Origin of the sequence: Streptomyces sp. KR80 (assembly GCF_052245555.1) — a bacterium.
Classification (GTDB): Bacteria; Actinomycetota; Actinomycetes; order Streptomycetales; family Streptomycetaceae; genus Streptomyces.
The window spans coordinates 1-56216 of the sequence record NZ_JBQQCD010000028.1 but is presented as its reverse complement, the minus strand read 5'-3'; the positions used below and the strand labels follow the sequence as shown (position 1 = coordinate 56216).

General features: G+C 70.4%; 48 protein-coding genes, 3 tRNA genes and 2 pseudogenes (1 of these 53 running past the window's edge). 34 read left to right on the top strand and 19 right to left on the bottom strand.

Annotated features, from left to right (window positions below; all coding sequences use genetic code 11):
* The 3 genes in view from ACTWQI_RS27525 to ACTWQI_RS27515 are tightly spaced (at most 11 nt apart) and all read left to right on the top strand, a layout consistent with a single transcriptional unit that may run on beyond the window.
* Window positions 1–1685: the 3' portion of an acetyl/propionyl/methylcrotonyl-CoA carboxylase subunit alpha gene (locus ACTWQI_RS27525; protein WP_443274461.1), read on the top strand. Its footprint begins 511 nt before the window's first position; 1685 of the gene's 2196 nt are visible here — the last part of the coding sequence; the start codon falls outside the window, past its left edge; it ends in the stop codon at window positions 1683–1685.
* The gene (locus ACTWQI_RS27520) at window positions 1685–2647 is read left to right on the top strand and encodes a hydroxymethylglutaryl-CoA lyase (RefSeq protein ID WP_443274460.1); all 963 of its coding nucleotides are present in this window, start codon (window positions 1685–1687) and stop codon (window positions 2645–2647) included. The genes ACTWQI_RS27525 and ACTWQI_RS27520 overlap by 1 nt, the downstream gene beginning before the upstream one ends.
* An 11-nt stretch (window positions 2648–2658) precedes the next feature.
* Window positions 2659–3819 (top strand): acyl-CoA dehydrogenase family protein, encoded by a 1161-nt coding sequence (locus ACTWQI_RS27515; protein ID WP_443274471.1) that lies wholly within the window; start codon window positions 2659–2661, stop codon window positions 3817–3819.
* 159 nt (window positions 3820–3978) lie between these two features.
* Here ACTWQI_RS27515 and ACTWQI_RS27510 read toward each other — a convergent pair whose 3' ends face one another.
* Window positions 3979–5571, bottom strand: coding sequence for a beta-N-acetylhexosaminidase (locus tag ACTWQI_RS27510; RefSeq protein WP_443274459.1), 1593 nt, complete (start codon window positions 5569–5571; stop codon window positions 3979–3981).
* 546 nt (window positions 5572–6117) lie between these two features.
* Between ACTWQI_RS27510 and ACTWQI_RS27505 the strand changes: the two genes are divergently transcribed.
* Entirely contained in the window at window positions 6118–6393 is a 276-nt protein-coding gene (locus ACTWQI_RS27505) for a hypothetical protein (protein ID WP_443274458.1), read from the top strand.
* A gap of 81 nt (window positions 6394–6474) precedes the next feature.
* Window positions 6475–8289, top strand: a complete 1815-nt coding sequence (gene glmS / locus ACTWQI_RS27500; protein ID WP_443274457.1) for a glutamine--fructose-6-phosphate transaminase (isomerizing) — start codon at window positions 6475–6477, stop codon at window positions 8287–8289.
* 254 nt (window positions 8290–8543) lie between these two features.
* On the opposite strand, the gene ACTWQI_RS27495 is transcribed toward glmS, so the two are convergent.
* The gene (locus tag ACTWQI_RS27495) at window positions 8544–9116 is read right to left on the bottom strand and encodes an acetate uptake transporter (RefSeq protein WP_443274456.1); all 573 of its coding nucleotides are present in this window, start codon (window positions 9114–9116) and stop codon (window positions 8544–8546) included.
* A 189-nt stretch (window positions 9117–9305) separates the two neighbouring features.
* Window positions 9306–9827 carry a universal stress protein gene (locus ACTWQI_RS27490; RefSeq protein ID WP_443274455.1) on the bottom strand — a complete coding sequence of 174 codons (522 nt, stop codon included), beginning with the start codon at window positions 9825–9827 and terminating at the stop codon, window positions 9306–9308.
* An 800-nt stretch (window positions 9828–10627) separates the two neighbouring features.
* Here ACTWQI_RS27490 and ACTWQI_RS27485 point away from each other — a divergent pair.
* The 3 genes from ACTWQI_RS27485 to ACTWQI_RS27475 all read left to right on the top strand — a co-directional run bounded on the left by ACTWQI_RS27485 (window position 10628) and on the right by ACTWQI_RS27475 (window position 12814).
* Window positions 10628–11929 carry a helix-turn-helix domain-containing protein gene (locus ACTWQI_RS27485; RefSeq protein ID WP_443274454.1) on the top strand — a complete coding sequence of 434 codons (1302 nt, stop codon included), beginning with the start codon at window positions 10628–10630 and terminating at the stop codon, window positions 11927–11929.
* A 5-nt stretch (window positions 11930–11934) separates the two neighbouring features.
* Entirely contained in the window at window positions 11935–12573 is a 639-nt protein-coding gene (orn, locus tag ACTWQI_RS27480) for an oligoribonuclease (RefSeq protein ID WP_443274453.1), read from the top strand.
* 168 nt (window positions 12574–12741) lie between these two features.
* Window positions 12742–12814, top strand: a tRNA-His gene (locus ACTWQI_RS27475).
* A 156-nt stretch (window positions 12815–12970) separates the two neighbouring features.
* Here ACTWQI_RS27475 and ACTWQI_RS27470 read toward each other — a convergent pair.
* The 3 genes from ACTWQI_RS27470 to ACTWQI_RS27460 form a co-directional block, all read right to left on the bottom strand.
* Entirely contained in the window at window positions 12971–13417 is a 447-nt protein-coding gene (locus ACTWQI_RS27470; RefSeq protein ID WP_443274452.1) for an SRPBCC family protein, read from the bottom strand.
* A 147-nt stretch (window positions 13418–13564) separates the two neighbouring features.
* The gene (locus ACTWQI_RS27465) at window positions 13565–13978 is read right to left on the bottom strand and encodes a hypothetical protein (RefSeq protein WP_443274451.1); all 414 of its coding nucleotides are present in this window, start codon (window positions 13976–13978) and stop codon (window positions 13565–13567) included.
* Between the two features lie 500 nt (window positions 13979–14478).
* Window positions 14479–14940: a hypothetical protein gene (locus ACTWQI_RS27460; RefSeq protein ID WP_443274450.1), complete on the bottom strand. Its 462-nt coding sequence runs from the start codon at window positions 14938–14940 to the stop codon at window positions 14479–14481.
* A 298-nt stretch (window positions 14941–15238) separates the two neighbouring features.
* Between ACTWQI_RS27460 and ACTWQI_RS27455 the strand changes: the two genes are divergently transcribed.
* Together ACTWQI_RS27455 and ACTWQI_RS27450 are read left to right on the top strand one after the other, a co-directional pair.
* Window positions 15239–15415, top strand: a complete 177-nt coding sequence (locus ACTWQI_RS27455) for a hypothetical protein (protein WP_443274449.1) — start codon at window positions 15239–15241, stop codon at window positions 15413–15415.
* A gap of 559 nt (window positions 15416–15974) precedes the next feature.
* The gene (locus tag ACTWQI_RS27450; RefSeq protein WP_443274448.1) at window positions 15975–17747 is read left to right on the top strand and encodes an ABC transporter ATP-binding protein; all 1773 of its coding nucleotides are present in this window, start codon (window positions 15975–15977) and stop codon (window positions 17745–17747) included.
* A 40-nt stretch (window positions 17748–17787) separates the two neighbouring features.
* Here ACTWQI_RS27450 and ACTWQI_RS27445 read toward each other — a convergent pair whose 3' ends face one another.
* Window positions 17788–18813 (bottom strand): LacI family DNA-binding transcriptional regulator, encoded by a 1026-nt coding sequence (locus tag ACTWQI_RS27445; protein ID WP_443274447.1) that lies wholly within the window; start codon window positions 18811–18813, stop codon window positions 17788–17790.
* Between the two features lie 286 nt (window positions 18814–19099).
* Here ACTWQI_RS27445 and ACTWQI_RS27440 point away from each other — a divergent pair, with 286 nt between their 5' ends.
* The 4 genes from ACTWQI_RS27440 (at window position 19100) to ACTWQI_RS27425 (ending at window position 23957) form a co-directional block, all read left to right on the top strand.
* Window positions 19100–20431, top strand: a complete 1332-nt coding sequence (locus ACTWQI_RS27440; RefSeq protein WP_443274446.1) for an ABC transporter substrate-binding protein — start codon at window positions 19100–19102, stop codon at window positions 20429–20431.
* Between the two features lie 5 nt (window positions 20432–20436).
* Complete coding sequence (locus ACTWQI_RS27435) at window positions 20437–21492, top strand: carbohydrate ABC transporter permease (protein WP_443274445.1); 1056 nt, start codon at window positions 20437–20439, stop codon at window positions 21490–21492.
* Between the two features lie 8 nt (window positions 21493–21500).
* Window positions 21501–22457: a carbohydrate ABC transporter permease gene (locus ACTWQI_RS27430; RefSeq protein ID WP_443274444.1), complete on the top strand. Its 957-nt coding sequence runs from the start codon at window positions 21501–21503 to the stop codon at window positions 22455–22457.
* Between the two features lie 96 nt (window positions 22458–22553).
* Complete coding sequence (locus tag ACTWQI_RS27425; protein ID WP_443274443.1) at window positions 22554–23957, top strand: GH1 family beta-glucosidase; 1404 nt, start codon at window positions 22554–22556, stop codon at window positions 23955–23957.
* Window positions 23958–24090: 133 nt separating this feature from the next.
* On the opposite strand, the gene ACTWQI_RS27420 is transcribed toward ACTWQI_RS27425, so the two are convergent.
* The 3 genes from ACTWQI_RS27420 to ACTWQI_RS27410 all read right to left on the bottom strand — a co-directional run bounded on the left by ACTWQI_RS27420 (window position 24091) and on the right by ACTWQI_RS27410 (window position 28077).
* On the bottom strand, window positions 24091–25584 hold the full coding sequence (locus ACTWQI_RS27420; protein ID WP_443274442.1) for a glycoside hydrolase family 18 protein: 1494 nt from the start codon (window positions 25582–25584) through the stop codon (window positions 24091–24093).
* A gap of 179 nt (window positions 25585–25763) precedes the next feature.
* A complete protein-coding gene (locus ACTWQI_RS27415; RefSeq protein ID WP_443274441.1) occupies window positions 25764–27272 on the bottom strand; it encodes a sensor histidine kinase in 1509 nt (502 codons plus the stop codon).
* Window positions 27273–27387: 115 nt separating this feature from the next.
* Window positions 27388–28077 carry a response regulator transcription factor gene (locus ACTWQI_RS27410; protein ID WP_443274440.1) on the bottom strand — a complete coding sequence of 230 codons (690 nt, stop codon included), beginning with the start codon at window positions 28075–28077 and terminating at the stop codon, window positions 27388–27390.
* An 87-nt stretch (window positions 28078–28164) separates the two neighbouring features.
* Between ACTWQI_RS27410 and ACTWQI_RS27405 the strand changes: the two genes are divergently transcribed.
* Window positions 28165–28707, top strand: a complete 543-nt coding sequence (locus ACTWQI_RS27405; protein WP_443274439.1) for a hypothetical protein — start codon at window positions 28165–28167, stop codon at window positions 28705–28707.
* Window positions 28708–28749: 42 nt separating this feature from the next.
* Here the strand turns inward: ACTWQI_RS27405 and ACTWQI_RS27400 are convergent, their stop codons facing one another.
* The gene (locus tag ACTWQI_RS27400; RefSeq protein WP_443274438.1) at window positions 28750–29604 is read right to left on the bottom strand and encodes a spermidine synthase; all 855 of its coding nucleotides are present in this window, start codon (window positions 29602–29604) and stop codon (window positions 28750–28752) included.
* Window positions 29605–29654: 50 nt separating this feature from the next.
* Window positions 29655–30113, bottom strand: coding sequence for a hypothetical protein (locus tag ACTWQI_RS27395; RefSeq protein WP_443274437.1), 459 nt, complete (start codon window positions 30111–30113; stop codon window positions 29655–29657).
* Window positions 30114–30400: 287 nt separating this feature from the next.
* On the opposite strand from ACTWQI_RS27395, the gene ACTWQI_RS27390 reads away from it, so the two are divergent.
* A complete protein-coding gene (locus ACTWQI_RS27390; RefSeq protein ID WP_443274436.1) occupies window positions 30401–31765 on the top strand; it encodes a tetratricopeptide repeat protein in 1365 nt (454 codons plus the stop codon).
* A 20-nt stretch (window positions 31766–31785) separates the two neighbouring features.
* Here the strand turns inward: ACTWQI_RS27390 and ACTWQI_RS27385 are convergent, their stop codons facing one another.
* Complete coding sequence (locus tag ACTWQI_RS27385) at window positions 31786–32400, bottom strand: histidine phosphatase family protein (RefSeq protein ID WP_443274470.1); 615 nt, start codon at window positions 32398–32400, stop codon at window positions 31786–31788.
* A gap of 267 nt (window positions 32401–32667) precedes the next feature.
* Between ACTWQI_RS27385 and ACTWQI_RS27380 the strand changes: the two genes are divergently transcribed.
* From ACTWQI_RS27380 to ACTWQI_RS27350, 7 genes are all read left to right on the top strand, one after another.
* The gene (locus ACTWQI_RS27380) at window positions 32668–33738 is read left to right on the top strand and encodes a phosphatase PAP2 family protein (RefSeq protein WP_443274435.1); all 1071 of its coding nucleotides are present in this window, start codon (window positions 32668–32670) and stop codon (window positions 33736–33738) included.
* Window positions 33635–35107 carry a hypothetical protein gene (locus ACTWQI_RS27375; protein WP_443274434.1) on the top strand — a complete coding sequence of 491 codons (1473 nt, stop codon included), beginning with the start codon at window positions 33635–33637 and terminating at the stop codon, window positions 35105–35107. Before ACTWQI_RS27380 ends, ACTWQI_RS27375 begins: the two co-directional genes overlap by 104 nt.
* Window positions 35098–36687, top strand: a complete 1590-nt coding sequence (locus ACTWQI_RS27370; RefSeq protein WP_443274433.1) for a hypothetical protein — start codon at window positions 35098–35100, stop codon at window positions 36685–36687. Before ACTWQI_RS27375 ends, ACTWQI_RS27370 begins: the two co-directional genes overlap by 10 nt.
* Window positions 36687–38072 (top strand): AAA domain-containing protein, encoded by a 1386-nt coding sequence (locus ACTWQI_RS27365; RefSeq protein WP_443274432.1) that lies wholly within the window; start codon window positions 36687–36689, stop codon window positions 38070–38072. The genes ACTWQI_RS27370 and ACTWQI_RS27365 overlap by 1 nt, the downstream gene beginning before the upstream one ends.
* Window positions 38073–38174: 102 nt before the next feature.
* Window positions 38175–38540, top strand: a complete 366-nt coding sequence (locus ACTWQI_RS27360; RefSeq protein WP_443274431.1) for a hypothetical protein — start codon at window positions 38175–38177, stop codon at window positions 38538–38540.
* A gap of 97 nt (window positions 38541–38637) precedes the next feature.
* Window positions 38638–39249 (top strand): hypothetical protein, encoded by a 612-nt coding sequence (locus tag ACTWQI_RS27355; protein ID WP_443274430.1) that lies wholly within the window; start codon window positions 38638–38640, stop codon window positions 39247–39249.
* 105 nt (window positions 39250–39354) lie between these two features.
* Window positions 39355–39428: transfer RNA gene (locus ACTWQI_RS27350), tRNA-Lys, on the top strand.
* Window positions 39429–39587: 159 nt separating this feature from the next.
* Here the strand turns inward: ACTWQI_RS27350 and ACTWQI_RS27345 are convergent.
* Window positions 39588–40862 (bottom strand): M6 family metalloprotease domain-containing protein, encoded by a 1275-nt coding sequence (locus tag ACTWQI_RS27345; protein WP_443274429.1) that lies wholly within the window; start codon window positions 40860–40862, stop codon window positions 39588–39590.
* A 399-nt stretch (window positions 40863–41261) separates the two neighbouring features.
* On the opposite strand from ACTWQI_RS27345, the gene ACTWQI_RS27340 reads away from it, so the two are divergent.
* Window positions 41262–43013 carry a putative bifunctional diguanylate cyclase/phosphodiesterase gene (locus ACTWQI_RS27340; RefSeq protein ID WP_443274469.1) on the top strand — a complete coding sequence of 584 codons (1752 nt, stop codon included), beginning with the start codon at window positions 41262–41264 and terminating at the stop codon, window positions 43011–43013.
* 111 nt (window positions 43014–43124) lie between these two features.
* On the opposite strand, the gene ACTWQI_RS27335 is transcribed toward ACTWQI_RS27340, so the two are convergent.
* On the bottom strand, window positions 43125–43868 hold the full coding sequence (locus ACTWQI_RS27335) for a maleate cis-trans isomerase family protein (protein ID WP_443274428.1): 744 nt from the start codon (window positions 43866–43868) through the stop codon (window positions 43125–43127).
* A 537-nt stretch (window positions 43869–44405) separates the two neighbouring features.
* A pseudogene (locus tag ACTWQI_RS27330) lies at window positions 44406–45176 on the bottom strand (maleate cis-trans isomerase family protein); the annotation flags it as partial.
* Window positions 45177–45408: 232 nt separating this feature from the next.
* Here ACTWQI_RS27330 and ACTWQI_RS27325 point away from each other — a divergent pair.
* Both ACTWQI_RS27325 and ACTWQI_RS27320 read left to right on the top strand, forming a co-directional pair.
* Window positions 45409–46374 (top strand): D-2-hydroxyacid dehydrogenase, encoded by a 966-nt coding sequence (locus ACTWQI_RS27325; protein WP_443274427.1) that lies wholly within the window; start codon window positions 45409–45411, stop codon window positions 46372–46374.
* 51 nt (window positions 46375–46425) lie between these two features.
* Window positions 46426–47838 carry an amidase gene (locus ACTWQI_RS27320; protein WP_443274426.1) on the top strand — a complete coding sequence of 471 codons (1413 nt, stop codon included), beginning with the start codon at window positions 46426–46428 and terminating at the stop codon, window positions 47836–47838.
* Here ACTWQI_RS27320 and ACTWQI_RS27315 read toward each other — a convergent pair.
* A complete protein-coding gene (locus tag ACTWQI_RS27315; RefSeq protein WP_443274425.1) occupies window positions 47819–48319 on the bottom strand; it encodes a DUF3830 family protein in 501 nt (166 codons plus the stop codon). The genes ACTWQI_RS27320 and ACTWQI_RS27315 overlap by 20 nt on opposite strands.
* Window positions 48320–48603: 284 nt before the next feature.
* Here ACTWQI_RS27315 and ehuB point away from each other — a divergent pair, with 284 nt between their 5' ends.
* The 5 genes from ehuB to ACTWQI_RS27290 all read left to right on the top strand — a co-directional run bounded on the left by ehuB (window position 48604) and on the right by ACTWQI_RS27290 (window position 52663).
* On the top strand, window positions 48604–49491 hold the full coding sequence (gene ehuB / locus ACTWQI_RS27310) for an ectoine/hydroxyectoine ABC transporter substrate-binding protein EhuB (RefSeq protein WP_443274424.1): 888 nt from the start codon (window positions 48604–48606) through the stop codon (window positions 49489–49491).
* Window positions 49488–50219 (top strand): ectoine/hydroxyectoine ABC transporter permease subunit EhuC, encoded by a 732-nt coding sequence (ehuC, locus tag ACTWQI_RS27305; protein ID WP_443274423.1) that lies wholly within the window; start codon window positions 49488–49490, stop codon window positions 50217–50219. Before ehuB ends, ehuC begins: the two co-directional genes overlap by 4 nt.
* A complete protein-coding gene (ehuD, locus tag ACTWQI_RS27300; protein ID WP_443274422.1) occupies window positions 50216–50869 on the top strand; it encodes an ectoine/hydroxyectoine ABC transporter permease subunit EhuD in 654 nt (217 codons plus the stop codon). Before ehuC ends, ehuD begins: the two co-directional genes overlap by 4 nt.
* A complete protein-coding gene (gene ehuA / locus ACTWQI_RS27295; RefSeq protein WP_443274421.1) occupies window positions 50859–51674 on the top strand; it encodes an ectoine/hydroxyectoine ABC transporter ATP-binding protein EhuA in 816 nt (271 codons plus the stop codon). Before ehuD ends, ehuA begins: the two co-directional genes overlap by 11 nt.
* A 230-nt stretch (window positions 51675–51904) precedes the next feature.
* Entirely contained in the window at window positions 51905–52663 is a 759-nt protein-coding gene (locus ACTWQI_RS27290) for an IclR family transcriptional regulator (protein WP_443274420.1), read from the top strand.
* Window positions 52664–52865: 202 nt separating this feature from the next.
* Here the strand turns inward: ACTWQI_RS27290 and ACTWQI_RS27285 are convergent, their stop codons facing one another.
* Window positions 52866–53444 carry a lytic polysaccharide monooxygenase auxiliary activity family 9 protein gene (locus ACTWQI_RS27285; RefSeq protein WP_443274419.1) on the bottom strand — a complete coding sequence of 193 codons (579 nt, stop codon included), beginning with the start codon at window positions 53442–53444 and terminating at the stop codon, window positions 52866–52868.
* An 86-nt stretch (window positions 53445–53530) separates the two neighbouring features.
* Window positions 53531–54193: a nucleoside/nucleotide kinase family protein gene (locus ACTWQI_RS27280; RefSeq protein WP_443274418.1), complete on the bottom strand. Its 663-nt coding sequence runs from the start codon at window positions 54191–54193 to the stop codon at window positions 53531–53533.
* Between the two features lie 259 nt (window positions 54194–54452).
* Here ACTWQI_RS27280 and ACTWQI_RS27275 point away from each other — a divergent pair.
* From ACTWQI_RS27275 to ACTWQI_RS27265, 3 genes and pseudogenes are all read left to right on the top strand, one after another.
* Window positions 54453–54526 (top strand) — tRNA-Lys (locus ACTWQI_RS27275).
* Between the two features lie 118 nt (window positions 54527–54644).
* A complete protein-coding gene (locus ACTWQI_RS27270) occupies window positions 54645–55328 on the top strand; it encodes a FadR/GntR family transcriptional regulator (protein ID WP_443274417.1) in 684 nt (227 codons plus the stop codon).
* A gap of 400 nt (window positions 55329–55728) precedes the next feature.
* Window positions 55729–56216: pseudogene (locus ACTWQI_RS27265) on the top strand (glycosyl transferase); the annotation flags it as partial.

Here is a 56216-nt window from a genome sequence, read left to right as displayed (position 1 = left end):
AGATCGGGATGCCGGTGCTGCTCAAGCCCTCGGCGGGCGGGGGCGGCAAGGGCATGCGGCTGGTGCGGACCGAGGCGCTGCTCGCCGACGAGATCGCTGCGGCACGGCGCGAGGCGAACGGCTCGTTCGGGGACGACACGCTGCTGGTGGAGCGGTGGATCGACCGCCCCCGCCACATCGAGATCCAGATCCTCGCCGATGGCCACGGACACGTCCTGCACCTCGGCGAGCGCGAATGCTCACTGCAGCGCCGGCACCAGAAGATCATCGAGGAGGCGCCCTCCCCGCTCCTCGACGACGCGACCCGCGCCGCCATGGGTGAGGCCGCGGTTCAGGCCGCCCGCTCGTGCGGGTACGTCGGCGCGGGCACGGTGGAGTTCATCGTCCCGGGCGGCGATCGTCCCCCGGCCGCCGCCGTGGGGTCCCCCACCGCTCACTTCTTCATGGAGATGAACACGCGGCTGCAGGTCGAGCACCCGGTCACCGAGCTCATCACGGGCCTGGACCTGGTCGAGTGGCAGGTCCGCATCGCCGCGGGTGAGCCCCTGCCGTTCACGCAGGAGGACGTCCGGCTCAGCGGCCACGCAGTGGAGGCCCGGGTCTACGCGGAGACGGAGCGGGTCAGCGGCGACCGGGTGGACTTCCTCCCCTCGGCGGGCACGGTGCAGCTGCTGCACGAGCCGGAGGGTGAAGGGGTGCGAGTGGACTCCGGCCTCGCCGAGGGCACCGAGGTCGGCACGTCGTACGACCCGCTGCTCGCCAAGGTGATCGCCCACGGCGCGGACCGTCCGACGGCGCTGCGCCGCCTCCGTGCGGCCCTCGCGTCCACCGCGGTCCTCGGCGTGGAGACGAACACCGGATTCCTCCGCCGGCTCCTCGGCCACCCGGCTGTGGGAGCGGGCGATCTGGACACTGGCCTGGTCGACCGCGACGCGGCATCGCTGGTCGCGACGGACATTCCGGCCGAGGTGTACGGGTCGGCGGCGCTGCTGCGCCACGCCGCTCTGGGCACGGCGGGGGGCGACGGTGCGTACAGCCCGGCGTGGACCGACCCGTTCTCCGTACCCAGCGGGTGGCGGCTCGGCGGCGAGCCCGCGTGGACCGTGCACCACCTCCGGGTGCCCGGGCACGAGCCGGTCGCCGTCCGGGTGCGTGGCGCGGCGGCGGGTGCCGAGGTCCGCATTGGTGACGCGGAGCTGGTGGCCGCCCGGCTGGTCGCGGGCGGCGCCGGGTCGGCCGGTGCCGCGCACGGCGACGGGCCGACGGCCGCCGGGCTCGCGGCGCCCACGGTCATACGGGTGGAGTGGGGCGGTGTCATCCACGCCTTCGTCACCCCGCCCGGCGGGGCGGGGAGCTGGCTGGGACGGGATGGCGAGAGCTGGCACGTACAGGACCACGACCCGGTCGCCGCGGCGCTCCGAGGAGCCGCCGGGGCCCATGGCGTGGACGCGCTGACCGCACCGATGCCGGGCACGGTGACCGTCGTCAAGGCGGCCGTGGGCGACGAGGTGACCGCTGGTCAGAGCCTCCTGGTGGTCGAGGCGATGAAGATGGAGCACGTCATCTCCGCCCCGCACGCCGGGACGGTCACCGAACTCGATGTGGTCCCGGGCAGCACCGTGGCCATGGACCAGGTGCTCGCCGTGGTCGCTCCGTACGAGACGCAGGACGCGGAGGTCGAGTGATGACCGAGTCAATCCCCGCGGGACTGCCCATGCCGATGCATGTCTCCGGCCTTCCGGCCAGGGTCCGCATCCACGAGGTCGGCCCCCGGGACGGCCTACAGAACGAGCAGATGGTGGTCCCGGTCGAGGTCAAGGCGGACTTCATCCGCCGGCTGGCGGACACCGGGCTCTCCACCATCGAGGCGACCAGCTTCGTCCACCCGAAGTGGGTGCCCCAACTCGCGGACGCCGAACAGCTGATGCCCATGCTCAAAGGGGTGCCCGCCCGGCTGCCGGTCCTCGTGCCGAATGAGCGCGGCCTCGAGCGTGCCCTGGCGCTGGGGGTCCGCGAGATCGCGGTCTTCGGGAGCGCGACCGAGTCCTTCGCCAGGGCCAACCTCAACCGCACCGTGGACGAATCGATCGCGATGTTCGCCCCGGTGGTCGCTCGGGCCCGGGAGGCGCGCGTCCGGGTGCGCGGCTATGTGTCGATGTGCTTCGGCGACCCGTGGGAGGGCGCAGTTCCGCTGCCCCAGGTCGTACGGGTCTGCCGCAGCCTGATGGACATCGGCTGCGACGAGTTGAGCCTGGGCGACACCATCGGCGTGGCCACGCCCGGACACGTCCTCGCCCTGCTCTCCGCGCTGAACGAGGCCGGGATCAGCACCGCCCGGCTCGCCGTCCACTTCCACGACACCTACGGCCAGGCACTCGCCAACACCTTCGCCGCGCTGCAGCACGGTGTCACCACCGTTGACGCGTCCGCAGGCGGCCTCGGCGGCTGCCCCTACGCCAAGAGCGCCACCGGGAACCTCGCCACGGAGGACCTGGTGTGGATGCTGCACGGCCTCGGCATCGAAACCGGGGTCGATCTCGGCCGTCTCACCGCCACCAGCGTGTGGATGGCCGCTCACCTGGGCCGACCCAGCCCGTCCCGCACCGTCCGTGCCCTGTCGGGCACCACCTCCTACGAGGAGCAGTGACCACCATGTCGATCGACCACCGGCTCTCCCCCGAGCACGAGGAACTCCGCCGCACGGTGGAGGAGTTCGCGCACGAGGTCGTCGCGCCGAAGATCGGTGACTTCTACGAGCACCACGAGTTCCCCTACGAGATCGTCCGCGAGATGGGCCGGATGGGCCTGTTCGGTCTGCCCTTCCCCGAGGAGTACGGCGGCATGGGCGGCGACTACCTCGCGCTCGGCCTGGCCCTCGAGGAGCTGGCGCGGGTCGACTCCTCCGTGGCCATCACTCTGGAGGCGGGCGTCTCGCTGGGCGCGATGCCCATCTTCCGGTTCGGCACCGAGGAGCAGAAGCGCGCGTGGCTGCCCAGGCTGTGCTCCGGTGAGATCCTGGGCGCGTTCGGACTGACCGAGCCGGAGTGCGGCTCGGACGCGGGCGGCACCCGCACCACGGCCCGGCTCGACGAGACCACCGACGAGTGGGTGATCAACGGCACCAAGAGCTTCATCACCAACTCGGGCACGGACATCACCGGACTGGTGACGGTCACTGCGGTCACCAGCCGCAAGGCGGACGGCAGCCCCGAGATCTCCACGATCATCATCCCGTCCGGCACCCCCGGCTTCACGGTGGCCGCCCCGTACTCCAAGGTCGGCTGGAACGCCTCGGACACCCGCGAGCTGTCCTTCGCCGACTGCCGGGTGCCGGCCGCGAACCTGCTCGGCGAGGAGGGCAGGGGGTACGCCCAGTTCCTGCGGATCCTCGACGAGGGACGGATCGCGATCTCCGCACTGGCCACGGGTCTTGCGCAGGGCTGTGTCGACGAGTCGGTGGCGTACGCCAAGACCCGGCAGGCCTTCGGCAGGCCCATCGGCGCCAACCAGGCGATTCAGTTCAAGCTGGCGGACATGGAGATGCGCGCGCACACCGCCCGTATCGCCTGGCGGGACGCGGCCTCCCGGCTGGTGCACGGCGAGCCGTTCAAGAAGGAGGCGGCGCTGGCGAAGCTCTACTCCTCGGAGATAGCCGTCACCAACGCCCGGGAGGCCACTCAGATTCATGGCGGCTACGGCTTCATGAACGAGTACCCGGTCGCCCGTATGTGGCGGGACTCCAAGATCCTCGAGATCGGTGAGGGCACGAGCGAGGTCCAGCGCATGCTGATCGCCCGCGAGTTGGGGCTCGCGGGCTGATCCTCCCCTTGGGGGCACCTCCCTGGGGGAGGTAGTCCCCCAGGGGGAGTGCGCCCAGCCGCTGGGCAGTCCTCGCCGGGGGCAGCCTCCGCCCCAGGAGCCGAGCGGCAGGGTACGAGGGCCCGCCGGCAGGACGCCGGGGGTCCGCTGACTCTCCGGTCACTCAGCAGGCCATGGCACCTGCGGGGAGCGGTAGTAGTCGATGCCCATCGCCTTCCAGCGCGGGCCCTGCGCCGCGAGGCGCTGCTTGTACGACTCCCAGTTGTGCTCGGACGCCGGTGCCCAGCCCAGCTCCGCGACGCCGGGCAGCCGCGGGAACGCCATGAACTCGATGTGGTCGCTCTTGGAGATCGTCTCCGACCACAGGGGTCCCTCGACGCCCATGATCGAGGAGGCCGGCGCCCCCTGAATGAACGTGCCCGGGTCCCAGTCGTAGGACTGCTTCACCTCGACGTAGCCCGCCCAGCTGAGCCCGTACGGCGTGCTCTCGTTGTACTTCATGTCGAGGTAGATCCGGTTCGCCGGCGAGAGGATGAGCTTCGTCCCGTTCTTGGCCGCGTTCACGACCTCCTGCTCGGTGCCGTTCAGACCCCAGTACTGGGCGACCGCGCCCTGGACCGGCTTCGCGCCCGTCAGCTGATGCCAGCCGACGACCGTCTTGCCGTACTTGCCCACGATGGCCTGCGCCTTGTCCATGAAGGTGACGTATTGATCGTGTGGGGTCTTGTGGGCCTCGTCACCACCGATGTGCAGATAGCGCCCGGGGGTGAGCTCGGCCACCTCGCGCACCACCTCGTCCACGAACTTGTAGGTGATGTCCTTCGGCACGCACAGCGAACTGAAGCCGACGTCGGTGCCGGTGTAGAGCGGCGGGGCCTTGCCATCGCAGTTCAGGTCGGCGTACGAGGCCAGTGCGGCGTTGGTGTGCCCGGGCATGTCGATCTCGGGCACGACCTCCAGCCCGTGATCGGCCGCGTACTTCACGATCTCGCGGTACTGGTCCTTGGTGTAGTAGCCGCCCGGGCCGCCGCCCACCTGGGTGCTGCCGCCATAGGTGGCGAGACGGGGCCAGGAGTCGATGGCGATGCGCCAGCCCTGGTCGTCCGACAGGTGCAGATGGAAGGCATTGAACTTGTAGAGCGACATCTGGTCGATGTAGAGCTTCACCTGCTCGACGGTGAAGAAGTGGCGCGAGACGTCGAGCATCGCGCCGCGGTAGGCGAAGCGCGGATTATCGGTGATCGTGCCGCCCGCGACCTGCCAGGGGCCGGACTGCCGCTCGGACTTCTCGATGGACGCCGGCAGCAGCTGACGCAGCGTCTGGATGCCGTAGAACAGGCCCCTGTGGGTGCGGGCACTGATGGTGACCGAGCTGGGCGAGGATTCGAGGCGGTACCCCTCCTTGCCCAGCTTGCTCTGCTTACCGACGAGCTGGAGCACGATGCCGCCGCTCCCGGCGCGCTTGGTGACCGGCAGGGCGTAGCCGGTGGCGGGCCGGAGTACGCCCGCCAGGTAGCGCCCGGCCTTCGCCGCCTGGGGCGACTGGTCGGGTACGCGGATGCGAGTCGTGTCATCGATCGTGAACGGCTTGTCGGCGGGCCGGACGGAGGCTGGTGCGGGGACCACCTGGTCGAGAGCGGTGACGGCCGATGCGGCCGGTGCGCCCGAGGAGGCGACGGCGGCAATCCCGGTCGCCGTCGTCGCGGAGGCGATGAGGATGAGGGAGGAGAGCAGCGTGGGAAGTCGTCTCACGGGCGGTCCCTTCGTCGAGGGGCTGGCTCCGGCGGATAGCGCGAGCGGGGTGGAACAGCCCCCTGAGCGTCGCTCTCTCACCTCCGGGCGCTTGGCCCCTGCCGAAACGCCTCTCCCTGGGGACACCACCCGGGCCGCTGGGCCCAGATGGGGTACCACTGGGACGTGGCCTCACGACGCTGTGTCGTGGGGCGCACTCCGACGCCTGGTCTCTCAACCTTCGGCAAGGGGCACGCACTTCGGCGCGCTCCGGGGGACCGCCTTCATGCCTACCGCGCGGCCCACGAACAGGTCAAGGTATAGACCAACTCGGCGTGCCCGGTCGGCCAAGATCGCGACTCTCGAGCGGGCATCTCCTCCGGATGATCCCGATACGCCGGAGATGCTCCGCACCCCTCGCCGCACCAGCCGGAGGAGGTGCACACCGCCGCGGGTTCCACGGCACCGAAACCGTCTCCGCGACTTCCAGCCCCCCATTCGGCCGTCTCCTGCCCGATTTCGGGCAGGATTCTTGCGAAACTCTCCTCTCCCCCGCAGTATCGACAAGTGCTCGATCGCCCCGCACCCCACGACGACCTTGTCGACCACCTGGTCCGCAGCACGCCGCTCCAGCGCGGCGAGGCAGCCCGGGTGGTACTGGACGTGCTGGCGTACTTCGACGAGACGACCGAGGAGTTCGTCCGCCGCCGCCACCGCGAACTGCAGTCCGGAGGGCTCGGCAACGCGGCGATCTTCGAGCGGATCGCCTACGAGCTGCCCCGCCGTGCAGTGGCGCCACCCGCGCTCTCACTGCGGCAGCTGCGCCGCATCGTCTACGGCTGAGGCGGCCGGCCCGGCGCCGCCCTTCGCGAGAGTCCGGGCCTCGAGCACATGAAGTGAACGATACGGAAGGAAAGGGACTCTATGTGCGGGATCGTGGGATATATCGGCAAGCGAGATGTCGCGCCGCTGCTGCTGGAGGGCCTTCAGCGTCTGGAGTACCGCGGCTACGACTCCGCCGGTATCGCGATCCACGGCAAGTCCGGAGGCGTGAAGACCGTCAAGGCCAAGGGCCGGGTGCGTGAGCTGGAGGGCAGGCTCCCCAAGCGGTTCGCCGGCGCCACCGGGATCGCCCACACCCGCTGGGCCACCCACGGCGCACCGAACGACACCAACGCACACCCCCACCTGGACGCCGACGGCAAGGTCGCCATCGTCCACAACGGCATCATCGACAACGCCTCCGAACTGCGCGCCAAGCTCACCGCCGACGGCGTCGAATTCGCCTCCGAGACCGACTCCGAGGTCCTGGCCCACCTCGTCGGCCGCTCCCAGGCCGAGACCCTGGAGGAGAAGGTCCGCCAGGCGCTGCGCCTGGTCGAGGGCACATACGGCATCGCCGTGCTGCACGCCGACTTCCCGGACCGGATCGTCGTCGCCCGCAACGGCTCACCCGTCGTCCTGGGCATCGGCGAGCACGAGATGTTCGTCTCCTCCGACGTGGCCGCGCTCGTCAGCCACACCCGCCAGGTCGTGACCCTGGACGACGGCGAGATGGCCACCCTCAAGGCCGACGACTACCGCACCTACACCACCGAGGGCAGTCGCACCTCCGCCTCCCCGACCACGGTGGAGTGGGAGGCCGAGTCGTACGACATGGGCGGCCACGACACGTACATGCACAAGGAGATCTCCGAGCAGGCCGACGCCGTGGACCGGGTGCTGCGCGGCCGGATCGACGACCGGTTCTCCACCGTGCACCTGGGCGGGCTCAACCTCGACGCCCGCGAGGCGCGCGCAGTCCGCCGGGTGAAGATCCTCGGCTGCGGCTCGGCCTACCACGCGGGCCAGATCGGCGCCCAGCTGATCGAGGAGCTGGCCCGGATCCCGGCCGACGCCGAGCCGGCGAGCGAGTTCCGCTACCGCAACGCCGTCGTCGACCCGGACACCCTCTACATCGCGGTCAGCCAGTCCGGCGAGACGTACGACACGCTGGCCGCCGTGCAGGAGTTGAAGCGCAAGGGCGCACGGGTCCTGGGCGTGGTCAACGTCGTCGGCAGCGCCATCGCGCGCGAGACGGACGGCGGGGTGTACGTGCACGCGGGCCCGGAGGTCTGCGTCGTGTCCACCAAGTGCTTCACCAACACCGCGGTCGCCTTCGCGCTGCTCGCCCTCCACCTCGGCCGGATCCGCGATCTGTCCGTCGCCGACGGCAAGCGGATCATCACCGGTCTCCGGAAACTGCCGGAGCAGATCGCCGAGATCATGCGCGGCGAAGAGGACATCAAGAAGCTCGCGGCCCAGTACGCCGAGGCCCGGAGCATGATGTTCATCGGCCGGGTCCGCGGCTATCCGGTGGCGCGCGAGGCCTCCCTGAAGCTCAAGGAGGTCAGCTACATCCACGCCGAGGCGTACCCGGCCTCGGAGTTGAAGCACGGCCCGCTCGCCCTGATCGAGCCCGCGATGCCGACCGTGGCGATCGTTCCGGACGACGACCTGCTGGAGAAGAACCGCGCCGCGCTCGAGGAGATCAAGGCGCGCAGTGGCCGGATCCTCGCGGTGGCACATCGGGAGCAGGAGAAAGCGGACCACACGATCGTCGTCCCGAAGAACGAGGCCGAGCTGGACCCGATCCTGATGGGCATCCCGCTCCAGCTCCTCGCCTACCACACGGCACTGACCCTCGGCCGCGACATCGACAAGCCGAGGAACCTCGCCAAGTCCGTGACGGTGGAATAGCCCTTCGGGGATTACGGCAACCACCAATTGAGCAACCCTCACGGCGAGCAACCAGGTCCGCGAAAGCGGCGCCGGTTTAGGCGCAAAGAGGGGAGCAACCCCAACGGCGAGCAACCCGGTCCGCGAAAGCGGCGCCGGTTCAGACGCACAGAGGGGCCCCTCGCGCGTGCCACCAAACGCGCGAGGGACCGCCTCTCTTGGTGCCGGCTTGCCCTCCCCACCTTCGATGGGGACCCCAGCCGGCCCGGAGCTGCCTAACCGGAGACCGTCACCCCTCGGTTGGCAGCGCGTCCAGGCAGAACCGTCGGCCACTTCGCAAGGCCGGCCGTCGCCGAGTACCACGCGGCGGCGCCGGACAGGGCGCCCGCCCAGCCGCCGACCTGCGCGAGGCCACCGCTCCCGGCCAACTGCGCGATGCCGAGCAGCAGGAGCGAGACGAAGAGCAGCCCGTAAACGGCCTGGGCGAGGAACCCGTCGCCCGCGGCGCCGAGCGTCAGAGTCAGCGCGAGCAGGGCGAAGAGGAGCAGGAAGAGACCTGCGGCCTCGGCCGAAGCCTGGGCATCGGCCGCACGCCCCCAGGCGAACCAGAAGGCGCCGAGACCCGCGAAAGCCGTTCCGTTGAAGCCGTTGCCCGCCCGGAATTCCAGGAGACCGGTGATGAACAGCGTGACGCCGCCCACCCAGAGCGCGAGGCCGACGGCATCCGCAGCCGTCACTCCACTGATCACCTCGGCGTACCCGAGGCCGAAGCCCAACAGAGTCAGACCGAGAGCGAGCTGACCCAGTGTCGAGGAGGTGCTGCTTCCCGCAGAGACGTCGTTGTCCACGGCGGGCTCCCTTCACGTGCAGTTGTGGTTCCCCCAGCGACCCTTATGTACCCGTCACAAATGCACAATCCACCTCTACGCACGGGTAGATCTATCGACTTATCCGCTGAGGGTCCCACACCTCACCTGCGCAGACGGGAAGTTGTCGCGCGCTCGCTGAGTGGGGATGACGGACCGGCGACGACCGTCTTACGGGATGACGATCACAGGCCGCTGCGCACGCCGCGCCAGCCGCCCCGCCACCGAGCCGAAGATCCGGCCGACCAGGCCGTGCGTGGATCCGACCACGATCGCGTCGGCCGAGTACTCCCGGCCGACCTCCTCCAGCTCATGGCAAATGTCGCCACCCCGCTCGACGAGGATCCAGGGGACCTCGCAGAGATGGTCGGCACAGGCGAGTTCGAGGCCGAGCACCTCGGTCCGGTGATCCGGCACGTCCACGAACACCGGCGGCTCGCAGCCCGCCCAGACGGTCGTCGGGAGCCGGTTGGCCACATGAACGATGATCAGGCCACAGCTGGAGCGCCGCGCCATACCGATGGCGTAGGCGAGAGCCCGCTCGCTGGAGGTCGAGCCGTCGAAGCCGACCACGACTCCGTGCTGGAACGCCGGATCGCAGGAGTGGCGCGTCTCTTCCGCCGCTTCCAGGTCCGCCAGGGGATCGGCGACCTTCTTGCGGTCCGCGGGATCGGGGAATTCGTGACCGGCCATCGGTGTCTCGGCGAAGGATGTCCTCTTGGGAGGGATCTACGGTTGGGCGGAACGGGTCGGACCTGGTGCTGCCTGTCCCGAGGACCGTCCCGGATGCCCGGGGTGTCCTGGATTCATCTTCCCAAGCCTTTACCCACAAGGGTACGGCGACACTCCCCGGCTGCCCAGGGCATGCCCCGCCGGACGACAGGCGTACCCACCAGGGCAGCCGCCGGTACGGCTTCCGGGAGCATGCCGGAGCCGCGCCCGGAGCGCAATGCCCCCTGCCCCATGCAGTCCCATGCAGCACAACCGCCGGCCTCCGGCCTCGGTGGACCCCCTGCAGTCGGCACTCCGTCCGGTCGGTAGGTTTGGCGCCAGGCGGTACGAAGACCCGGCGCGCGAGGGCGACTTCCGCGCCGGTAGGCGTACGCCGAGGGGCGGCCGGACCTTCGATCACCGTCCCGAATCTTTTCGGCCAACTTCGCGCTACCGTACTCCCCTTGTCGGGCAGGGCCTCAACCCACGCCCGACCTGGGATGAAAGGAGCGTCCAAGGCGCTTGCACCCTACGGGCAGCAGGCAGAGGGGGGAGGCGCACTTCCCAGCGGAGCAATCGAGTGCGACGCTTCGTGATCGAATGCTTCACGCCAAGTTGTCATGTCGACATAGCGGTGGGTGGTGAACTTGTCACGCCAACCTCATACGACACAGTAGATTCGATCTTGGCCATTCACGGCGGGGGACTTGTGCAGGACCGAGGGGAAACGTGCAGGAGCGACACAACCGAGGAGCCGCGACCACCGAGGGGGGCTTAGAGCCATGAGCCAGGACTCCACGACCGCACCGGAGGCCGCTCGGAAGTTGTCCGGGCGGCGCCGCCGGGAGATCGTCGCAGTACTGCTCTTCAGCGGCGGGCCCATCTTCGAAAGCTCCATCCCGCTTTCCGTGTTCGGCATCGACCGCCAGGACGCCGGGGTCCCGCGCTACCGCCTGCTGGTGTGCGCCGGGGAGGACGCGCCGCTGCGCACCACCGGAGGGCTGGAACTGACCGCACCGTACGGACTCGAGGCGCTGGCGCGGGCCGGCACCGTCGTGGTACCGGCGTGGCGGTCGATCACGTCGCCACCCCCATCCGAGGCTCTGGAAGCGCTGCGCCGGGCCCATGAGGAGGGCGCGCGGATCGTGGGGCTATGCACCGGGGCCTTCGTGCTGGCGGCGGCCGGGCTGCTGGACGGGCGGCCGGCCACCACACACTGGATGTACGCCCCCACGCTCGCCAAGCGCTATCCGTCCGTCCATGTGGACCCGCGCGAGCTGTTCGTGGACGACGGCGACGTGCTGACCTCCGCCGGTACGGCGGCGGGCATCGACCTATGTCTGCACATCGTGCGCACCGATCACGGCGCCGAGGCGGCGGGCGCCCTCGCCCGCCGCCTGGTCGTACCGGCGCGCCGCAGCGGCGGTCAGGAGCGCTACCTCGACAGGTCTTTACCAGAGGAGATCGGCGCGGACCCGCTCGCCGAGGTCGTCGCGTGGGCGCTCGAGCACCTACACGAGCAGTTCGACGTGGAAACCCTGGCCGCACGCGCCTACATGAGCCGTCGCACCTTCGACCGGCGATTCCGCTCGCTCACTGGGAGCGCTCCCCTGCAGTGGCTGATCACTCAACGGGTCCTGCAGGCGCAGCGGCTCCTGGAAACCTCCGACTACTCGGTGGACGAGGTCGCCGGGCGGTGCGGCTTCCGGTCACCGGTCGCCTTGCGCGGTCACTTCCGGCGGCAGCTGGGGTCCTCTCCCGCGGCCTACCGGGCGGCGTACCGCGCGCGCCGACCGCAGGGTGGGGCGGCGGAGCGCCCGGACCGTCCGGACCGGACCGATCACCGGGCGGACCGGGCGGAGATCGTGGAGCAGCGGCAGCCTTCCGAGCCGGGCGGGCCGGCGGCGCTGCGCCGGCCGCATGGGGCTGCCGGGCCCGGGGGCGGCTTCGGGCCGGGGTCCGGTGGGCTGGACGCGGGCAAGCCGGAGTCGGACGCCTACGCTCCGCGACTGCCCGAGCAGGGCACCGGACGGTTGTCCGGGCGGCCGACGGTGCCCGGTCAGCGCGACCGCCCCGTAGGGTGAGACACATGAACGATCGCATGGTGTGGATCGACTGCGAGATGACCGGCCTCTCGCTGTCGTCCGACGCTCTCATCGAGGTGGCCGCCCTGGTCACCGACTCGGAGCTGAACATCCTCGGCGACGGTGTGGACATCGTCATCCGCCCGCCGGCCGAGGCACTGACCGCCATGCCCGAGGTGGTGCGCGAGATGCACACCGCCTCCGGGCTGCTCGCCGAGCTGGATGGCGGGACGACTCTGGCGGACGCCGAGGAGCGGGTGCTGGCGTACGTACGCCGGTACGTGCCGGAGCGTGGCAAAGCGCCGCTGTGCGGAAACTCGGTGGGCACCGACCGCGGCTTCCTGCTGCGCGACATGCCGACGCTGGAAGACCATCTGCACTACCGGATCGTCGATGTGTCGTCCGTGAAGGAGCTGGCCCGCCGCTGGTACCCGCGGGCGTACTTCAACAGTCCGCAGAAGAACGGGAACCACCGGGCGCTCGCGGACATCCGGGAGAGCATCGCGGAACTGCGCTACTACCGTGAGGCGATCTTCGTACCCCGGCCCGGGCCGGACTCCGACACAGCGAAGACGATCGCGGCCCGGCACGTGCTTCCCGCGGAGGTTCCGGCGGAGCTCCCAGCCGACGGCCCAGCGGCCTAGCGCCCCGCCCTGCTCCCGGCCGCCGACCCGGGAGCGTCCGCTCTCACCCGCCAGCGCGGGCGCCTCGACCGCCCCGCGCGGCCGGGCGACCCGCCTGAAAGCCGGGAGCGAGCACCCCGGCAGACCCTGTACACTTTTTCTCGGCCGGTGCGAAGAGCGCCGGTCGTGGTGGGTATAGCTCAGCTGGTAGAGCACCTGGTTGTGGTCCAGGATGTCGCGGGTTCGAGTCCCGTTACTCACCCTTAATGATCAAGGCCCCTGACCTGGGAGAATGGTCAGGGGCCTTGGTGTTACCCGGGGCGGGCCAGCTGCCCGGGCAGGAAGCATCGGACCGATGCCGATCGGCCTCGGCTGTATTGCACATGCGAATCCGGCCACCCGGGGTTGAGAGCCGGGCTTACGCGCTCCGCTCGAGCAACCCCTTCAGCCGTTGTTCATTCTTCGGCATCTCCTTCCGCACACGCGGACGGACGACGAGCGGAACGAGCAGCTTGCCGATCCCGTGGGCCTCGAAGTCGAGGGACAGGGTCATGCGCGACCGCTCGCCCTCACCGAGCGGCTCGATCGCGCCCTTCACATGCCCTCTGACCGGGCCGTCAACACCGTCGAGGCGCCAGCTTCTCGGCGGATCCAGCTCGGTCACCTCCATGGTCATCGGGATTTCCCGACGACCGACCTTCCGGGTCACTACAACCCTCGAGCCCGGGGCGAGCGGGGCATCGCCCACCGGGCGCACCGACACGGCGCTCTCCTGCCACTCGGGGAGATGCGAAGGGTCGCTCGCGTAGGAGAAGACCTCCTCGGGACGACGGGAGATGTCAATGCTTTCCTTGATTGCCGACATTTCGCCCCCTTCGTTGTGCATTCGGTTAAATGATCTCACGGGGGTGCCCCAGGCACCAGATCTGGCCATCCTGGGGCGCATGGGCCGGCTGCGTGTGCGCCGGAACGCACGAGCTGGGGCGGCCACCCGCGCAGCAGCACTCATGGCTCACGTGCCGCAGTACGGTGTCGGGCAGAAAGAACGCAGAACGACGTGCTGCCTTGCCCGCTGGCCTGCCCGGTCCTCGGCCGGATCAGCTACCAGAACCGCGTACCGCACACCGTCGGCGCCGATGAAGACGCTGTCCAGGACGCGGCGCCGGCCGTGTTCCTCGCTGTCATAGACGTACTCGAGCTCCGCGGCGGTGTCATCACCGGAACCGAACCGCTCCAGCCGGATTCGCTGGTAGCCCGGTAGCTGCTGCTTGAGGGATTTCTCCGCTTCCTTCAAGGACCCGTACGGCGTCGCTTCCGGGCCGTCGACAGAGAAGACCTGAATCAGACTGCTCTTCCCTGGTGACCTGTAGAAAACCTCTCTGCTCTCCTCGCTGCTCTCTTCGCTCCGCTTCCAGCCCTCCGGCACGTTCAGGGTGAAGCCCGCTGGGTCGATCGTCCTCCGATAACCATCCGGCGTGGCCGTGCTGGGAGGGCTTGCAGGGGAGATCAGGGCCGGGGGTCGGTGTGTCTCCGGCCCCCCATACACCAGCAGGTCAGAGGCGGTTGCCGCGGCGAGAAGCGCGCAAACGGCAAAGCCCGCAGCAAGTGCGCGAGCGGCGGTGCTCCAAGAACGCGGCCCCGCGGCAGGGCTCGGGGTGAGTGGCGCGGGACTAATGTCCACTGGCGTCAACTCGGTCTCCCGCACGTATGCCTCCGTGGGCCGGCGCGCATCGGCGAAGAATGCATCACTCCTGCTGTCCGGTTGCGCCTCCGATACTTTGCCGGGAAGGGGAACGTCCAAGAGTGACGCGAGATAGCGCCGCCACAATGGATAAGCGTCTCTGTCGCACCTCTCGGCCGGCGGCGGATGGTTGATCAGATCCGATGCCAGGAGCGAATTCCGATACCGCCGGAGAAGGGAACCATTCATCCGCTGCCCTCCCCCCACCGCTCTGCCGTGCCCCCCGAGCCGAGAGCTGCCTCAGGCGCGGGTGCCTGGTCACTTCCGGTCGTACGCCCACCCGACCGCCGCTCCCCTAAGGCCTCGCCCGGCGAGGTGCCTTCGACAACGCCCCTGAGACTCCTGGTGGCACCCAGTTGTCTGAGCAACGCCGGAGCGGAAGCTCCCACCGCGACCGCCGCGTAGACGCCAGTGATCTGAGAGTGGAACAGCCACCCCGCGCCTGCGCCTAGGAGGAGCCGGGTCACCGCGGCCAGCAGATCCGACGGCAGGTCGACATATCGGCGCAGTGGGGGCAAACGCCCCTTCCCTTTGGCGAGCACGCGATGTCGTACGGCCTGCCAGGTGGAGATCCTTCCGTAGAAGACCACCGCCTCCACGATGGCGCCCCCCATAGCCCCGTACACGATGGCTGTCGGCCAGTCCAAGGCCGCTCCTTCTGGTGAACAGGTCCCGCGCTGAACTGAATCCAGGGTTCCAGAACGGCAGGCCGCCCGACAGGGCGCGCACCCGCCCACACGCGCCGTGCGCCCATCCCACGCCCCTCCTGGACGGGAACCCCGACGTGTCCGCGGACTTCGCCACCGTCAGCTTCCCGCGTGGCTCCGCCCGGCGAATGGCCGGGGCCTCGCCAACCTATCCAGGCACGCCCCTTGACCAGCGGACTCTCGAAGCGGATCGTGATCCATCGCACCCCCCACGTCGCACCAGCGAGGGGAGCAGCGCATGCCAGGACGTCGCGACGCCACCAGCGGGACTACACCGCTCAGGATGCGCACCGTCAGGCTCCCGGACGGTACCGAGGTCGCCATAGCTTGCGTACCCGGCTGCTGCGACGACCTGTCGGACCAACAGCTCGTCGAGATGATCGAGACGCAGTCCCCCGACGACAGCGACGACTGACCCACGCATGCCGCCGCATCACGTCTGGCCAGGCATCCGCATGCACTCGAACCGGGCCTGAACATCCCGTCCCCGTGGAGGATGACAGGGCGCTCAACCTCGACGTGCCGGCAGGTGCGGTCACTCAGCGACTGCCAGAAGGCCCACGGGCTGATCCCGCTCGTCGGCGAGTCCGATGACCCGCGCCCTCTGCGGCCCGATCGCCGTACCTGAGACCGGGCCGTCGGCGGGACGGCGAGCAATACACCGGCGGCGGCCCACCAAAGACTCCCGCCCCGAGCTCCGAAGCCCTGGACAGGTCGAGCGCCCGGGGCGGGTCAGGTAGCACCAGCCACCTGCTGTGCGCAAGGCAGCGGGAGGGTGCAGTGCAAGCCGGGGAAAGCAGTGGTGATGGCGCTGCTCGCGGGCTGGTTTCGGTGACGGATTCGATTGAACCGTGAGCGCACAGCCGGTAGGGGCAGACAAGATCGTGGTCCATGAGGCTTCAGGGGCGTGCCGTGGGGATCACCGCGGTGGTGTCCAGTCCCAGGCCCGCATTCCGACCACTCCAAGGAGCGCTGTGAGCATCGTTCCCGAATCCCAGACGTCGGCGTCACCCACCTCGCCCGCGTGGCGGCTGCTGCTCGGTTATGCACGGCCGCATTGCTGGGCCCTGCTGGCCGGGGCGGTGCTGGCGCTGGTCACCGGGGCCACCGGGCTCGCTCTGCCGCTGGTGGCCCGGGCCCTCATCGACGACCTGTCCCACGACCGGGCCATAACCGGCGCGCTGCTGACCATGTCGGCGCTGGTCGTCGCCAATGCCGCGATAGGTGCCCTGGGTTCGTACGTCCTGCGGCGCACCGCGGAGTCGGTCGTACTCGGCGCGCGTCGCACCCTGTCGTCGCATCTGCTGCGGCTGCGCATCGCCGCTGTCGACCGCAGTGAACCCGGCGATCTCATGGCCCGGATCACCTCCGATACCACGCTGCTGCGCGAGGTCACAACGGACTCCCTGGTCGGCCTCGGCACCGGAGGGCTGACGCTCATCGCGACGCTGGTGATGATGGCCCTGGTGGAACCGATGCTGCTGGCCGTCACCCTGGGCGTGATCCTGGGTGCGGGCACGGTGATCGGTGTGATCGTGCCCAGGATCAACCGGGCTAGCCGGCAGGCGCAGGACGCGGTCGGCGCGATGGGGGCTTCCCTGGAGCGAATCCTGGGTGCGCTGCGTACCGTCAGGGCGTCCGGGGCCGAGCACCGCGAGGAGCACGTCGTGCACGCCGCGGCCGAAGAGTCCTGGCGACAGAGTGTGCGGGCGGCCAAGTGGTCGGCCCTGGCCGGGAATACGGCCGGTCTGTCGATGCAGATCGCGTTCATCACCGTGCTCGCCGTGGGTGGCGCCCGCGTCGCGACCGGTGCCATCGACGTCGGCACGCTGGTGGCCTTCCTGCTCTACGTCTTCTACCTGATGTCGCCGATCCAGCAGGTCGTCGGCGCCGTCACCCAGTACCAGACCGGCGCGGCTGCGCTCGCCCGCATCCAGGAGGCGCAGCGGCTGCCCGCGGAACCGCCGGCCGAACCAGCGCCGTTGCCCGTGCCCGGTGCCGAACCCGCCGCGCTGGCCTTCGAGAACGTGCGCTTCCGGTACGCCGACGACCTGCCGTATGTCCACCACGGGGTGACCTTCACCGTGCCGCCGCGCGGTATGACGGCATTCGTCGGACCGTCGGGCGCGGGCAAGACCACGGTCTTCTCCCTCATCGAGCGGTTCTACGATCCCGCGGACGGCCGGATCGTGCTCGACGGCCGCGACCTCGCGCAGTGGGACATACCCCAACTACGGTCCGCCATCGGCTACGTCGAACAAGACGCCCCCGTCCTCTCCGGCAGCCTGCGCGATAACCTGCTGCTCGGCAACCCGGACGCCGACGACACCGACCTGCTCCGCGTGCTGAAGACCACCCGCCTCGACGGCCTGGTCGCCCGGCTGCCGCAGGGCCAGGACACCCTCGTCGGCCACCGCGGCACCAGACTCTCGGGCGGTGAGCGCCAGCGCGTCGCCATCGCCCGCGCCCTGCTGCGCCGTCCCCGCCTGCTGCTGCTCGACGAAGCCACCAGCCAGCTGGACGCCGTCAACGAAGCCGCGCTGCGCGACACCGTCGCCGACGTGGCACGCACCACCACCGTCCTCGTGGTCGCCCACCGGCTGTCCACGGTCACCATGGCCGACCGCATCGTCGTCATGGACACCGGTCGGGTACGCGCCATGGGCACCCACCACGAACTCCTTGTCACCGACCCGCTCTACGCCGAACTCGCCGCCACCCAGTTCCTCGCCACCGCCGACATCTGACATGCACTCGGGCCGTGGCGCTGCCGATGAGGCTCTGGCCTCAGGAGGAGGCGCGGACGATCAGCTCCGTGGGCAGGACCAGCTGCGGGCGCTCGCGGGTGCGCTCCGCGATCTCCTCGAGCAGCACCCGGGCCATCACCCGTCCCATCTCCTCGATCGGCTGCCGGACGCTGGTCAGCGGCGGGTCCATGTGGCGGGCGACGGGCGAGTCGTCGAAGCCGACGAGGGCGACGTCGTCGGGGACTCGGAGCCCCGCCTCCCGGAGCACCCGGCGAGCGCCCGCGGCCATCACGTCGGAGGCGGCGAACACCGCGTCGGGGGCGGCGCCGCGATCCAGCAGCCGGCGCATCGCCCGGCATCCGCCGTCCTCGGTGAAGTCCGCGACCGCGACCAGCGCCTCGTCGACGGGGATGCCGGCGTCGCCGTGTGCCTGGCGGTAGCCGTCGAGCCGGCACTGCGCCACGTACATGTCGAGTGGGCCGGTGATCGTCGCGATCCGGCGGCGGTCGCGGGCGAGCAGGTGCTCCACGGCCGCGCGGGCGCCGCCGACATTGTCGGAGTCGACGTACGACACGGACTCGCGCGCGGAGCGCCGACCGCTCAGCACCGCCGGCATGTCGAGCTGTTCGAGCAGGTCGGGCAGTGGGTCGTCGGTGTGTACGGAGAGCAGGAGCACGCCGTCGACCCGGTGCGCGCCCAGATAGTTGGCGAGGCGGCGGCGCTCCTTGGGGGTGCGGATGAGGGTGAGCAGCAACTGGAGGTCGGTATCGGCGAGTTCGCTGCCGACACCGCGGATGATGTCGGAGAAGTACGGCTCGGCGAAGAGTCTGGTCTCCGGCTCGGGTATGACGAGGGCAACGGCGTCGGCACGATTGCCCGCGAGTGCGCGGGCGGCCCGGTTCGGTACGTATCCCAGCTCGGTGACGGCTCGTTCAACGGCGGCCCGGGTCTGGTCGCTGACCCGCGGCGAGCCGTTGATCACCCGTGAGACGGTGCCGCGGCCGACGCCTGCCCGGGCGGCGACCTCCTCCAGGGTGGGTCTGCCGCCTCGCCTCTTCGCCGCCATGTCCCCTCCAGCCATAAGCGATACATCGGGCGCGGATGCACCATTCAACATCAGATGCAGCCCGACAAGTTGCGCTCGTCCGCAGCCTTGACACCTCACCCGGGGAGCGGCAACCCTTCAACACATCACGTCTGGGAGCGCTCCCAATCAACTGCTGACGTTCACATCCTGTACGAGCCAGACATCACCTGTACGTTCCCTGCCCGAGCCGCGACACCGACACCGCACCTTCGTCAGACGATTCCTCTTGGCCGGGAGCGGTACGTCAGTGCGCTAGGAGGACGCAATGCGCCGAAAGTTCTGTGGGGTCCGCAGAGCGGTGGCCCTGATGGCCATCGCCGCGCTGGGCGGCGGGCTGCTCGCAGGCTGCGCCGAGGACAGCAACGCACCGGGTGCCGCCGGTCAGGGCGGCAAGGACGGCAAGGGCAGGACCGTGGTCACGGTCGGGGTCTTCGGCGTCTTCGGTTACAAGCAGGCCGGGCTGTATGACGCGTACGAGAAACTCAACCCGGGCCTCACGATCAAGGAGACGTCCATCGAGCGGGTGGACCAGTACTACCCGCAGCTGCTGACCCACCTCGGAACGGGCAGCGGGCTCCAGGACATCCAGGCCGTAGAGGTCGGCAACATCGCCGAGGTCGCCGCCAAACACGCGGACAAGTTCGCCGACCTGGGCACGGCGGACGGCGTCGACAAGAGCACCTTCGTGCCCTGGAAGTGGGCTCAGGCCACGGCGAAGGACGGGAAGACGGTCGGCCTCGGGACCGACATCGGCCCGATGGCCATCTGCTACCGCAAGGATCTGTTCCGGAAGGCCGGGCTGCCGACCGACCGCGAGGAGGTCGGAAAGCTCTGGGCCGGCGACTGGCGGAAGTACGTCGACACCGGCGAGAAGTACATGTCCAAGGCGCCCCGGGGCACGGTGTTCGTCGACGCCGCGGGTGGGGTCTACAACGCGGTGGTCTCGGGCAATGCCGAGCGCTACTACGGCAAGAGCGGCAAGCTCATCTACCAGGACAGTCCGGCCGTCAAGGAGGCCTGGGGCCTCGCGATGGACGTCATCGACGGAAAGATGACCGCCAAGCTCAAGCAGTTCGACAAGACCTGGGACCAGGCGTACGCCAACGGCCGCTTCGCCACGGTCTCCTGCCCGCCCTGGATGCTCGGCTATATCAAGGAGAAGGCCGGGGACAAGGCGAAGAACCAGTGGGACGTCGCTCCGGCGCCCAAGCCGGCCAACTGGGGCGGCTCCTTCCTAACCGTGCCGGAGGCGGCGAAGAACAAGGCCGAGGCGATCAAGCTGGCCGCCTGGCTGACCGCCCCGGAGCAGCAGGCCAAGCTCTTCGAGAAACAGGCCAGCTTCCCCAGCTCCCAGGCGGCGTACCGCCTTCCCCAGGTCGCCGACGCCCGGCACGAGTACTTTGACAACGCCCCCATCGGCAAGATCTTCGCCGACGCGGCCAAGGGCATTCCGACCTTGGTGGTCGGTGAGAAGGACCAGGCCATCCAGACGGCCATCACCGACGTGGGCATCCTGCAGGTCGAGCAGCAGGGCAGGACACCCGACCAGGGCTGGGCGGCGGCGGTGAAGAACATCGACAACGCCCTGGATCAGTGACCCGGATGGCTGTCGGATCCGGGAAGGCGGTCGCGTCCCCTGCAGGTGAGGGGGACGCGGCCCGCCGCGTCCAGGGGGTGCCCCCAGCGGTGGCTGCACCCCCCGCCACAGCTGGGGGTGCAGCCGGCCGAAGGAGCCGGTGGAGCAGCGAAGAGCGGCGCAGTCGTCGCTACCGCCGTGATGTGCGCTGGAGCCCGTACGCCTTCGTCGCGCCCTTCTTCCTCTTCTTCACCGCCTTCGGGCTGTTCCCCCTGCTGTACACGGGCTGGTCGTCGCTGCACCGGGTCTCGCTGCACGACCCCACGACCATGGAGTGGGCGGGGCTGCACAACTACACCCGGCTCCTGGAGGACGAGTTCTTCTGGAACGCCCTGCGCAACACCTTCACCATCGGGGTGATCTCCACCGTCCCCCAGCTGCTGGTGGCGCTCGGGATCGCTCACCTGCTGGGCTACCGGTTGCGCGGCTCCACCTTCTTCCGGGTCGCGATGCTGACGCCGTACGCCACCTCGGTGGCGGCGGCGACGCTCGTCTTCGTCCTGCTCTTCGGGCGCGACTACGGGATGATCAACTGGGCACTGGGCCTGGTGGGGTTCGACGCCGTCGACTGGCAGAACGGCACCTGGAGTTCACAGATCGCTGTGTCGACCATCGTGATCTGGCGGTGGACGGGCTACAACGCGCTGATCTATCTGGCGGCGATGCAGGCCGTGCCGCGCGACCTCTACGAGTCGGCGGCCCTGGACGGGGCGTCGCGCTGGCAGCAGTTCATCTACGTGACGATCCCGTCGCTGCGGCCGACCATCCTCTTCACCGTGGTGGTCTCGACGATCGGGGCCACCCAGCTCTTCGGCGAACCGCTGCTCTTCGGCGGGGCGGGGGGCGAGAAGGGTGGCGCCTCACACCAGTTCCAGACCCTCGGCCTCTATATGTACGAGCAGGGCTGGTTCAACTTCCATCTCGGCCGGGCTTCCGCCATCGCCTGGACCATGTTCCTGATCCTGCTGCTGATCGCCGCGGTCAACGCCGCTGTGGCGCGCCGGCTGCGGAAGAGCCAGTGAGGGGGGCCATGACCGCCGCGAACATCGCCGCCGAGGCCGACCGTGACAGCAGAGGCAGAAACAGCAGAGACGGCGGGGATCGAAAGGCCGGCAGCGACGGCTGGTACGGCAGAACCCGGAAGCCCGGACGGGCCGGAGGCGCCGGACGGCAGCTGCACGGCGGCCGGCTGACCCATGCCGTGCTGATCGTCTTCACCGCGGGATCGCTCTTCCCTCTGGTGTGGACGGCGATCGCCGCCTCCCGCACCAACTCCCGGCTCGCCCAGACGCCTCCGCCCTTCTGGTTCGGCAGCAACCTCTTCGGCAATCTGCGGACCGCGTGGACCGACGCCAACATGGGCCTGGCGCTGCTCAATACCACCGTGGTGGCCGGGACGATCACGATCGGCACCGTGCTGTTCTCGACGATCGCCGGATTCGCCTTCGCCAAGCTGCGCTTCCGGCTCAAGAACGTCCTGCTCATGCTGACGATCGCCACGATGATGGTGCCGCCCCAACTCAGCGTGGTGCCGCTGTTCATGACCGTCGCCGAGCTGGAGTGGACCAACCAGCTCCAGGCGGTGATCCTCCCGACACTGGTCAGCGCCTTCGGAGTCTTCTTCATGCGGCAGTACCTCATCGAGGCGCTGCCCACCGAGCTGATCGAGGCGGCGCGGGTGGACGGTGCGAGCAGTCTGCGGGTCGTGTGGCACGTGGTCTTCCCCGCCGCACGCCCCGCGATGGCCGTCCTCGCCATGCTCACCTTCGTCCAGGCCTGGAACGACTTCTTCTGGCCGATCATCGCGCTGACCCAGGACAACCCGACCGTGCAGGTCGCGCTGACCGGTCTCGGCCGCGGCTATATCCCCGACCAGTCGGTCATCATGGCCGGCGCGCTGCTCGGCACTCTGCCGCTGCTGCTCGCCTTCACCCTCTTCGGCAAGCAGATCGTCGGCGGCATCATGCAGGGCGCGATCAAGGGCTGAACTCGCCTGTCCCGTCTCCATTCCATCCCCTTCTCCCGTCTCGTCCCCCGTCCCCCACCGTGACTTTCGGTCCCGACACTCCATGGGAGCGCTTTCATGACGCATCGCTTTCCGCCCGGCTTCCTGTGGGGCGCCGCCACCGCCGCGTACCAGATCGAGGGCGCGGCGCGGGAGGACGGCCGCACCCCGTCTATCTGGGACACCTTCAGCCACACCCCGGGGAAGGTCGCCGGGGGCGACACCGGTGACGTGGCCGCCGACCACTACCACCGCTTCCGGGACGACGTCCGCCTCATGGCGGACCTGGGCATCGGCGCCTACCGCTTCTCCGTCTCCTGGTCGCGCGTGCAGCCCACCGGCCGGGGACCCGCTGTACAGCGCGGCCTCGACTTCTACCGCGCCCTGGTCGACGAGCTCCACGCCCATGGCATCCAGCCCGTCGTGACCCTCTACCACTGGGATCTGCCCCAGGAGCTGGAGTCGGCGGGCGGCTGGCCGGAGCGCGACACCGCGTACCACTTCGCCGAGTACGCCGGACTCGTCGCCGACGCCCTCGGCGACCGCGTCGAGCTGTGGACCACCCTCAACGAGCCCTGGTGCAGTGCCTTTCTCGGCTACGGCTCGGGAGTGCACGCCCCGGGCCGCACCGACCCGGTCGCGGCCTTGCGAGCCGCGCACCACCTCAACCTCGCCCACGGCCTCGGCGCCCAAGCGCTGCGCTCCGCCCTGCCCGCCCGCGCCCGGATCGCGGTCTGCCTCAACCCCGGCGCCATACGGGCCCGTACGCAGTCGCCCGGGGATCTGGACGCTCAGCGGCGCATCGACGCCCTCGCGACCCGTATCTTCAGCGACCCCATGCTCCACGGCCGGTACCCCACCGACCTGCTCGCGGACACCGCGCGGCTGACCGACTGGTCATACGTCCACGACTCCGACCTGGCCGCCATCAAGCACCCCCTGGACGCGCTGGGCATCAACTACTACACCCCTACCGTGGTATCAGCAGCCACTGACAACCGGCCTCCGCGGAAGGACGGCCACGGCGCCAGCGAGCACTCCCCCTGGCCGGGCGCCGAGCGGGTCGCCTTCCACCAGCCGCCCGGCGACGTCACCGCGATGGACTGGTCGGTGGATCCCACCGGCCTCTACGACCTGCTGATGCGGTTCAGCCGCGAGGTTCCCGACCTCCCCCTCCTGATCACCGAGAACGGTGCGGCGTACGAGGACAAGCCGGATGCCGAGGGCGTGGTCCACGACCCCGAGCGGATCGCGTACCTCCATGCCCATCTGGCCACCGTCCGGCGCGCGATCGCCGACGGTGCCGATGTCCGCGGCTACTTCCTCTGGTCCCTGATGGACAACTTCGAGTGGTCCTACGGCTACGCCAAGCGGTTCGGCGCCGTCCACGTCGACTACCCGACCCAGACCCGTACCCCCAAGTCCAGCGCCCGCTGGTACGCCGAGGTGGCCCGTACGGGCGAACTGCCCACCTCCGCATAGCGACAAGCTGAACAAGCCCCGAACCGCGCGGCGGGAATGGGGCGCGCCCCGGCCGGGGGGTGGGGGGGAAGCACCGGCCGGGGCGCGCGTTGGGGGGTGGCAGCTATGAAGAGTGCGTCAGATGCCGGGAGGTTCAGCCGCGGTAGGCACTGAAGGCCTTGGTGAAGGCCAGCTCGTCCTGAAGGATCGAGCTGCAGGTCGCCTGCGCGGAGTCCTGCTTACCGCCCGGGCACTGCTTGTCGCGGGTCGAGGACCACATCGACAGCCAGCCCAGCCCCTTGGACTCGGCGAACTTCACCAGCTGTGTGGCGTCATCGACCTTGAAGATCTCGGTGACCACGTCATTGACGCCGATCATCGGGGTGACCGCGACGGCCTTCCAGGCGGCCCGGTCCGACAGCCCGAGGACGCTCTTGATCTGGCCCTGCGTGGCGGTGGCCGCCTCGATCGCGTACTGGCCCATGTCGTCGCTGAACGCCGGTCCGTAGTCCATGGCCATGATGTTCACGGCCGAGATCTTCACACCGTTCTTCTTGGCGTCGGCGAGCAGACCGACTCCGTCCTGGGTCAGCCCGGAGGGCATCACCGGCAGCGTGAAGGACACATCCAGCTTGGGGTGCTTCTTCTGCAGCGTGGCGATGGCCTGCGCACGGCGGGTGTTGGCGGCCTTGTCCGGCAGCGCGGCGCCCTCGATGTCGAAGTCGGCCTTGGTCAGCTTGAAGGTGTCGACCACCTTCTCGTAGGCGGCCGCGAGCTCGGATGCCGAGTCGCACGCGACGCCCAGCTCGGAGCCCGCAGCGCCGCCGAAGGACACCCGGACATCGCCGCCGGCCTTGCGGAGTTCACCGATCTGGTCGGCCACCGGGTTGCTGTTCAGGTCGCCCGTTCCGCCCCACTTGGGAGTGCAGCCGCCGCCGGAGGTGATGAAGGCGAGGTTGAACTCCTTCACGCCGGTCTTCTTCGACGTGCCCAGCATGTCGTAGGCGGGCGAGAGGGAGGTGTCGATGTACGGGGCGAAGCCAGCGCCCGATGGGGAGCCGGGACGGGAGGGCGTGGGCGTCGTCGGCTTGGACGGCGTGGGCTTGGCGGGCTTCGACGGCTTGGCGGGCGGCGTCTTCGTGGGCTTCGGCGCGGTCGTCGGCTTGGCGGTGGGCCGGCCGCTCGGCTTCGGAGCCGGGCCCTCGTCGACCGAGCACTTCACCTCGTTGATCAGACAGCCCATCGGCTCGGCCGCCTTCGTGCCCGCGGTGGCACCCGAGGTGGCGACGAACCCGATGGTCACGGACTTGCCCGGAGCGATGTCACCGCTCCAGCTCGCGGGCTTCACGGTGATGTGCTGCCCGTCGGTGGTGTGCCGGGCGTTCCACAGTGAGCCGATCTTCGTCCCGGCGGGCAGGTCGAACTCGAGCTTCCAACCGGACAGCGGCTTGTCCGTCTCGTTCGTGATGACGTACTGACCGGTGTAGCCCGCGCCCCAGCTGCTCGTCGTGCTGTACGCCGCGCCGACCGAGGCGGCCTGCGCCGTCCCGGCCACCGCGAAGACACCGCCGCCCACGGCAGCCGCGGCGACCACCGTGCCGATCACCTTGGTTATTCGGCTGCTCCTGCGCCGGTGCGTACGTGTCATGGCGTCGCCCTGCCTCTGCTCTCACGGGGGGAGTGGATGCAGTAGCACGCTAGCGAGCCGAGAACGGACAAATGCCAACATCGGCGCGGGTCCAGAACTTCTTATGCCTCGCTTAAGGGCGCGATCGGCGGCGATTAACCGTCGGCCGGGACGGAGCTGGACGGACGCGCGGCAGCGGCCTATTCGGCGGCCTTTCCGCCCGCGACCTGGGTTCCCGCCTTGCCGCCTGGCCCGTTGCCGCCCGGCAGCCTTCCGCCCGCCGCCTGATGGCCCGCCACCTTCCCGCGCTTGCGGCGGACAGCGCGCCGTACCGGGGACAGCCGCCGTCCACCGAGCGCCAGCCACACCCGGACCTCCGTACCGCCGAGAACCGAGTGCCCGATCCGTACGTCCCCGCCCGTGGACTCCGCGACCCGCCGGACGATGTCCAGGCCGAGCCCGGTCGAGCCCGGTCCGCCGTCGCCGTGTCCGCGGCGCAGCGCGGCGTCCGGGTCGGCGATGCCCGGCCCGGCGTCCGAGACGAGCACGATCACCGCGTCGTCCCCGTTGTGCACGTCCACCGCGAAGGCGGTTCCCTCGGGCGTGTGGCGGAAGACATTGCCGAGCAACGCATCGAGGGCGGCGGCGAGTTCGGCCCGCCCGACCGGGATCCGCACGGGCCGGCTGACGCCGGCCAGCCGTACTGTGCGGCCCTCGTCCTCGGCCAGCGCCGACCAGAAGGCCATCCGCTCACGGATGACCTCGGACGCGTCGCAGCCGGAGCCCGCGCCGAGCGGACCCTGGGTGTGCGGGCGCTGCTCGCGCGCGGTGCGGATGATCTGGTCGACCTCGCCCTCGAGCTGGGCGACGGCCGCCCGGGTCTGCTCGGCGGCCGGACCGTCGCCCAGCGAGGCCGCGTTGAGCCGCAGCACGGTCAGCGGAGTGCGCAGCCGGTGGGAGAGGTCGGCGGCCAGCTCACGTTCGTTCGCAAGGAGTTGCACCACCTGGTCGGCCATGGAGTTGAAGGCGACCGCCGCGGCGCGCAGTTCGGCGGGCCCCTCCTCCGGTACGCGGGTGCCGAGCTTGCCCTCGCCCAGGTCCTGCGCCGCCCCGGCCAGCTGCTCGGCGGGGCGAACCATACGGGTGCCGAGCCGGTCGGCGATGGCGACCGAGCCGACGACCAACCCGAGTCCGACCGCTGCCAGGACCACCCAGGCGGTGTTGACCCCGTTGGTGACGTCGCGGTCCGAGACGAACACCTCGACGACGGCGACCTTGCCGGATCCGACGGCGGTCGGCTGGAGCAGGGCGAAGCCGCCGGGCACGGACGAGATGGAGGCGCGGCCGAGCCGGATGGCCGTGGCGAGGTCGTCGTCGGTGGCCCGCCGCTTGCCGATCTCCACGGCGTCGCCGCCCGTGCCGGTGGCTCGGCCCGCGCCTTCGGCCTCCGAGCCCTCGCCGTTCGCGCCCGGGACGTACACGGCCATCCGGCCGTCCGCCCCAGCGGTGGTGCTGGCCACCGCGCGCATCAGCTGCGCGTCGTCGGTGGTGATGGCGAGGGCCGGGCCGATGGTGGCGGCCTGCCGTTCGGCGTCGGAGAACGCCCGGTCCCGCGCCATCTCCTTGACCACGAGCCCGAGCGGCACGGCGAACGCCACCACGACCATCGCGGTGACGGCCAGGCTCACCTTGACCAGGGCCCATCTCATGGGCTGCTCCCCCTTGTTCACCCCGTCACGCCGGGGTTGATGTCAGGGCCGCCCGAGCGGCCCGCAGCTGCGGCAGTCACCCGCACCTGCGGCCCGGCGGCCTCGCGTGTACCGCTCACGACGGCGGCTCCAGCTTGACTCCGACTCCCCTGAGGGTGTGCAGATAGCGCGGCCGGGCGGCCGTCTCGCCCAACTTGCGGCGCAGCCAGGAGAGGTGGACGTCGATGGTCTGATCGTCGCCGTACGACTGCTGCCACACCTCGGCCAGCAGCTCCTTGCGTGCCACGACGACACCCGGCCGGCCAGCGAGGAACGCGAGCAGGTCGAACTCGCGCCGCGTGAGATCCAGCCGCGTGCCGTCCAGCTCCGCCTGCCGGCGCAGCGGGTCGATCGCCAGCCCACCGACCCGGATCACGCGGGACGGCTGCTCGGATTCGGCGACCGCCCGGGAGCGGCGCAGAACAGCGGCGATTCTGGCGGAAAGGTGCTCAACCGAGAAGGGTTTGACGAGGTAGTCGTCGGCACCGTCGTTGAGCAGCCGGACGATTCCCGCCTCGTCGTCGCGCGCCGTCGCAACGATCACCGGGACGTCGGTGATGCCGCGCAACATCTTCAGGGCCTCCGCCCCGTCGAGGTCCGGGAGGCCCAGATCGAGAATGACGACGTCGAATCCGACATGGGCCACCTCGCGCAACGCCTCCAGGGCGGTGCCGACGCTCCGCACGGTGTGGGAGGCCTCGGTCAGATGCCGGATGAGGGCGGAGCGCACGAACTGGTCGTCCTCGACGACGAGCACACTTGCCATGGGCGGCACCGTACGCCATGTGGGTGATCCGCGTCCTGTCCAAGAACCATCGCGCGGAATCGGCCACGTACGGCAGTATGAGCCACCATGCAACGAGGAATCGTTCACGCCGCAGCCTGGTCGCTCGCCACGGGCGCCGCCGTCACCCTGTCGTGGTGGGGCGTTCACACAGTGCTCGCGGGCACGGCGTACGACCCACCGCGCGCGCTCCCCATACCGGGCGACGCCTCCTCCCGCGCCGACCCGGACGGCGGAGCGGGACCGCAAGCCTCCTCCACGCGGCGCGCCAAGCCCTCGCCGACCTCTCCGAAGCCGACGCGCAAGCCGACGCGTCCCCCTGAGACGGCGGAGCCCGAAGGCAAGCCGCCCCGGAGCAGCACGCCGGCCAGTCCCTCCCCCACCAGGACCGGCAATGTGAAGAGCTACAACGTGCGCGGCGGACGGGTGGTGTTCGACCTCCGCGAGTCCTCCGCGAGTCTGGTGTCAGCGACGCCCGACTCGGAGTGGCAGATGCAGGTCTGGAAGCAACCGGAGTGGATCCGGGTCAACTTCAGCCAGGGCGACAGCACGACGTCGGTCTTCTGCACCTGGAACGGCCACCCGCCGACGGTGGAAGTCGTCGAGGAATAGCCGGGTTTCGACGGGTCTGAGGTCATGTCCACGGGTCTGGGGTCAGGAGAACACTCCGGCGGGCGGTGCGGGCGACGGCCGGGCCCACGCGTCGCTGACCGGTGCCGCACCGCCGGTGAAGTCCGTCAGCGCACGGCCGTGCTCCACCCGCCCATGGTGCGGATCACCGGCGGCCCGGCGGGTCAGCTCGGCGACCGGAAGGTCGCGGTCGGAGGCCAGCAGCACGGCGTTCCCGAAGCGTCGGCCGCGCAGCACCGCGGGTTCGGCCACCAGACACGCATGCGGGAAGACGGTTCGTACGGTGGCGATCTGCGCGCGCAGGTGGGCCAGCGGCGGCCCGTCGGCGATGTTCACGGCGTAGCAGCCGCCCGCCCGCAGCGCCCGCCGTGCCTCCGCCACGAACTCGGTGCTGGTCAGATGACCGGGCGTGCGGGCGTCGCTGAAGACGTCCGCGATGACGAGGTCGGCCCAGCCGTAGGGCACCTTGCCGAGCCCTTGCCTGGCGTCGCCGCCCCGTACGCGTATCCGCACCCCGCTCGGCAGCGGCAACTCGCGCCGTATCAGCTGGACGAGCCGGGCGTCCGACTCCACGATCTGCTGGGCGGACCGGGGCCGGGTCGCCGCGATGTACCGGGCTAGGGTGAAGGCGCCGCCGCCCAGATGCACGGCCTGGAGCGGGCTGCCGGGTGGGGCGGCCAGATCGGCGATGTGCCCGAGCCGGCGCTGGTAGGCGAAGTCGAGATACGTCGGGTCGTCGAGGTCCACATGGGACTGCGGGGCGCCGTCGAGGAACAGCGTCCAGGCGCGCGGGCGGTCGCGGTCGGGCACGAGCTCGGCGACCCCGCCGTCGACCTCCTCGGAGATCGTCCGCGCACCACGCCGCCTGCCCTTCACCATGCCCCCAGTATCCCTGGGACGTGTCCGCGGGGGTCATCCGCGGGGGCCGGTCACTGGCAGCGGTCCGCGGCCTCCAGCACGCGGGCGGCCTCGCCCAGCGCCTTGCGGAGCACGGCGGGGTCGGTGACGGCCGCCGCGTCGTCCGGCGGGACGAGCCAGCCGGTGCCCGCCACCGAGGGCTCGTCGGCTCCGGCGAGGGACAGCCCGCGCCCGAACGTCCCGGTGCAGGCGCTGCCCGGCAGATCCCAGCCGGCGGCTGTGCCGGGCGGCACCAGGAAGCCGAGGGTGTCGCAACTCCCGTCGTGCAGCACCGGTCCTACTCCTCCGGCGCCTCCTGGTCCGTCGTCCTGGGTCCCGGGGCCGATGCCGCGCTGCAGGATGTCCACCGCCTCGAGGCCCTGGCGGGCCGGGACGGTGACGAGATCGCAGGCCTCGTCCGTGTCCGGCGCCAGGCTCTGCTCCGTGCTGGGGAGATGCTGGGCAGTCGTCTGCGAAGCGCTGATGTCCACGCGGGCCTCCAACAAGGGAAACCCCTCCTCCGAAGTAGCCGGGTCGCTCCTTCTCCGCAGTGTTCAACGCCCCGCGGCGTCAACAGCTACGGAGGACGACGCCACCAAGGGATGGCAGTTCATGGCGGATCCCGGGTGAGATATCCCGTTTGTAGCCAAACACTGCGTATCAACTCCGTCACAACCGGTACGGTCTTGGATCGCCGACACACCGTCGCACACGGGTCGGCAGCACGATCTCCGCCGCCGCACAGGGGCGGCAGCACCGCCAGGGAGAGGGCTCGGCCATGGCGTCGTCAGCGTCTTCGTCGTCGTCCGCGCGGGTTCCCGCCGCCCGCCACGCGCCTCGGCCGAACACGGCCTTCCGGGAGCTGCGCGGCACGCTGTCGCCGGGCGAGTTCGCCGCGGCCGTACGCCGAGCGGCGCGCGACATCGGCGAACAGGTCTCGTGTGACGCCCGGTACATCGGGCGCGTCGAGTCCGGGGAGATCCGCTGCCCCAACTACGCCTACGAACGGGTGTTCCGGCACATGTTTCCGGACCACTCGCTCGGGGACATGGGTTTCTCACCCCGTGAATCGGTACGCGGACGAGGAGCACGCGCCCAGGGCAACGCGCCCCCGCCCCGCGCCGAACCGCATCACCCTGTCGACACCACCGAGGAGAGCGACGTGCTGCGCCGCGCATTCATGACCGGCGGCCCGACCGCCCTGGCGGCCACCTCTCTGGGGCTGGCTCCGGCCCGCCCGCACCACCGGGCCGGCGAGTCCGAGGCAGCGGCTGTGGAGGAGGCCGTACGGCGCATCCGCCTGCTCGACGACCGGCACGGCGCCGACAGCCTCTATCAGCGCGCCGCGCAGCCGCTACGCACCGCCTATGCCCTGCTCGACCAGGGGACCGGGCGTCAGTCGACCGCTGACCGGCTGCAGGCCGGGGCAGGCGAACTCGCCATCTCCGTCGGCTGGTTGGCCCACGACTCGGGCCACTTCGCGGACGCCCGCTCGCACTACGCCGAAGCCCTGGCGACGGCGCGGGTCTCCGGCGATCCCGCGCTCGAGGCGCACGCCTTCTGCAACACCGCCTTCCTCGCCCGCGACGCCGGGCGGCCGCGGGAGGCCGTGCGCGCCGCCCAGGCCGCGCAGCGCGCTGCCAAGCACCTCTCCTCGCCCCGGCTGCTCTCGCTCCTCGCCCTGCGCGAAGCGGGTGGCTGGGCGGGCCTCGGCGACCGCAGGAACTGTGAAGAAGCGCTTCTGCGCGCCCACTCCCTCTTCGCCCGCGGCCCTTCCGACGCCGACCCGGAGTGGATGTCCTTCTACGGCGAGGCCGAACTGGAAGGGCTGGAGGCGCAGTGCCGGTCGACGCTCGGCGAGTGGGGGCGCGCAGCGGAGCACGCACGCCGGGCAGCGGCGCTCCAGGATCCGCACTTCGCCCGCAACACCGCCCTTTTCACGGCCGAACAGGCGGGGAACCTGGTTCGCGCAGGAGCGCCGGACGAGGCGGCGGACGCGGGCAGTCGGGCGCTCGGCCTGCTCGACCAGGTCCAGTCGTCCCGTATCCGCGGGATGCTCGACACGACGGCCCGCCTCCTCCGCAGGTACGAGCGCTCGGCACCGGTGAAGGCGTTCCTGGAGCACCACGCCGCCCGGGCCTAGGACCGCCGTCCCGTGTCCCGTCAGCGGACCTGGGCGTGCTGTCCGGTCAGATGACCCACGTCGTTCCAGCGCTCGATCGCGGTCTCCCCATAGGCCCAGCCCAGCACCGACAGTGACGTCGGGTCCAGTTTGAGCCGGGCGGCGAACGACACGTCGTGGCCCAGCCAGCGTGCCGCCAGCGCCCGCAGGATGTGGCCGTGTCCGAAGACCAGCACGTCACGGTCGGCGGAGCGGGCCCACTCCACCACCGCATCCGCCCGGCGGGCGAGCTGGTCCAGCGTCTCCCCCTCGGGCACGCCGTCACGCCAGATGAACCAGCCCGGTCGCCCGGCCTGGATCTGATCCTGGGTCAGGCCCTCGTATGCGCCGTAGTCCCACTCCATGAGGACGTCCCACGGCTCGGCGCGGTCCCCGAACCCGGCCAGCTCACAGGTCTCCGAGGCGCGCACCAGCGGGCTCGTGCGGACCTCCGCCCCCGCGAGCCCGTCGAACGGCGCCCGGTGCAGCCGCTCGCCCAGCAGCTTGGCCGCTCGCCGCCCGGTGTCCAGCAGTGGAACGTCGGTTCGGCCGGTGTGCCTGCCCGACAGCGACCACTCGGTCTGCCCGTGCCGGGCCAGCAGGATGCGGGGAGCCATGGCGGACCTCTCGCCGAGTTCGTTCATGAGGGCTTCACGGCAGGTTCGATCTGCCGTCTCCATCATCGCTCACCGGATCGACGAGCAACCCTCCTGGCGATCTTCGCGTCTCTCTGCTTGCACACAGCCTGACGACTCACCGACGGGGAGCGAACAGCAGGCGAACGGGGTGCTACCGAAGCACCGGGGGCGGTGTGCTCGCGGTGTGACATACACCGTACGGTTAAGCGCGCGTGCTGTTCGCATGAACAATTGGAGACCGCGAGGATGCCCGAGACCGTGCCCGTGCACCGCGCCGGAACAGCACCAGGCATCAGGCGCCGCTGGTGGACCGAGCTCCCGCTGATAGCGCTGGTGTACGTGGCGTACTCGGCGGGGCGGTTGCTGGCCCGCGGCGACGTCTCCACAGCGGTCGATCACGGCCTGGCGATACTGCGCTTCGAGCAGGCCCTGCACCTGAACGCCGAGCACCCGCTGAACCGGCTCTTCACCGAGCAGGCGTCCCTCGGCATACCCGCCGACTTCGCGTACGCCAGCCTGCACTATCTGGTGACCCCCGCGATCCTGGTCTGGCTGTGGAAGCGCCGCCCGGCGCACTATCGGGCGGCCCGCACCTGGCTGATGGTCTCGACCCTCATGGGCCTGATCGGCTTCACCCTCTTCCCGACCTGCCCGCCCCGCCTGCTCGCCGCGGGCCACGGCTTCGTCGACACCATGGCGCAGTACGGCTCGTACGGCTGGTGGGGCAGCGAGGCCAGCGCGCCGCGCGGGCTGGGCGGGCTCACCAACCAGTACGCGGCGATGCCCAGCCTGCACGTCGGCTGGTCCCTGTGGTGCGGGGTGATGCTCTGGCGGCACGGGCGCACCGCGGCGGCCAGAACCGTCGGCATCGCGTACCCGCTGCTCACCACGGTCGTGGTGATGGGCACGGCGAACCACTACTTCCTGGACGCGGTCGCCGGTGCGGCGGTCATGGGGGTGGGACTGGCGCTGGCCCGCCCCGCGATGCGGCTGGCCGACGCAGTCCACGAGCGGCTCGGTGTCGGCTCCGCCCCGGCACACCGGGTGCCCGGGTCTCCTCAGGAATCCCCCTCGGCACTAGCCGTTACGTCCCCAACGCCCCTGAAGTCCCCGGCCCCTCCCGCACCTTTCGCGTTCGTGCCGCGGGCCAGAGGGGACGTGTCCAGCAGCGGAACCGCCACGATTGTCAGCGGCGGATGCCAGACTTCGGCAGGTGAACGGATCCCTCGACAGCCGAGCGGTGGCGGACACGGCGAAGACGCCGCGACCGCAGGCCCTGCCACGGCCGGCGACGGCACTCCGGCAGCGGCTCGCTGAGCTGCGCGGGCCGACCGCGGTACCGCACCCGCTCGACGCCCGCGCCCTCGCCGCGCTCGCGGCCAATCCCGGCTGCCGCCGCCGCGCCCTGCTGGACGGAGCCGGGGTGGACAAGGCGGCGCTCGCCCGCGCTCTGGGTGCCCCCGCGACATTCGGCCAGTCGCAGTTCGCGTTCATGCGTGGCAACGCCTTCGAGGCGCGCATCCGGGCCGACGACGGCGCGGAACTCCTGCGCCTGCTCTGCGAGCGCCTCGGCGAGCCGTCCGCGGACGAGGCCCTCGTACCCGATCTGTCGGCGGCGGGCCCTGAAGGCCGGGCGGCGCGCACCCGCCTCGCCCTTGCGGAGGCGACGTCCGCCGGGCACTGGTCGCTGCTGTTCCACCCCATGGTGGTGCTCGACGTGGCCGGTTCCTCCGCCTATCTGGAACCGGACGCGGTGGTGGTGCACCCGGACGGCAGCTGGACGGTCGTCGAGGTCAAGTCCTTTCCTGTGGTGGACGGTGCGGCCGACCCGGCCAAGGTGGGCGCCGCGGCCCGGCAGGCCGCGGTCTATGTGCTCGCCCTGGAACGCCTGGCCGGGACCGTGGGCTCGACGGCTCACGGGACGGCGGCGGCGAGGGAGCCGACCGCAGCGCCGGTCGTGCCGGAGCCGCTCGCCGAAGGAGACTCCCGCGCCGACGGCGGTGGGACCGTCGCGACCGGGTCGGTGGCAGCGCGCGTCCGGCACACCGTGCTGCTGGTCTGCCCCAAGGACTTCTCCAACCTGCCGACCGCGGAGCCGGTGGATGTGCGCAAGCAGCTCTCCGTCACGCGGCGGCAGCTCGCTCGGCTCACCCGGATCGAGGAGATCGCCACGGCGGTACCCGAGGGCACGACGTTTGATCTGCGCCTGGCGGACGACGGGAGGACGCCGACCCGGCCGGCGGCGGAACTGGTGGCGGCTGTGGAGTCGGTCGGCGCGACGTACACACCGGAGTGCCTGGCCGCGTGCGAACTGGCCTTCCACTGCCGTGGGCGGGCCCGCGCGGCGGGCGCGGTGGAGACACTGGGCCGCGCAGCCCGCGGCGAGTTGGGCGGCCTCACCACGGTCCAGGCGGCCCTCGCAGCCGCCTTCGGCGAGACGGGTCCCGGCCCGGTGAACACCGCGGACCGGGATGCCCGGCCGCGCGACCACCCGGCCCCGGACGACCCCGCAGTCGACGCCCTGCGCCGCGCAGCCGCGCTGCGCGCCGAGGCGCTCATCGGTTCGGTGGCGCACGGGAGTTCGCCTTGCGAGCCGCACGGGCCGCCGGCCACCGCGGGCGAGGGGCCTCCCGGGCTGCCGCGCGCAGCCGCCCACCGCACCGGACCGGAGGTCGCATGTCGCTGATTTCGACCCTGGCCCGGCTGGAGGCCGTACGGGCCGGTCGGGCGCAGCCGCGGGCGACCGTGCGGCACCGGCATCTGTCCGACCGCCCGCTCGTCTTCGTCCCGCTGACCACGGCCGGTGAGACGGGCGCCCCGCTCGGAGCGCTGATCGGCACCGACCGCTCGGCGCCGCGCCTGCTCGTCGTCCCCCAACCGCGCGACCGCGACTTGCGGTTCGCCTTCCTCGCCGACCTCGCCGAGGCAGTGCTGCCGTACGTGGAGGCGTACGCGGACGGCGTGGAGACGGAGGAGCGCAAGGAGACCGACCCCGAGACCGGCAAGAGGGTGGCGGTGGAGGTCGAACTGTGCTCGGACGCACCGCAGTTGCTCGTGCCCAGCGCGGCAGGCGTGGAGTTCGTACGCCTCCTGGGCCGGTCGATGCGGTTCCGCCGGACCGCCGAGCAGGACCCGGATACCCCCTACCCCGCGCCCGCGCGCGTACCGCTGCTGGGGCGCTGGCTGACGCACTACGGCGAGCGGTCCCGCGTCCCCGGATCCTCGCTGCTGCTCTCCATGACCGAGCTGCTGAGCCGCCACTGGGCGACCGGGCAGAGCAGTCTTGAGGACCAGCACCTGGGTGCCCTGCTCGCCTGGATCGGCTCTCCGATGGCCCCTCCCGGTACGGAGACCGGGGCGGAGGCCGCCCTGCGGGCCGAGCTGGAGCGCGGCCCGGACGGGCTGCTGCGCTGCCCGCCGGCCGGACCGGCGACCGACCCGGTGTTCGACAACCGGATGCTGGCCCCGGCCATGGCCCGGTACGACGCGGCACGCACGGCGGGCGACACCGGAGCGCTCACCGCCGCCGAGGCCGGGATCCGCGAGCTGGTCGCCTCACAGCTGCGGCCGACCTGGAATGCGGTGTGGCACGGCCTGGACCTGCTCCGCGCCCTTCCCGAGGGCGCCAGGGTCACCGAACGCTGGAAGCGGGACCGCTGGTCGTACACCGGTCACCGGGACCGTATCCGGGCCGGTGAGCCACCACAGCCGAAGCAGGACGACGCGGTCACCGCCGCCCAGAAGCTCGCGGCACGGGAGGCGGCGCAAGCCCAGCTCGACGCTCAGGAGGCGCTGGACGATCCGCTGGTCATGGCGGAGCGGCGGCTGGCCGGGGAGGCGTTCGCGGGCGAGGTCACCGAGGTGGTGATGGCCTACAGCGAGGCGAAGGTGCCACGTCCGCGGCCGCTGATCACGGTCCGTACGGACGACCGGCCGCATCTGACCGAGTCCGCGAAGGTCCACCGGCCGACGGCCGACGGCCGCACGCAGACCGGGGAGTTCGTGGCGTACGAACCGGGCGGGGTCGTCGTCCGGTTGACCGGCGGGATGGGCCGGGGCAAGGTCCCGGAGCCCGGGTCGGTGCCGCAGCAGGGCGACCGCGTGTGCTGGACGCTCTTCGAGCACGCGCCCCGCGGCGGTCCCGAACTGCCCCCGCCGGAGGAGACACCGTGGACGCACGGCGGTCCGCCCTCCGCCACCGGCACCGGCACCGGCACCGGCACCGGAGACGGCCCCGACCCGGTGACCTCGGAGGACCACCTGTGATGAGCACTCGGCCGCCCCGGCAGCGGGGGCACGCGGCGAACGGCGGCGGGACGGACCCCGGGGCCGATCCGGCCTCGGCCGCGGCACAGTCCACCGAGGCGATCCTGCGGGACACCCTGCACGGCACGCACCGCGGCGTCGTCGTGGACTCGCCGCCGGGGGCCGGCAAGTCGACGCTCGTGGTGCGGGCCGCGCGTGAACTAGCGGCCGCCGGGCACCCGCTGATGGTGGTGGCGCAGACGAATGCGCAGGTGGACGACCTGGTGGACCGGCTCGCGACGGCCGACCCCGAGCTCCCGGTCGGGCGGCTGCACAGCAACGAGCCGCACCCGTACGACCCGGTGCTCGAGCAGCACCGGAGCGTCCGCACGTCCGCCAAGGTCGCGGATCTGACGGGGCTGGACATCGTCGTCTCGACCGCCGCCAAGTGGGCCCACACCAAGAACGCCCAGCCGTGGCGGCACGCCATCGTCGACGAGGCGTACCAGATGCGGTCGGACGCACTGCTGGCCGTGGCGGGGTTGTTCGAGCGGGCCCTGTTCGTCGGCGACCCCGGCCAGCTCGACCCGTTCAGCGTGGTGGGCGCCGAGCAGTGGGCCGGCCTGTCGTACGACCCGTCGGCCAGCGCCGTGAGTACGCTGCTGGCCCACAATCCCGGTCTGCCCCAGCACCGGCTGCCGGTGTCCTGGCGACTGCCCGCCTCCGCCGCGCCCCTGGTCTCGGAGGCCTTCTACCCGTACACACCGTTCCGCAGCGGCACCGGACCCGGCGACCGGCGGCTGGCCTTCGGTGTCCCGTCCGACGGCTCGGCCGCGGACCGGGTGGTGGACGAGGCGGCCGAGTCCGGATGGGGTCTGCTGGAGCTGCCCGCCCGGCGCACACCGCGCACCGACCCCGAAGCCGTACGAGCCGTCGCCCTGGTGGTGCGCCGGCTGCTGGACCGGGGCGGCGCCACGACCAGTGAGCGCACCGAGGGCCCCGTCGCGCTGGCCGCCGACCGGATCGCGGTCGGCACCGCGCACCGCGACCAGGCGGCGGCGGTGCGCTCCGCACTCGCCGAACTGGGCGTGTCCGGCGTGGCCGTGGACACCGCGAACCGATTGCAGGGCCGGGAGTTCGACGTGACCGTCGTGCTGCACCCGCTGTCGGGGCGGCCCGACGCGACGGCCTTCCACCTGGAGACGGGACGGCTGTGCGTACTGGCCTCGCGCCACCGGCACGCCTGCGTCGTGGTGTGCCGGGCGGGGGTGGCCGAGCTGCTCGACGAGCATCCGTCCACGGAGCCGGTGCAGCTGGGGGTGACGGTGAAGTTCCCGGACGGCTGGGAGGCCAACCACACGGTCCTCTCGCACCTCTCGGAGCACAGGGTGACCTGGCGCTCTTAGGGGCACTTGCCAGGCGCGGGACAATGAAGACGGTGGACCAGTGGCAGGAAGCGCTGCTCGGCACAGCAGCACAGCACAACGGAGATCCTCGGAGGTAGGTCAATGTCCGAGCCGCGGCCGGCTCATCATCAGGCGGACGACGCGCAGCGACGGCTGCGGCCTGCGGCGCTGCTCTTCGAGCCCGCGGAGGCGGCGAGAGACGAGAACCACTTCTTCGACCTGGAGTCGATGGAGGACCCGCGCCAACTGCTCGACCGCTCCACGGAGCTGGCCGTGGCCTTCGCGGAGGCCGCCGACCGGGCGGTGGAGTACCAGGCGATGGCGGCGGCACAGCTCGCCGACCCGAAGCGGTTCGACCGGCTACCGGTGGCCGCGATCGCCGAGCGGGCGGACTGGAGCGAGGACTACGCGAGGCGGATGATCGAGTTCGGCCGCGATCTGCTGGAGAGCGGCGGAGCGGACTCTTAGTGACGGGTGGCGCACTGTACGCCACCACAGGGTGCCGTGTCCGGATTTTCGGGAATCCGAAGGAACGGAACCACTGCCACCGGTACGCGTATATGCCATGAGCACCTGGCAGCGGGACATCCGACACCTCGACCCTCGGCTCCGATCGGACCCCTTCGCGGCCCTCCGGCACGAGCCGCATCGCACCGTGCTGCGCTGCGGAGGTGCCTTCGATGTGATCAATGTGCCGGCGATGTTCGGGCGCCGGATGCTGGACCGGTTGTGGGCCGACGGCCCGGGCTCGGGGCCGGTGGCGGTGCACCGCGGCCGAGTGCTGATCTTCGCCGCGCCCGGCACCGCGCAGCGCCTGCCCGCGCTGCTCACCTGGGAGGAATGGGGCGACGCGGTGCCACCGCTGCTGTGCCACGGCACGGGGGACGCGGTGACCGTTCCGCCGGTGCCGGCCGAGGACGCGTACGGAGACGGGGGTGGGCCCGTGGCGGCCCCCGCGATCTCCGGCGACAGGGATGGGGACCGCGGTGGTTCCCGCTGGCTGGTGGCCCCGGATCTGCGGCACCCCTGGCTGCCAGGGACCGATGCGCTGCTCTGGGCGTGCGGGCGGGCCGTACGGGGCGGCCGCCCGCCGACGACCCGTATCGCCGCGGCCGGCCACGCCGACTCCACTGCACCCCCGGCCACTGCCCCGACCTGCACGGGAGCGGGCCACTGAGCCCGCTCCCCAGGGGGAGTGCCCCCACCCGATCGGCTGACGGGCCTGGCGCGCATAACCGATTTTTGCTCCGCCGCACCCGGGTGCTACTGTCTTCCACGTCGGGCGCCGCTAGCTCAGTTGGTTAGAGCAGCTGACTCTTAATCAGCGGGTCCGGGGTTCGAGTCCCTGGCGGCGCACTCACGGTTTAGGCCGTTGACCTGGGCTTTCTCGTTATGCGAGGAAGCCCTTCGTCATATCCGGAGTTCTCCACCCCGCTCCTCGCACGTTTCGCGGCACCGGACATCTCACAGCGGCGGCACCGCACCGGACATCTCACGACGAGGGCACCGCACGCCTCACGGCAGGGTTGTCCGTACGGTCCACCGGCCGCTCCCGTCCGTATCCAGCACCTCCACCACCACCCCACTGCGCCGGTCGGTCACCCGCTCCCCCACGCCCAGCGGCGCGTCCGCCAGCTGCGGATAGACCGAGGAGTCCCAGCAGGCGCCGGTGCGCGGGTGCCCGTCGACCACCTCGATCGGGCCGTCGCCGGAGGCGAGGGCGCTGCGCACCCGGTAGACCAGCACGCCCTGCGTACAGCTCTCCGCGTCGTTGCCGTCCGCCGCGCGGACCTCGACCGCGACCGCGGTGGCCTCTCCGGTCCGCAGGACCAGCAGCCGGGTGCCACCGTCCGTACCGCGCTGTATGGGGGCGCCGAGCAGGTCGAGGCTGTGCACGCTCGTGCCGCTGCGCTCCACGCAGCCGATCTGGCTCCGGTTCAGCCAGCCCAGCTTCCACTTGTGCCAGCCGAAGAGCTCCGGCGCGAGTCCGAACTGGCTGCCCATGAGGTCCCAGTCCCCGACGTGGGTGTCCCAGTCGGCCGTGCCGTCCTCGGGCCGGTGGTAGAGATCGGGCAGGTCGAAGACGTGCCCGGTCTCGTGGGCGAGGACGTTGCGGTCGGGCGGGTGCTGCTCGAAGACGGTCACGATCCTGCGGATGTCCGTGCCGTCGGCGCGCAGCGGGCGGTCGAAGTTGACCACCTTCGTGGCATCGGAGTCGACACCGGGAGCATCCGGGTCGGCGATCAGATACACCAGGTCGTACCGGGAGAAGTCCACATGGCCGTCGGCGGCGGCGAGCGCGTGGTCCAGAAAGGTGGCGCGTAGTTCCGGGTCCCAGTCACGCTCTATCCCGTACGAGGTCGATGTGCCGGGCAATCGCAGCCAGCGCTCCAGGGGATCGGCGTGGAGGGTGAACCGCCCGTACGAGGCCCGCTCGAAGAAGCGGGACGTGTCGGGAAAGTAGTCGGTGGCCAGCTCGTGCGGGCTGACCTGCGGGTCGGAGTCGGGGAAGGACAGGAACACCATCACCGCGTCGAGTCGGCGCAGCGGGCGCGGATAGGCGGTGTTCCAGGTGTCCACGCCCTCGGAGTGGTGCGCGTCCGTCCGGGCGAGGGCGCAGGGGCCGCCTGTCGCGGCCGCGTAGGCCGGGCCCGCGACCAGCGATGTGGCGATCAGTGCCGTGAGGGAGGTGAACACGGCCCAGAGGCGACGCAGGGGCGACCGTTCCATTCGCCCGGGTGTCTGCGGACGCAGCACGTCGACCTCCCGGATGGAAACGGGACACCGCATCCACCTTGCTGGGATTTGTCGATATACGCCCTGTTCCGGTGACCCGGTCGAGTGAGCACGGTGGCACATCCGTTCGTGACAGACGGTCACTGATGATCAGTGGAGCATCAGGCTCGTGCAGAGACGCACAGATACAGTCGCAGCCAGGCTCGAGCGTCCTTGATCACGGTTGCGTTACTGGAAGGGCCGTGCCGCGAACCTCTATAGTCGCGGCATTTCCAGCGCGGATTCCTCCATGGGCGGTCGTGCACCGCCGATCCGGACCAGCTCTACACATCTGTACGAGACGAGTGCCCGCGGGAGCGAGCGGTGAGCGAATCCCATGACAGGCCGGGCTGTGCGCCCGGTGTCACCCTGCCAACGGTCACGGACCGTAGCCGAGTGCCTCAACTCAGCCTGATGCTCCGCCACACCGGGACGGCGCCCTGGGCCCGCCGTCCCACAGCAGAACTGCACGACCTCCAGGCCGCCTTCAACGCCGCCCAGCTCGCGATGGCCGTCGTCGACCGAGATGGCCTGGTCGTCAGCGCCAACCCCGCGCTGGGCGCACTGCTCGGCACGGAGCCGGCCCGGCTCACCGACGAGGCCGCGGCCGATCTCGTCGGTCTCGATCGCGACCCCCGCACCTGGGCCGCGTACCGCGAGATCCTGCACGGCCGGGACGATCGGCTGCGCTGCACCCGGCGGCTCAAGAGCTCCGCCGGACAGTCGCTCTGGGCCGAGGTGACGGTCGCTCCGCTGCCGGACAGCAGCAGCCTGCTGCTATCAGTGGCGGACATCAGCGACCGCCGTGACCTCCAGGCGAGGCTGCGCCATCTGCAGATGCACGATCCGGTGACCAGGCTGCCCAACCGGGCGCTCTTCTTCGAGCGCCTGGCGGTCGCCCTCGAGCCCGCCACCTACGCCCAGCGCGGCAGCACCGGCCGGATCGGGCTGTGCTACCTCGACCTCGACGGCTTCAAGGCGGTCAACGACACGCTCGGGCACCGCGTCGGCGATCAGCTGCTCTGTGCTGTCGCACAGCGGCTGACGCGGTGTGCGGAGGAGGCCGGATACGGGCGGCGCGGCGGGCATCTGGTCGCCCGGCTCGGCGGCGACGAGTTCGCCGTGCTCGTGGAGGACTCCACCGGTACCGAGCAGCTGTCGGCGCTGGCCGGGTCCGTCCTGACCGCGCTCCAGCAGCCGTTCGATCTGGCCGGGCAGCGGCTGTCGGTGTCGGCGAGCATCGGCGTGGTCGAGCGGGTGGCCGCCGGGACGACCGCGACCGGTCTGATGCAGGCCGCCGACACCACGCTGTACTGGGCGAAGGCCGACGGCAAGGCTCGTTGGACGCTCTTCGACCCGGAGCGCAACGCCCACCGGATTACGCGCCAGGCGCTGGCGAGCACGCTGCGGCCGGCCGTGGAGCGGGGCGAGTTCACGCTTGAGTACCAGCCGCTGGTGGGGCTCGGCGATGGCGCCGTACGCGGGGTGGAAGCACTCGTCAGATGGCAGCATCCACAGTTCGGCACACTGGCGCCGAATCGGTTCATCGGATTGGCCGAGGAAGACGGCTCGATCGTCGAACTCGGCCGCTGGGTCCTGGAGAACGCCTGCCGTCAGGCGCGGCGCTGGCAGCTGGAACGCCCGGCGGAACCGCCGATCTTCGTCAGTGTCAACGTCGCCGTACGGCAGGTGTGGGACTCGGATCTGGTGGCGGATGTCGCCGGCATTCTGGAGGAGACCGGACTCCCGCCGGAGCTGCTCCAGCTCGAGCTGACCGAGTCGGCCGTCATGGGCTCCGCGGGGCGCCCGCTCCAGGCTCTGCAGGCGCTCAGCGACATGGGCGTCGCGATCGCCATCGACGACTTCGGGACCGGCTACTCGAATCTCGCGTATCTGAGCCGGCTCCCGGTGTCGGTGCTGAAACTCGACGGATCCTTCGTCCGGGGCTTCCAGGACGAGGAGCACCCCAACCCCGCGGACGAGACCGTCGTGGAGGCGCTGGCGCAGCTGGCGCACCGGCTGGGGCTGACGGTCATCGCGGAGTGCGTGGAGAGCGCGGAGCAGGCGGATCGGCTGCGGAAGATCGGCTGCGACACCGGGCAGGGGTGGTTCTACTCCCGACCGGTGCCGCCGGACCGGATCTCTGCACTGCTTGAGAAGAAATGATTCATCTCAAGAAGAAATGATCCGCCGATCCGACGATCCGGCGGCGCCCCGGCCCGGGAACGCGTCGTGGAAGCCCGGCGCGGGCCCGGGCCGATCATCGTTGAGACATGTCTAGGGCATGTCCGACGCGAAGAGGGCGCCGAGGTCGGGGCGCAGGACGGAGCGGTCCAGCAGTCGCAGGCCCTCCCAGACCGTGACCTGGTTGGCCGTGAGCACCGGCTTGCCCAGTTCGCGTTCCAGGTCGCCGAGATACGCGGCCGTGTGCAGGGCCGTGTCCGGAAGCAGCACCGCCTGGGCGTCGGGATGGTCGCCCTGCCGCGCCAGCTGCAACACCTCCTCGCGTCCCCAGGTGCCGACCTCGGCCGCGGTGATGATCCCGCTGCCCCGCATCGCGACGACCTCCGCGCCCGATGCCTTGAGGAAGGCGGTGAAGTGCTCGGCAACGTCTTCCGGATAGGTCGCGGCGATGGCGACGCGGTCGGCGCCGAGGGCCCGGATGGCATGGGCGAAGGCGAAGGAGGTACTGGACGCCGGGAGACCCGTCGTGCGGGATAGCTCCCGCGCCTGCTCCTGCGCGCCCTCCCAGCCGAAGACGAAGCTCGCGCTGGTGCAGGCCCAGACGACGGCCCCGGCGCCCAGCGCCTTCAGCGCCGCGACCCCGGCCGCGAGCCGTGCGGCCGAGCCCATCTCCAGCAGGGCGTCCACGCGATGGGCGTCCTCGCCGATGTCGGTGTGGACCAGGGGCAACCGGACGTCCGCGGCCAGCATCGCCTCAAGTCGTGGATAGTCGTCCTCCGCCGAGTATCCCGGGTACAGGAACCCGACTGCCGCGTCGGTCACCGTCGCCTCTGCCATCTCCACCTCCGTATACGTCCCCGCACGGCCTCGGCCGCTGCGCAACTGCCTTCAATACACCGGCGGCCCCGCTCGGGTTCCACACCTCGCCCTCGCCCGTTCGGGTAAGACGAGCTGTCGCCGGACCGCCACTCACCTCTGGGGCGGACCTCCTGGCTCGTCCGGATAGGGCGGAGGGTCGAGTCCCTCGACCGACTCCGCCTCCGGCATCCCCGCGGGCCCGGCGTACGCCGCCTCCGGCTCTCCTCGCCCGCCGGACAGCTCGGCGCGGAGCTCGCCGGAGAGGTGCGGCCCCGGCTCCAGCACGGGATCCACCGGTGTCCCTGGCGGTGGCCCCACCAGCCGATCCGCGAAGGGGCTCTCCAGCACGGGATCCACCAGTGTCCCCGGCCCTCCCGGCGGATCCGCGAACGGTTCCGGCACCGGCTCGGTGAGCGATTCGGGCAGTGGTTCCGACACCGAGTCCGCCAGCGCTTCCGTGAGGGGCTCCTCCAAGGAGCCGGTCCCGGGCAAGGAGCCGGCCTCGTGCCCGGGCTCGGGCACCGAGGAGGACATCCCCGCCGGGCCGCGCCTGGCCACCGGATCCAGCAGCGCCTGGTACGGACCCACGGCCCGCTCCCCGATCCGCCGCAACGCCGCCCACATCGTCACCTGATTGGCCGACAGCACCGGCATCCGCAACTCCGCCTCCAGCTGCGGTATCACGTCGTACGTCGGCAGGTTGGTGCAGCTGATGAACAGGGCGTCCGCCGCGCCGACCACCGCCTGCCGCGCCATGTCCACCACATCGCGGTACGGCACTTTCCAGATATGCCGCGTCAGCCCGAGATACGCCCGCCCCGTGACCAGGATCCCGTCCTCGCCGAGGTACTCCTCCAAGGTGGTCGTGACGGACCGGGTATACGGCGTGACCAGGGCTATGCGCCGCGCGCCGATCTCGCGCAGGGCCTCCAGCAGGGCGCCCGACGTGGTCAGCGCCGGCATCTCGCCCGCCTGTTCCAACGCCGCGCACATCCCCCGCTCACCGGCCACCCCGCCGACGAAACTGCCCGAGGTGCACGCGTACGCGAGGACCTCAGGCGCCACCGCCGACAGCGCCCGCGCGGCGTCCCGCAGCGTCTCGTGCTCGCTGACGAGGCGGGCGAGATCGAGACTCACCTCGACGGGCACGAATGGGGTACGCGTGAGATGGAGCGATACCTCGTCCGGAACCCAGCGCCACAGCTCCCGGTCCAGAGCGAAATCGAATGGTGCGATGACGCCCACGCCGCGCTGCGGCTGCGGGCCACCCAGAAAGGAGACGTCCATGTCAAGCCCCAATGTCAACGGAGGGCCAGATTGATGGCCAAAACTTGGCCACAGAAAACGAAATCCGGAGCGCGCCGGGACGTCGGGACAGATACGGGACAGAAACGGGCTACAAGCCCGTATTGACGAAGGTAGTTTCTGCTCCCTAGCGTGGTCAATCCTCACATCTCAGGCTGCTCGCCGCTTTCCCTGACAGCAAAGCGGACCTACGTTTCGGAACGGTTTCCCGCCCATGCCCGAGAGCACCCTCCTCGTCTTCGGCGCCGACCCCCGACCACGACTCGACCGGCTCACCGGCCGCGCCCGCATCGTGCTGAGCGACGAGCAGTCCCTCCCCCGGCTCCTGCCGACCGCAGACGCGCTGCTGGTCTGGGACTTCACCTCCGACGCCGTCCGCGCGGCCTGGCCGGGCGAAGGCCGCAGGCCGCGCTGGGTGCACACCGCGAGCGCGGGCGTGGACCGGCTGCTCTGCCCGGAGCTGGTCGCCTCGGACACCGTCCTGACCAACGCCAGGGGGGTCTTCGAGCAGCCGATCGCCGAGTACGTCGCCGGTCTCGTCGTCGCCATGGCCAAGGATTTCCCGGGCACCTGGGAGCTGCAGCGGCAGCGGCGCTGGAAGCACCGGGAGACCACGCGGCTGGCTGGGACCGGGGCGGTGGTCGTCGGCTCCGGCCCGATCGGACGGGCCATTACCCGTACGCTCACGGCACTAGGTGTCCGGGTCGACCTGGTCGGCCGTACCGAGCGCACCGCCGACCCGGAGGTGGGCCGGGTGCACGACAGCAGAGCGCTGGCCGGCCTTCTGCCCTCGGCCGATTGGGTGGTGTGCGCGGCCCCCCTGACAGAAGACACGGAGGGCATGTTCGACGCCCCCGCGTTCGCCCGGATGAAGCCGACGGCCCGCTTCATCAACGTCGGGCGCGGCCCGCTCGTCGTCCAGAAGGACCTGGTCGACGCCCTGCTGCGGCGGACGATCGCCGGCGCGGCCCTGGATGTCTTCGAGACCGAGCCGCTGGCCGCCGACAGCCGGCTGTGGGACGTGCCCGGGCTGCTCGTCTCCCCCCACATGAGCGGTGACACGGTCGGCTGGCGGGACGCCCTCGCCGAACAGTTCATGGACAACTTCGACCGGTGGGCGGCCGGTGAGCCACTGTTCAACGTGGTCGACAAGCGCCTCGGGTACGTACCGGTTCCCTGACCGGTCCCGGGCACCGTCGCCCGGGATCGAGCCTCACCCCTTGGAGGGCCGATGACCGATCTGGCGGATCTGACGGCAACCGACCTCGTCGCCGGCTATGCCTCCGGCGCCTTCTCCCCGGTCGACGCCACGCGCGCCGCCCTGGAGCGGATCGAGCGGGTCGATCCGGCCGTCAACGCCTTCGTACGGGTCGACGCCGAGGACGCGCTCGGGCGGGCCGCCGAGTCGCAGGAGCGGTGGCGCCGCGGTGAACCGGCCGGGCTGGTGGACGGCGTGCCGGTGTCGGTGAAGGACATCCTGCTGGTCCGCGGCGGGCCGACGCTGCGGGGCTCGCTGACCGTCCGGGCCGAGGGGCAGGCCTGGGACGAGGACGCCCCCGCCGTGGCCCGGCTGCGCGAGCACGGCGCGGTGTTCCTCGGCAAGACGACGACCCCCGAGTTCGCCTGGAAGGGCGTGACGGACAGCCCACGGCACGGGGTGACGGGCAACCCCTACGATCCGCAGCGCACAGCGGGCGGCTCGAGCGGCGGCAGCGCGGCCGCGGTCGCCCTCGGCGCGGGGCCGCTGAGCCTCGGGACGGATGGCGGGGGCTCGGTGCGCATCCCCGCCTCCTTCTGCGGGATCTTCGCGCTCAAACCCACCTATGGGCGGGTGCCTCTCTACCCCGCGAGCCCCTTCGGCACCCTCGCTCACGTGGGGCCGATGACCCGTGACGCGCGGGACGCGGCGCTGCTGATGGATGTGATCACGGGCCCGGACTGGCGCGACTGGTCGCAGCTGGACCGGGTGACGGACGGCTTCCGCGACGGGCTCGGGGGCGGGGTGGCCGGGCTGCGCGTCGCGTACTCCTCGACCTTCGGCAGCCAAGTGGCCGTCGATCCTCGGGTCGCCGCGGCGGTACGGAACGCGGTGGAGCGGCTGGCCGACTTGGGGGCGTACGTCGAGGAGGCCGATCCCGACGTCGCCGAGCCGGTGGACACCTTCCACACCCTGTGGTTCAGCGGCGCAGCGCGTGTGGTGCAGCACCTCGGCAAGGAGCAGCGGGAGATGCTCGACCCGGGACTGCGGGAGATCTGTGATCAGGGGGCGCGGTACAGCGCGCTCGACTACCTGGCCGCGATGGACGTACGGATGGCCCTCGGCCAGCGGATGGGCCGCTTCCACAACCGCTACGACCTGCTGGTGACCCCGACCTTGCCGATCACCGCGTTCGAGGCGGGCGTCGAGGTGCCGAAGGGGTCCGGACAGCACCGCTGGACCGCCTGGACGCCCTTCACGTATCCCTTCAACCTGACCCAGCAGCCCGCCGCTTCCCTGCCGTGCGGCCTGGACGCCGACGGGCTGCCGATCGGCGTCCAGCTGGTGGCCGCACGCCACGCGGACGCGCTGGTCCTGCGCACGGCGCACGCGCTGTACGAGGCCGGGATCGCGGAAGGAATCCGGCCTACGCCCGGCGGAAGTTGAGGGTCTCCCCCAGGGCGCCCGCCCGCCACAGGTCCTGACAGGCCTCGGCCATCCGGTCGAGGCCTGTGACGATCGAGCCCCAGACGATACCGGGGACCCAGCCCGCGTCCCCGTTGATCAGCAGATTGTTGCGCTCGTAGAACAGCGCGAGGTCGACCACCTGGGCCTGGCCCCGGTGCGTGGCGTGCGCCTCGTAGCCGTAGGACGCCGTGCCCAGCTGGGTGTCAGAGAAGGTGAAATAGCACAGATCGCCCGGAATCGGAGTGATCGTGGGGTTTTCCAGGGGCGGCTCCGCCGGAGCGAAGGGCGGCAGCAGCGCGTAGATCTCATTGCGCGCATACTTCGCGTGATAGACATCGCCGCCCAACGGGAGTGCGTTCCACACCGCCTCGCAGGTGATGGGGGCGCGGTCGTCGAGCAGTTTCGCCGTGCAGTTGACACCCCGCTTGCCAAGCGAGACTTCGATGAAGCGATCACTCATCGCGCCTCCTGATCGTGACCTGTGATCTTCATAGTGGCTGAGCCGGATCGACACAACCAGAGGGCACGCCGACGGCGAGGCCGGAGCGCCCCCTCCCCACGGCACACCCACGAGACATCGTCCATCCGTACACCTCCCCAAAGGCCCGTGGCTTCCCCGGTGTTCGGAGACGGGAATCGCCGTCACTCACTGACCGAAAGGGAGCTGCATACCTTGCCCTGAGCTTGGGTAGACGCGCGCCCATGGCCCGACCACATGAGAACAACGAGGGATATACCGGAAGAATGCTCAGTCGCCGCTCACTGCTGGCAGGTGCGGCGGCACTCGGCACGGCAGGTGCATTGGGTGCGACGACCGGGTGTGCACAAGTGGACATCACGGGAGCGAAGAGCGGCGGACAGCTGCTCGAGGACCTGCGCGACAAGGGCACCGTGCGCATGGGCATCGCCAGCGAACCTCCATACGCCTCTATCAACGATCAGGGGGAGCTCACGGGCGAGGCCCCGGCAGTAGCCGGAACCATCTTCCGACGGTTGGGGATCAGGAATTTCGAGCCGGTTCCGGTCGAGTTCGGCGCGCTGGTCCCCGGACTGCACTCCTTCCAGTTCGACGTGATCGTCGCGGGGATGTTCATCAATAAGGCCCGGTGCCAGGCGGTGCTCTTCTCCGACCCGGACTACGAGTCGAAGGACAGCTTCCTCGTCCCGAAGGGTAACCCGAAGAAGATCAGGTCTTACCGGGACGTCGCCGAGGGCAATCTGCGCATGGGGTCCGGGGTCGGCTATGCCGAGATCGAATACGCCAAGGGCAACGGCGTGAATGAAAGCCAGATCCAGACCTACGGCGACCAGGTCGGCGGCATGGAGGCGCTCGAAGCGGGCCGGATCGACTGCTTCGCGGGCACCGCCCTGACGATGATCGAGGCGCTGAAGACCGGCGATCACCCCAAGGTGGGGATGGCCGAGCCGTTCACCCCGGAGGTAGACGGCAAACCGCAGCGCGACGGTGGTGGTTACGGCTTCCGGCTGGGCGAGACCAAGCTCCGGGACGCCTTCAACGACGAATTGCAGAAGATGAAGAGGAGCGGTGAACTCCTGCGCATCGCCAAACCATTCGGCTTCACGGAGGAGTTCATGACCGACCTGACGGCAGAGGAGCTCTGTAACCGATGACCGGGCCACTCTGGGAACGCTTCTTCGAGGGCCTGTGGATCACCCTCCAATTGCTGGTCTACAGCGCCGTGCTCGCCGCTGTGATCGCCTTCGGCATCGGGATGGCCCGCACCTCGCGCCACTGGATCGTCCGCTTCCTGTCCGGTACGTACGTGGAGCTCTTCCGCGGCACGTCGGCGCTGGTGCTGATGTTCTGGCTGTTCTTCGCCCTGCCCCTGCTGGGCTGGCAGCTGGTCGCCATCTGGGCGGGCACGCTCGCCCTCGGCCTCTCCTACGGGGCGTACGGGTCCGAGGTGGTGCGCGGAGCCATCCAGTCGGTGGCACCGGCGCAGCGTGAGGCGGCCATCGCACTGAGCTTCACGCCGTGGCAGCGGATGCGGAAGGTGATCCTGCCGCAGGCCGTGCCCGAGATGCTGCCGCCGTTCAACAACCTGCTGATCGAACTCCTCAAGGGCACCGCCCTGGCCTCGCTGCTGTCCATCGCCGAACTCACCTTCCAGGCCAAGCTCGCCCGGCTCTCGACCGGTGAGAGCGCACAGGTCTTCGGAATCATTCTGGTGATGTACTTCGTGGTGGCGTTCCTGGTGACCCGGGTCATGCGGCTGCTGGAGCGCCGCGCCAAGGCCTCGATCGGCCAGAAGCCGGAGCGGACCGGCTGGTTCTCCCGCAAGCTGCCGATAACGCACCATGAGCCGCAGGCCATGGCGACCGGGGGTGGCAACGCATGAACAACTGGTCCTGGGATTACATCGCCGACATCATGCCGCAGCTCCTCGACGGACTGTGGATCACCGTCCAGGCGACCGTTCTCGGCTCGCTGGTGTCCTTCGTCCTCGGCCTGGTGTGGGCACTCGCGCTGCGCTCGCAGATCCGCTGGGTGACCTGGCCCGTCAGCATCGTCGTCGAGTTCGTCCGCAACACCCCGCTGCTGGTGCAGCTGTTCTTCCTGTTCTTCGTGCTGCCGAGCTGGGGGGTGACCTTCGGGCCGCTGACCACCGGCGTCATCGGCCTCGGGCTGCACTACTCCACGTACACCGCCGAGGTCTACCGCGCCGGCATCGACGCCGTGCCGACGGGCCAGTGGGAGGCGGCCACCGCGCTCAGCCTGCCGCGCAGCCGCACCTGGATCGCGGTGATCCTGCCGCAGGCCTTCCGGCGCGTGGTCCCCGCCCTCGGCAATTACGTGATCGCGATGTTCAAGGACACTCCGATGCTCGCAGCGATCACCGTCGGGGACATGCTCTTCAAAGCCAATGAAATCGGCGCGACCACGTTCGACTACATGGAGCCGATCACCGTGGTCGGCGTTCTCTTCATCCTGATCTCGTACCCCACTTCTCTCCTCCTGCGAGTCCTGGAGCGTCGTCTTGTCCGCTGACAGCAACCTCTCGAATGAAACGGCCAACCCCACGGTGGACGGCTCCGAGCTGATCCGCTTCGACAAGGTCACCAAGCGCTTCGGCGCCAACACGGTCCTGGATTCCCTCGACTTCACCGTCTCGTCGGGCAAACACGTGACATTGATCGGGCCGTCGGGGTCCGGTAAGACAACGATCCTTCGGCTGCTGATGACGCTGCTGAAGCCGGACGAGGGCACCATCAAGGTCGGCGGCGAGTTTCTGACGCACGAGGAGAAGGGCGGCAAACTCGTCCCCGCCGGCGAAAAGCACACCCGTGAGGTGCGCAAGAAGATCGGCATGGTGTTCCAGCAGTTCAACCTCTTCCCCAACATGAAGGTGCTGCGGAACATCACCGAGGCCCCGGTACACGTCCTCGGCCTGAGCAAGGACGAGGCCGAGCAGCGGGCCCGCGACCTGCTCGAGCTGGTCGGGCTGACCGAGCACATCGACAAGTACCCGACCCAGCTGTCGGGCGGTCAGCAGCAACGCGTCGCCATCGCACGGGCGCTGGCGATGAGACCGCAGGTCCTGCTGCTGGACGAGGTGACCTCGGCGCTCGACCCGGAGCTGGTGGCGGGTGTGCTGGACGTGCTGCGGGACATCGCCCGCACCACCGACATCACGATGCTGTGCGTCACCCACGAGATGACCTTCGCCCGGGACATCTCCGACGACGTCCTGATGTTCGACTCGGGCCGCGTCATCGAATCCGGCCCACCGGGGAAGATCTTTTCCGAGCCCGAGCACGACCGCACCCGGGAATTCCTCAGCGCTGTGTTGTGATATCGCAGCTCCAGCACTCACGGAATGACTCTGGCATATGCCATGGTGGCGCGCTCCAGCGTATGAGGTTGAAGCGCGCCACCAAACTCCTCAACACCTGCTCCATTCAGGGCGCTTGGCCGCTATCGTGGTATCGAGCCCAGCTGACGGGACCGGTGTGAAGCGCGCTTTGCCCGTGACCTTTAGCGACGGCGACGACGCAAGCGGTCACAACCTGGTAGGGGGAAACCGTGGCGCTCAAGCCCGAGCCGACCGCGCCGTTCCACTCGGTGCAGCACGCCCTTCGCGTGCTGGAATGCGTCGCCAAGCACAGCGGCGGCGTCACCGACGTACAGATCGCGCGTGAGACCGGCCTGCCCGGCGCACACCTCTCCCGCATCCTGCTGATGCTGCGGCGCGAGGGCTATGTGGAGCAGGTGGGCGACGGCGCGTTCATCGTCGGCGATTCCCTGGTGCTCCTCGGCTCCGGCGGCGACCGCCGGCTGGCGCTGTCCGCCAAACTGCAGCGCACCCTCAGCGAGATTCGCGACTCGGTCGGCGCTGCGGTCTACATCAGCCGCTACATCGACGGCGAGGTCAAGATCACGCAGTATGCGGACGGACCGAAGGCCCCGAAGGTGAACGAGTGGGTGGACTTCCGGTCCGCGGCCCACGCGAGCGCGGTCGGCAAGTGCCTCCTCACCCAGCTCGACCACAACGGCCGTCGCGACCACCTCTCCCGGCACAAGACCGCCCGCCTCACCTCGCGGACCATCACGAACGAGAAGGTGCTCTTCACCAAGCTGGACAGCCAGCCGCCCACGGTCCCCGTGCTCGACCTCCAGGAGTACGCGGTCGGTACGGTCTGTGCCGCCGTCCCGATCACCGCCGGCCAGTCGGTGGGCTGCCTGGCGCTGTCGATGCCGATCGAGCACGCCCACCGGCTCCGCCAGGCCGCGGACACGCTCAACCGCAAGGCAGCCCCGCTGCTGCTCTCCCTCACCATCTAATCCCTTACCGGGGTCCACTGCCGGTCAGGACCATCCCCGCGGACCCGGTAAGTATGGCGGCTGACGTCGGCCTCACTAGCACGGCAGGCGTCTGGGGGCACCTCGTTGGTGGGGTCCAGCGAAACGGGCAGGACCGCCCCCGCGGTCATCCCGGGGGCGGTCCAATCCGCCGGCGCCGTGCCCGCGGGGTGGGGGGTCCGTCCTAGAACTCGACGTCCGAGCAGGCGTAGAAGGCGTTGGCGGTGTCGTGAACGGTCCAGACGGCGAAGATGATGTGCTTGCCCGTCTTCCCCGACGGGATGGTGCCCTCATGGCTGTACTCGAAGGGCGGCTGCTGGCCGTTGTACGGGACCGTCAGGAACGGCTGGGAGTCCAGGTCGGCACGCGTCAGCGGGCTGTTCCGGTTCCATCCGTTCTTGGTGATGAAGTACTTGAAGTCGGTGGTGCGGTGGGGGGCCGTGAACTTCCAGCGGAAGGTGTAGCTCCCACCGCTGACTCTGGTCGCCGGCCAGTTCCGTCCGGGGTCGTCGAGCTCCGCGAAGCGGCTGTTGCCGCCGGAACAGAGCTTTCCGTCAGGGGGCCCGGAGGCGGGGAAGCCCTTGGGACCCTCGACGCTCTGTGGCTCCCACTGGATAGCGCCGCAGTCCTTCGCGTTGGCGCAGACCTTCTGACGACTGATGGGGGCTTCGGTATAGCCGTGGCTGCTGGCGCTGCCGGTTGCGAGAACCGACGCGCCGATGACGCCGAGGCCGATGGCCACGACGCCCATCTTCTTGCGCATGCTTCGCTCCTGGAGAACGTGGGGGTGTTCCGTGAGCTCAGCCGGCTGAGTACAGGGTTGGGTTGAGGTCTAGACCAAGTTGCAGATTAACCTTCTTGGTTGAACATGTCCAGACCAATCGGTGCGAGAATTTTGTCGCAGTTGACCCGGGACCGCTTGACCTGTTCACCGTTGGGGAGGTCGTTGGTGTCCACCCACGCCCGCGCCCCGACCGGGGTGCGCCCGCCCACCAACTGCCGCTCCACGAGCCGGGCATCGCGTACGGCGTCCGGCGCGTCGACGTACCAGACCTCGGCCATCAGGCTCCGCGCCTCGGTCCAGCCGGGCTCGGCGCAGGCGAGATAGTTCCCCTCGGTGACCACGAGCCGGGTGCCGGCGCGGAGCAGATGGCGGGCGGCGACCGGCTCATGGAGGGTCCGGTCGTAGTCCGGTACGTAGATGTCGCAGCCGGGCTCGCGCGCGACCCGGCCCAGCAGCGCGACATACCCCCACACGTCGAAGCTCGGCGCCGAGCCCTTGCGCGCGGTGAGGCCGAGCCGGCTCAGCTGCGCATTGGACAGATGAAAGCCGTCGAGCGGCAGATAACCGGCCGCACCGGCGCCGCGCCGCCGCCCGACCTCGGCGACCAGAGCTCGGGCGAGCGTGGACTTCCCGGCCCCGGGCGGCCCGGCCAGCCCGATGACGACGCGGGGGCCCGGACCTCGGCGGGCCAGCGCCCAGGCCTCCTCGGCCAGCTCGTGGAGCTCCATGTCCCGCAGCGTAACGCCCTGCCGGGCGAGCCACCCGAGATCCACTTCCGAGGTCGCTCACCCACCGGAGCTGCGGCTACACTCCCGCAGCTACCTCCCCCTGGGGGTACTCCCCCAGCTACCGCCGGGGGGACCCCCACCCGGGCCGATAGGCCCAGGGGGACTAACGCTGGGGGTGCCCCCAGGGAGGTGCCCCCCAGCACTCCGCCGGCCGTCGGAGCACCCCTGCTGATCCGGTAGGATCCCCTCTCGTCAGCACGCGCCGCTAGCTCAGTTGGTTAGAGCAGCTGACTCTTAATCAGCGGGTCCGGGGTTCGAGTCCCTGGCGGCGCACGTGCCCCTCTGGGCCTCCTCGCCACCGGCGAGGAGGCCCAGAGTCGTTCCAGGACGGCGGGCCGGGCAACTGCCCGGGGGATGGTCAAAACGGAGGTTGTGGGTGCACAGTCGCGGAATGGCGAGTGACATCCAGGAGCGGATCAAGAAGCTGATCATCGACCGGCGGCTGCCGTCCGGCGCTCCCCTCCCCACCGAGACCGACCTCATGGAGCTGCTCGGGGTCAGCCGCAACTCGGTCCGCGAAGCGCTGAAGGCGCTCCAGGCGATGGGGATAGTCGAGATCCGGCACGGCTTCGGCACGTACGTCGGACCGATGTCCATGGCCCCGATGATCGAGGGGCTCATCTTCCGTACGGTCGCCGGGCACTACCGCGGCGAGGACAGCCTTCTCCAGCTGCTGGAGCTGCGCGAGGCGGTGGAGACCGGTCTGATAGCACGGCTCGCCGGCCGCGTCCCCGCCCCGGACCTCGTCGAGCTGGACGCACTCGTGGCACGCATGGAGGACGAGGCGGCGGACGGGGCGGTGCGCGCGGACACCGACCGGGCCTTCCACGCCTCGCTCTACCGGGGGCTGGACAACCTCCTGTTGAGCGAGGTCCTGGAGGCCTTCTGGGATGCCTTCCACCGCGTCCGTACGGACCTGGTGGACACGCACCCCGACCCCGGCGTCACCTGCCGGCAGCACCGGGAGATCCTGGAGGCGGTCCGCTCCGGGGACGCGGTCCGCGCGGAAGAAGCCGTACGGGATCACTTCGGCAACATACGGACCCGGCTGCGGTCCGCACACCGCGACTCCTGACGCCATCGTCCGGCCGCGGGGGGCATCGAACCCAACGCCCCACCTAGCACTGATGTTTCCCCAATGCGCACGTATGCCCGGTAAACAGGTCGTTTCACCCTTGCGATCAAGCAGCGCGGTCCGGGACTCTATCCTGGACCGGACGGCTTCCCGGGCGACAAGCGGAGCCTGAAGGTCGATCAGGTGGGGGCTCGACCGGTTGTGCAGATCTGCGGGGTAGGGGACCCCGTTTCACTCCACGATGCCGGGGCGGGCATCATGCAACCGGAAGATGGTCGTTCCATATCCTTAGGGACGGCGACCTTACAGTGCTGCGCACGGGTCGGTCGAGGGGGACCGATGGCCCGTGTCACGCGGCTTACCGACACACGCACCGACCTTGCGTGCGGGGGGATGACTCATGACGTCGACGCCGACTGGCGCCCGGCACTCCTATGACCCTGACCGAACGACCCGGCTCCGTGTGCCTCACCAGCTCCGGCCGGGATCAGCGCGCGGGCCCCGGCGGAGAAAACCGCTGCCGCGCTACGACTACGAGCACTACAGCCGGCTCGCGGGGCCGCTCACTCAACCCGACCCGAACAAGCCGTACCGAGTGCGCTACCGGAGCCTGCTCGCCGACGAGCCGCACCGCATACGCGCGGGCCTGCTGCTCGGCGCGGCACCCCTGGTCTCACTCGGCCTGCTGGTCTGGCTGATGCAGCCCGCGCACTGGACCAAGCGGGACAACGCCTCGGACACCCTGCTCGTGCTTGATGTGATCATGCTGGTGTCGATCGGGCTGATCGAGCTCTTCCGCACCCTGAACGTGCTCTCCAACGCACACGCCACCCTCGTCGCCCGGGACCCGATCCCGGTCGTCCCCGAGAACGGCACCAAAGTCGCCTT

Coding starts and splice junctions, on each gene's coding strand:
- ACTWQI_RS27520 (WP_443274460.1), top strand. CDS start 1,685: ATGACCGAGTCAATCCCCGCGGGACTGCCCATGCCGATGCATGTCTCC.
- glmS (WP_443274457.1), top strand. CDS start 6,475: ATGTGCGGGATCGTGGGATATATCGGCAAGCGAGATGTCGCGCCGCTG.
- ACTWQI_RS27490 (WP_443274455.1), bottom strand. CDS start 9,827: ATGGCCGGTCACGAATTCCCCGATCCCGCGGACCGCAAGAAGGTCGCC.
- ACTWQI_RS27485 (WP_443274454.1), top strand. CDS start 10,628: ATGAGCCAGGACTCCACGACCGCACCGGAGGCCGCTCGGAAGTTGTCC.
- orn (WP_443274453.1), top strand. CDS start 11,935: ATGAACGATCGCATGGTGTGGATCGACTGCGAGATGACCGGCCTCTCG.
- ACTWQI_RS27470 (WP_443274452.1), bottom strand. CDS start 13,417: ATGTCGGCAATCAAGGAAAGCATTGACATCTCCCGTCGTCCCGAGGAG.
- ACTWQI_RS27455 (WP_443274449.1), top strand. CDS start 15,239: ATGCCAGGACGTCGCGACGCCACCAGCGGGACTACACCGCTCAGGATG.
- ACTWQI_RS27445 (WP_443274447.1), bottom strand. CDS start 18,813: ATGGCGGCGAAGAGGCGAGGCGGCAGACCCACCCTGGAGGAGGTCGCC.
- ACTWQI_RS27440 (WP_443274446.1), top strand. CDS start 19,100: ATGCGCCGAAAGTTCTGTGGGGTCCGCAGAGCGGTGGCCCTGATGGCC.
- ACTWQI_RS27435 (WP_443274445.1), top strand. CDS start 20,437: ATGGCTGTCGGATCCGGGAAGGCGGTCGCGTCCCCTGCAGGTGAGGGG.
- ACTWQI_RS27430 (WP_443274444.1), top strand. CDS start 21,501: ATGACCGCCGCGAACATCGCCGCCGAGGCCGACCGTGACAGCAGAGGC.
- ACTWQI_RS27425 (WP_443274443.1), top strand. CDS start 22,554: ATGACGCATCGCTTTCCGCCCGGCTTCCTGTGGGGCGCCGCCACCGCC.
- ACTWQI_RS27420 (WP_443274442.1), bottom strand. CDS start 25,584: ATGACACGTACGCACCGGCGCAGGAGCAGCCGAATAACCAAGGTGATC.
- ACTWQI_RS27415 (WP_443274441.1), bottom strand. CDS start 27,272: ATGAGATGGGCCCTGGTCAAGGTGAGCCTGGCCGTCACCGCGATGGTC.
- ACTWQI_RS27410 (WP_443274440.1), bottom strand. CDS start 28,077: ATGGCAAGTGTGCTCGTCGTCGAGGACGACCAGTTCGTGCGCTCCGCC.
- ACTWQI_RS27405 (WP_443274439.1), top strand. CDS start 28,165: ATGCAACGAGGAATCGTTCACGCCGCAGCCTGGTCGCTCGCCACGGGC.
- ACTWQI_RS27400 (WP_443274438.1), bottom strand. CDS start 29,604: ATGGTGAAGGGCAGGCGGCGTGGTGCGCGGACGATCTCCGAGGAGGTC.
- ACTWQI_RS27390 (WP_443274436.1), top strand. CDS start 30,401: ATGGCGTCGTCAGCGTCTTCGTCGTCGTCCGCGCGGGTTCCCGCCGCC.
- ACTWQI_RS27385 (WP_443274470.1), bottom strand. CDS start 32,400: ATGGCTCCCCGCATCCTGCTGGCCCGGCACGGGCAGACCGAGTGGTCG.
- ACTWQI_RS27380 (WP_443274435.1), top strand. CDS start 32,668: ATGCCCGAGACCGTGCCCGTGCACCGCGCCGGAACAGCACCAGGCATC.
- ACTWQI_RS27370 (WP_443274433.1), top strand. CDS start 35,098: ATGTCGCTGATTTCGACCCTGGCCCGGCTGGAGGCCGTACGGGCCGGT.
- ACTWQI_RS27365 (WP_443274432.1), top strand. CDS start 36,687: ATGAGCACTCGGCCGCCCCGGCAGCGGGGGCACGCGGCGAACGGCGGC.
- ACTWQI_RS27360 (WP_443274431.1), top strand. CDS start 38,175: ATGTCCGAGCCGCGGCCGGCTCATCATCAGGCGGACGACGCGCAGCGA.
- ACTWQI_RS27355 (WP_443274430.1), top strand. CDS start 38,638: ATGAGCACCTGGCAGCGGGACATCCGACACCTCGACCCTCGGCTCCGA.
- ACTWQI_RS27345 (WP_443274429.1), bottom strand. CDS start 40,862: ATGCGGTGTCCCGTTTCCATCCGGGAGGTCGACGTGCTGCGTCCGCAG.
- ACTWQI_RS27340 (WP_443274469.1), top strand. CDS start 41,262: ATGCTCCGCCACACCGGGACGGCGCCCTGGGCCCGCCGTCCCACAGCA.
- ACTWQI_RS27335 (WP_443274428.1), bottom strand. CDS start 43,868: ATGGCAGAGGCGACGGTGACCGACGCGGCAGTCGGGTTCCTGTACCCG.
- ACTWQI_RS27325 (WP_443274427.1), top strand. CDS start 45,409: ATGCCCGAGAGCACCCTCCTCGTCTTCGGCGCCGACCCCCGACCACGA.
- ACTWQI_RS27320 (WP_443274426.1), top strand. CDS start 46,426: ATGACCGATCTGGCGGATCTGACGGCAACCGACCTCGTCGCCGGCTAT.
- ACTWQI_RS27315 (WP_443274425.1), bottom strand. CDS start 48,319: ATGAGTGATCGCTTCATCGAAGTCTCGCTTGGCAAGCGGGGTGTCAAC.
- ehuB (WP_443274424.1), top strand. CDS start 48,604: ATGCTCAGTCGCCGCTCACTGCTGGCAGGTGCGGCGGCACTCGGCACG.
- ehuC (WP_443274423.1), top strand. CDS start 49,488: ATGACCGGGCCACTCTGGGAACGCTTCTTCGAGGGCCTGTGGATCACC.
- ehuD (WP_443274422.1), top strand. CDS start 50,216: ATGAACAACTGGTCCTGGGATTACATCGCCGACATCATGCCGCAGCTC.
- ACTWQI_RS27285 (WP_443274419.1), bottom strand. CDS start 53,444: ATGCGCAAGAAGATGGGCGTCGTGGCCATCGGCCTCGGCGTCATCGGC.
- ACTWQI_RS27280 (WP_443274418.1), bottom strand. CDS start 54,193: ATGGAGCTCCACGAGCTGGCCGAGGAGGCCTGGGCGCTGGCCCGCCGA.
- ACTWQI_RS27270 (WP_443274417.1), top strand. CDS start 54,645: ATGGCGAGTGACATCCAGGAGCGGATCAAGAAGCTGATCATCGACCGG.